A 54,342-nucleotide genomic window follows, 5' to 3' on the forward strand; every position below is an offset into this window, starting at 1 on the left:
TCATAGGATTTTTTATAAAAACTCGAATTAACAGGTACGTTTTGTCTTGTTTAGTTTTCAAAGATCATCTTCGCCGTTCTTAGCGGCTTTAATAATATAACATTTCGCTTCATCTTATGTCAACAACTTTTTTAAAGTTTATTTCCCGAAGCGTTTTGTGTTTGCCACTGTGTGTCAGCGACGATTAATAATATATCACGAAAACATTCTATCGGTCAACGCCTTTTCAAAACTTTTTTTGAAATAGTTTTATTAAGCATCTTAAACCCTTGTCCTGCATACAATCAAGTAACAATCTTGGACAAGGCAGGAGTGTTTGAATTGAGTCGATTATATGTGTTGCCTATTAAACGGCTGAAGCAAGTTGTCATTATTCTTGTAGCAGCCCTTGCAGCTGCAACCTTTTTTTATGTACAAAAGGCACCGCCGCTGTCGGTATTTAAAACTGAACATGGACCCCGAGCCATTTATAAAGGCGAGACTTCATCAAAGCATGTCTCTCTCACTTTTAATATTGGCTGGGGAGATGAGAAGGCTGTTCCTATTTTAAATGTCCTTCGAGAGTACGGTATAAAGAACGCCACTTTCTTTCTGTCTGCTTCTTGGGCTGAGCGTCATCCTGATATCGTGAAACAAATTAGGGAGGACGGCCATCAAATTGGAAGCCTCGGCTATGCTTATAAAAATTATAGCCAGCTTGAAGATAGTGAAATCAAGCAAGATCTTGTCCGTGCACAAAATACATTTCAAAAGCTTGGACTAGATGACATTCAACTATTAAGACCACCAACTGGACAGTTTAACGAAACAGCACTGAAAATTGCCACACAGTACGGTTATACCGTTGTTCATTACAGTATCAATTCACAGGATTGGCTGAATCCGGGTATCGACCAAATTGTTCGAAATGTAAATGATCGAATGAAAAGCGGAGACATTGTACTCCTTCACGCCTCAGATTCAGCAACCCAAACCGCTCAAGCCTTACCCGCTATTTTGAAACAAATAAAAGAAAAGAATTTAAAAAATGTGACAGTTGGCGAACTGATCTCCAATACGAAAACAAAGTCATCAGAAGTTAAGTAGCTTTCGCTTTTGAAAACCGCGGCATCGCTAACAGCTGAAACGCATTACAGCCTAATAGCGGGAATAGCATTAAATACAGCCAGTCCTCTTCATTGACTCTGAGCGCCGGGAACCATTCTAACGACGTGATGACGACCATGAGAAACATTGCAGAAATAAATGTTTTCTTAGAGGACTGCTGCTGTTTAAAGTAAGCCACGATCAAAGCAAACACACCGATAAATAAAGGCAGCCACAAGTATGGAAGAACTGATTCATTCTCCCCGAAAAACAAAAATCGCAAGTAAGCTAAATCAAACAGCACAAAAATCACAAGAAACAGCTGAATGGTATTCCATAAAGAATGTGACCGGAAAATCTCTAACGCAAACCGGTGCACCGTCAAGAAGACAACAAACCCCATCTGGCTAATGACACTAAAGATCATCCCTACACCAATGAACCAAAACAACACAGATGCGATCTCTAGAATTTCAAACGATATAAAAAGCTTCTGATATTTTCCCCACTCCAGCGCAAAGCCTACCACGCTTGTAATGACCGCTCCAACAGCTAGCACAGAGAAGAAAAAACGAACTAAATCCCGACTTTTCATTGAATTGATCCAACCCCTATTTTTGTTATGTATAAATTCACGTGAAACATTCATATTAAAAGTAAGACATGTAACGAAAGGAGCCACAGTATGTCAAAAGGCATCTTGCGTATAGTGAGCTGTTTTCTTCTTTTATCTCTAACAGCTTGTGCTCCCAAAACCCAATCCTCATCTAATATGGACTATGACGAAACAAAAAAAATGGTCGTCGATATATTAAAGACAGATGACGGTAAAAAGGCCATTCAACAGTTATTAAATGACGAGGCAATGAATGAAGCTTTGGTAATGGATGAACAAACTGTGAAAAAAACGATAGAGAAAACACTGACTTCTGATAAAGGCAAAGAGTTCTGGAAGAAGGTCTTTGAGGATTCTAAATTTGCCGAGACTTTCGCAAAATCCATGCAGCAACAGCATGAAAGGATGTTAAAACAGTTAATGAAGGATCCTGACTATCAACAGCTGATGATGGATATTCTCAAGGATCCTGAGATGGAAAAGAAATACGGTGAACTGGTAAAAAGCAAAGAGTTTAGAAAGCACTTAGAAAAAGTCATTACGGAAACATTAAGCAGCCCTCTTTATAAGAAGAAATTCGAAGATGAGCTCAAAAAGGCAGCATCTGAAAGCAGCAGTGATTCCGGATCGCAAGGCAGCGAAGGAAGCGACAGTTAAACATCACCCGAGTGGCATTGATCCACTCGGGCTTTTATTATGCTTTCACTGCTAATTGTTCAATGACTTTATTCGCAATGTGTTGATACACTTCTCCTGTTGGATGACTTGCATCATAGACAGAAGGCGCGAAATCATCCTCATTCCAATCAGGCTGTCTTAAAGGAATTTGGCCAAGGACTGATACACGCAGCTCTTCAGCCAGCTTGTCCCCGCCGCCTTTTCCAAAGACGTATTCCTTCTCACCTGTTTTTTTGCTTTCATAATAGCTCATATTCTCAACGACACCGAGCACTTCATGATCTGTTTGCAGTGCCATTGCGCCTGCTCTTGCTGCAACGAAGGCAGCCGTAGGATGCGGTGTAGTAACAATGATTTCTTTACAGCTAGGCAGCATTGTATGAATATCAAGCGCCACATCTCCCGTTCCAGGCGGAAGGTCTAATAGTAAGTAATCTAATTCTCCCCACTCAACTTCGTGGAAGAAGTTATTTAACATTTTTCCAAGCATCGGCCCTCTCCAAATAACCGGTGCATTTTCTTCAACAAAAAAGCCCATTGAAATCACTTTGACACCAAAGCGCTCCACAGGAATAATTTTTTCCCCTTTAACTGTTGGTCTGACAGTGATTCCCATCATATCCGGTACACTAAAGCCATAAATATCAGCATCAATCAGCCCGACTTTTTTCCCTAGACGAGCCAGCGCTACAGCAAGGTTAACAGAAACAGTCGATTTACCAACGCCGCCCTTTCCACTCGCAATCGCTAAGAACTCAGGCGGATTTTTAGAGTTAAGTAAGGTTTCTTCCTCATCTTGTGATGGCATAAACTTTTCAAGTGTTTCCTGAGGCAGTTCCTCGAAACGAAGTCCTACTGTATTAGCGCCTGCTGATTTCAAGGCTTGTACGATGTCTTGCTGCAGCTTCATCTGCTCAGCAGTGCCTGTTTTTGCAATAGCCAACTTTAGGCTCACATGCTCTTTCTCAGGCTTTAGGCTGATTTCCTTGATAGCATCCAGCTCACCAAGCGGTATATGAAGGAAAGGTTCGTCCATCTTCCCAACTAGTTTTCTCACATCATCTTGTCCGATCATAGCAGAACCTCACCCTTTATTGAATTCGTTTACAATCCAAGTATATCATACATATCCTTACAATGTCTGTCCTGTTTGCCTGCGATCAAAAGGAAAAAGCCCCTTATTCAGGCGGCTCTTTTTGCTCTGTTAAATATCTTAAAATCCCTTTATAAATAGAGGCGGCAATTTGATCCTGATATTTAGGTGTTGCCAGCTGGCCAGCCTCTTTTGGATTGGAGAGAAATCCAATTTCCACAAGAGCTCCTGGCTTTGTGACATTTTGCATTAAATAAATGCCGTTGATCCGCTTCGCCTTTCGATCTGTGTTTTCAAGGTTTCTGCGCAATTCATCTTGAATGAACTTCGCTGCCTTTTCATTCTCTTCATACTTTCCGTAAAAAAACGTCTGAGCCCCGCTCCATTTGTTAGATGGTATCGCATTTAAATGAATGCTTAAATAGAGATCCGCTTCAGATTCATTGATGACTTTAACGCGGTTCCTTAAATCCTCCGCTTTCTTCCGGGCATATCCTCTTGTATTCTTTGATGATAAATCAGAATCATCCTCTCGTGTCATGAGAACAAGCGCTCCCTGCTCCTGCAAATAGTCACGTATCTTCATGGATACATCTAGCGCAATCTCTTTCTCAAGTAGCTCTCCTCCTACAGCCCCGCCATCTGGACCGCCGTGACCCGGATCTAAATAAATGATCTTCCCGCTTAGAGGCAAATTCCACGATTTCCACGAATCATCATTTAGAAATTGAAACCTGAATAAGAATAAGAGGACAATAAACCCAATTAAAAACCCTGTCCACTTCAGCTTTCTTTTCATCCCTGTCCCTCCCATACACCATTATTTTATAGATATGGGACAAGGGCTGGAAATATGCTTAGTGCAGCCGAAGCTTGTGTCTTTTTTCTGATTCACGAAAGCCTTCCTGCCACCACATGCTTAAAAATTCTTTCGCAGATGGATACAAACACGACATCTTCCGCTCCATACGGAACATATTCCCCCACGATTGCAAACATCCTGCCAGCTCTTCAATCAGCTCAGCTTCCTCCTGGGAGGACCGCTTCTTGATATCGTCGAACGATTCCCCGTATTTACTCGACTCACCGTATCTCCCGCCAGCTAAAAAAGCTTCAATGGCGAAATCGATACAGCCATCACTCATAATCCCAGCTGGATCATCTGCAAATGGAAACAGCTTCTTCGTGAATTTTTCGGAAGCAGCCGTTACTTGTTGAAGAGACAATGTACGCAAAAGCTTCTTTTCAAGCGTGACATCTCGTTTTGTTTTCAGTTGATAAAATGAAAGCACTTCTGCCATGAACTGAACTCCTTTTTTCTTTGTATTGTTCGTTGGTTTGAACAAAACATGCAGTTCAGTAAATGGAAAACATGAAATAAATGGTGAAAATGGGACCTTGTGATAAAATAGATTTTTATATAGAAAAAATTATAAAGGGGCAAAGTAAATGAAAAAGTGGATATACATCCTACTACTAATGACAGTCATTCTATCCGCTTGCAGTAGTCAAGCTAGTGAGAAAGAAAGCGACATTAAAGGAATAGAAGATATTTCCTTAAACCAGCTTTCTAAGCACAAAAATTCTTATATTGGAGACAACGGAGCAATCGGCGCTATTTTATCAGATCTTCCAGGTAACGTGATTCGTGAGTATGAAATCGCAGATGAAAAAGCACTAAAAGTAACATATGGCGTGAAGGAAAATGCCACTTATACAGAAGAACAATTTGATGCATCTTGGTTTGATAAGAAGGATACCATTGAAAAAAACTACTTATATAATGCATTGGCACTTTTTATTCTTATCGATAATGTAGAGCAAGTGACACTCAAGATGAACTCTAACGACGAACCGTCCGTCACGTTTAAAAGAAAACAGCTAGAAAAAAAGCTCCCTCACCCTTTTAAAGAGTACAAAGATGATACAGCGCTTTGGCAAAAGGAACTGGTTGATGGAGTTGTGAAGTCAAAAGAGAAACGCCAAGATGTATACAAAGCGTTTCCAATGCAGAAATAATAAAACAGAGGGAAGTTTCCCTCTGTTTTTTGATGTTTATGTAGTGAAAGCCTGAATCAAACGTTGTCGAAAGTTTTGATCCATTGCTGCAGTAAGCATAAATTCGTTGAATACTTCCCCAATCCAATGAGAATTCTTCGCTTTTGGATCATTGATAAAAAGAGAAATGGATATAGATGAGATATCCGTTTTTCGATATAAAGCAGCTGTGAAAACAAACAACGTCGCTCCGCCTTTATACCAAATATATTGATCTTTTTCCGTCTTCAATGTTTCTCCCAGCACAATTTGGCTAAAAAGACGCTTTTCTTCTGTTGTTAACAGCTCATCCTGCAGGCGTTTCATAAAATGTGCATATTGATTGGTTGTAGACTTTGTCAACTTTTGTGTCAGTAATGATTGAATACGAAAGCTTAATAAGTCCTTTTCCATTATTTTTTCTTCTAACATCTTTTTATGCTCTGGGTCATTTTTCATGATATTAAAAATCTCATTCATTAGAGATTTATATTGTTCATGAGATACACCGCTCATTTGCTTTAATGCATCCTGCTCATGATCAGATACATAAGCAGGCCACAACAACTTTGGCGTCAGCGGCATGAGTTCATCATGTTCTGTAAGACCTGCTTGTTTCATCCGATTATTAATCTTTTCTAAGTCGAGCAAGTCAATCAAATAATCAGTACAAGCATTCGAACTGAATTGCATCATTCCTTTGGCAACATCTAATAAAGTTGCATGCTCAGAAAAAGCGTTGACCTCCAGCCAGTATGTGTGAGCACCGCCATCTGTTCTATCAATATAAAACCGCTCTATGTCCGCCAATGCCACTTTTTCATCTAGCTTGATGTCACCGCTGGATACAGCTTTAACAAAATGAAATAAAACTACTAATTTCACCGTACTTGCAAGTGGCGTTTTTTGATTAGCATTCCACTCTAACAACACATCTTCATTTTCAATGATTGTTACTGATACGTCCTTTTTGTTTTTTGTGACAAATGTCAAAAGGTCTTCTTTTGTTTCCTTTAAACCGATTTTCTGCAACATGTTTCTCCTTTCAAGATAGGATTTATATATTCAATATAGCAAATATTTCAAATAAAGGCACAAAAAAGGCAGAGGCTCTTGAATCCTCCGCTTCTTGATATCCTTATTCATGGGGCAAATGCAGCTTCATTCCTTCATGAGTGGCTTCAAACCCTAATTTCTCATAAAAATGTCGTGCTTCTGGCCTCTGTTTATCTGTTGTCAGCTGAATCATATGACAGCCGCAGTCGCTTGCGCGTTGAATGGCCCACTTGATAAGCAGCGAACCGACTCCTTTTCCTCTATGACTCGAAGCTGTACGAACTCCTTCGATGGATGCTCTCCATCCCCCTTGATGTGTAAGAAATGGCGTCATGGTTAACTGAAGAACACCAACTGCTTCTTCCTGATCACACGCAACAATGAGTTCAATATTTGGATCAGCATCGATTGAATAAAAGGCTTTGATATAGCTTTCTAATAATGGGCGAGTGTAACGCTCTCTCTTTTGACCTAACTTATCATCTGAAAGCATGAAGACGATTTTGTCGAGGTCTTCTTGCACGGCTTCTCTAAATGTCAATTGATTTAAATTCAATGAAAGCACCTCCTATGATGGATGGAAGACTGTTTTCACTTACCAAAATACCATTCTCATATAAGATTTGTTCAGCTGCTTTTTCATCAAAGTACTTCATATCATGAAATCTGATCAAGCCCTCTTCTCGAACCATTCCTCTTGTAGGAGAGCATAGTAAAACTCATCCCACCACTCATTTCCTTGTGGTATACATTTTTTAAAATACCCCTCTCTCCTCATCCCCATTTTCTCCATCACTCTCCAAGATGGCACATTTTCAGGCTGACAAGTGGCAATGATTCGATGTAAATTCATTGTGTGAAAACCATGATGCAGAACGGCATAAGCCGCTTCTGATGCATAGCCTTTGTTTTGATAGGCAGGATTGAAGACCCACCCAATTTCATATGTGTGCTCACCAAAGTATGGATGGAACACGATATGCCCGATGCATATCTGATCTTCTTTTAATAGAACAGCAAAATTCTTGGCTGTTTTAAGACGATTATTTTTAACAAATTCCTGCGCATTTTCTTTAGAAAAAACACCTTCCGGAATATACTTCATTACCGCCGGATCAGATGTATATGCATAAACATCATGCCAATCATCTTCAGCAAATGATCGAATGATACACCTTTCTGTTGTTAGATTCATATGACACCCCTCCATAGACTTCGTCTTTAAACAGAGACCTTGCTATGATCCTATTTTATATGTTTCCAAACAGAAAAAAACACAAATAAAAAAAGCACCAGCAGGATGCTGATGCTTTTCATATATGGTTTGTCTGTAACAAACCTTTGTAAAACGTCCATACAATATAAAATTGATTAACGCTTCGAGAACTGAGGTGCGCGACGTGCGCCTTTAAGACCGTATTTCTTACGCTCTTTCATACGAGAGTCACGAGTAAGAAGTCCAGCACGTTTAAGTGGTGTACGGTACTCAGGATCTACTTCTAGAAGAGCACGAGAGATACCGTGACGAATTGCTCCAGCTTGACCAGAGAATCCACCACCGTGAACATTTACAAGAACATCGTAGCTGTTAGCTGTTTCTGTGATGTTCAAAGGCTGTTTCACGTCTTCGATTAAAGCAGCGAATGGAATGTATTCAGTAATTTCACGATTATTAACGACGATACGGCCTTCACCTGGAACTAAGCGAACGCGCGCTACAGAACTTTTACGACGACCTGTACCGTAATATTGAACCTGTGCCAAATTGTTAACCTCCCTTATAATTAACCGCGAAGTTCGTAAACTTCAGGTTGTTGTGCTTGATGTGGATGCTCAGAACCACGGTACACATTTAATTTTTTGAACATTTGACGACCTAGTGGACCCTTTGGAAGCATACCTTTGATAGCAAGCTCCAACATTTTTTCAGGGTAGTTTGTACGCATCTCAAGAGCAGTTCTTTGTTTCAAACCACCTGGGTGCATAGTGTGACGGTAGTAAATTTTGTCCGTCAATTTCTTACCAGTTAATTCGATTTTCTCAGCATTGATGATGATGACATGATCACCTGTATCAACGTGTGGTGTATAAGTTGGTTTGTGCTTACCGCGCAAAAGTGATGCTACTTCAGTAGAAAGACGACCTAGAGTCTTGCCTGCCGCATCAACAACTAGCCATTTGCGCTCAATTGTGCTTGCGTTCGCCATTGGTGTTGTACGCATGAGTTTCCCTCCTAAATAAATCAATGAATTTTCCTTGAATCAAATGCTACGTTCTATTTCAAAACACAGATAAGTCTTCCGGGGCTTATTTGTGGGGTTGAAATACATACCATATGATATCTTATAACTTTCTGCTTCCTGTGTCAAGAACATGTTACACCTGGTTTAGTTGTCATAGAAAACTTCCCATAAATACAGTCCGTGACTAGGCGCAGTCTTGCCTGCCGCTTCGCGATTTCGGGCGGCAAGCATGGCTTTTATCTCCTCAGGGTGAAATTTACCAGAACCGATTTCAAGCAACGTTCCAGCGATAATCCGCACCATGTTGTATAAAAAACCATTCCCTCTCACACGCATTTCAAGCCCATCTGAGACGTTTTTCCACTCGAGGGCATAAATATCCCTCACCTTGTCCTGAACCTCTGTATTGGCCGCACAAAAGCTTGTAAAATCATGTGTCCCAATCAAGTGCTCAGCGGCTTCTCTCATTTTATCGATATCCAGCCGGTAAGGATAGTGGCAGGCATACTGTCTCGTGAACACATTTTGGTGCGTTTCCGTTGAGACCTTATAACGGTACTCCTTCGAAACAACACCAAATCTGGCATGAAACGAATCATCGACCTCCTCAGCCTTTAAAACACGGATATCATCCGGCAGCAGGCTGTTGAGGGCAAAAGGCCATCTCTCCATCGGAATCGAGAGCGGAGTGTCAAAATGGATGACCTGTCCCTTTGCATGAACACCGCTGTCTGTCCGGCCGGAAGCCACAATCGGAATCAGTTCATCCTGTTTATGCATTCTTGCAAGGGCAGACTCTATCTCCGTCTGTACGGTTCGCTGCCCTGGCTGCACCTGATAGCCTTTAAAATGTGTCCCATCGTAGGATACAGTACATTTGACCTTCATCTAGGAATCACCTAATTTCTAAGCAGCACAAGGAGCGCTGTTAACAGGATGAATAGAAGCAGCGTGAACGTGTCCTTCATGCCCCAGACAAGCTGACGGTATTTCGTCCGTCCTTCTCCCCCGCGGTAGCCTCTCGCTTCCATCGCGGTCGCCAGTTCTTCTGCACGCTTAAACGCACTGACGAAAAGGGGAACAAGCAAAGGAACGATGGCTTTCATGCGATCCTTTAAAGGTCCGCTTGTAAAATCAACGCCTCGAGCCATTTGTGCTTTCATGATTTTGTCCGTCTCTTCTAGTAAAGTCGGAATAAACCGAAGAGAGATGGACATCATGAGAGCAAGCTCATGAACAGGCAGTTTGACTTTACGGAATGGGTGCAGCAGCTTCTCCATCCCGTCTGTCACTTCTATAGGCGTTGTGGTTAACGTAAGAAGTGTCGTCATCATAATGAGATAGACAAAACGGAGTGAAATGAAGATCCCCTGCTTTAAACCTTCTTCATAAATATTCAGAAAACCAAAGTGGAATAGCAAGGCGCCATCCTTTGTCATGAAAATATGCAGAATAAAGGTAAACAGGACAATCCATAGGATTGGCTTCATTCCCTTGAGAATAAAGTATAGCGGCACCTGAGAAACCATCACTACAAGAATGGTAAAGACACCTAAAAGCCCGTAAGTGATGTAATTATTAGCAAAAAAGACAATAAAGACAAAAAAGAAAATTGATAACAGCTTTGTCCTTGGATCAAGACGATGGACAAAGGATGAACCTGGCACATATTTGCCGATAATCATACTATCCATCATGATGTCGTGTCCTCCTGATAAAGAGCTGTTAAGGCATCTGCCATTTCATCCATGGTCAGAAGCGGCCTAGGAAACGTAATACCTAGCTTTTCTTCTACAGTCTGCTGGAATTTAATCGTTTCCGGGAGGTCGAGACCAAACGAAGACATATCTGTACGATTGGCAAACAACTCTCTCGGCGTGCCTGTCGCCTTCACTGTCCCTTTATGCATCACAATCATTTGATCCGCATAATGAGCGGCGTCCTCCATACTGTGTGTGACCAGGATCGTGGTGAGGTTTGCCTTTTGATGAAGGTCATAGAACATGTCCATGATTTCCTTCCGCCCGCGTGGATCTAGCCCAGCAGTCGGCTCATCAAGCACAAGCACCTCTGGCTCCATCGCTAAGACGCCTGCAATCGCCACACGTCTCATTTGACCGCCGCTTAGTTCAAAGGGAGATCGAGATAATAGGGACTCAGGAAGACCCACCAGCTTCAGCATCTCCTTCGCCTTCGTTTCTGCTTTCTCTTGAGGAACACCAAAGTTCATCGGGCCGAAGCAGATATCCTTGAGGATGGTTTCCTCAAAGAGCTGATGCTCAGGAAACTGAAACACGATGCCTACCTTTTTCCGGAGGGGTTTCATATCCTTCTGCTTTTTATTGGCTTGTAAAACCGTCTCTCCAAGCGCAATACTCCCCTTCGTTGGTTTGAGCAATCCATTTAAATGCTGCAGCAATGTAGACTTGCCAGAGCCCGTATGACCAATGACAGCGACATAGCTGCCCTCTTTGATGGAAGCATTGACATCATACAAAGCGAGACGCTCAAACGGCGTTTTCATTTGATAACGATGCTCTAATTCTTTGATCGTAATGTCCATAGCTCTTTCACCAATCCTTCTTGTGTCAAATGGGCATTTGCAAGCGGCACACCTTGCTGCTTCAATTGCTTGCTCAAGCGATAGGAGAATGGCAGATCAAGTCCAATCTGAACCAGCTGTTCATCTAGTTCAAATACTTCCTCTGGCGTTCCCTCGGCAAATTTCTTCCCGCCATTCATCACAATAACGCGGTCTGCCTTGGCAGCCTCGTCTAAATCATGTGTGATGGAAATGACTGTGACTGTTCCTTGTTCCTTCAGTAGTCTAACAGTCTCTAACACTTCTTCACGGCCAATCGGATCAAGCATTGATGTTGCTTCATCCAAGATCATGATGTCAGGGCTTGCGGCAAGCACACCTGCAATAGCGACTCTCTGCTTCTGCCCGCCTGATAGATGGTGCGGCTCTTGATCAAGAAACTCCTGCATATTGACCTGTTTGACAGCCCAATCTACACGTTCTATCATCAATTCCCGCTCAACCCCGTTATTTTCTAAACCAAAAGCCACATCATCACGAACCGTTGAGCCCACAAATTGGTTATCTGGGTTTTGAAAGACCATTCCGACCTTTTTGCGAATATCCCAGACACTTTCTTCTTTGAGCTCAATCTCTCCAACCTTGACCGTACCAGCATCCGGTAAAATGAGCCCATTCAGCACACGGGCAAGTGTGGATTTACCTGAACCGTTATGACCAACAATGGCGAGCCATTCATTTTGATTCACATGCAGTGACACTTGATCTAAAGCGGGCTTGTCCGCATCCTTGTGATAACGAAATACAATGTCCTTTACGTCAATTAATGTCTTCCCCATCTCTACCGGACCTCCTCTCAGCTCAACCTCTTCTTTGCTTATTCCTAAAAAAAGCCGTAGTACCTAAAAAAGGGCATAGATCCAGTTATGAACTGTCCCGCCCTTTCTTAGATACACGATATGTGATTAAACTAATTCAATGACAGCCATTGGTGCGCCATCGCCGCGACGAGGTCCAAGCTTCATGATACGAGTGTATCCACCTTGGCGATCTTCGTAGCGAGTTGCAACGTCAGCGAATAATTTTTGAAGTGCATCTTGGTTTGTTTCAGCGTTAGCTACTTCATTACGAATGTAAGCTGCAGCTTGACGGCGAGCATGAAGATCTCCGCGTTTGCCAAGAGTGATCATTTTTTCAACTACAGAGCGAAGTTCTTTCGCACGTGTTTCAGTTGTTTCGATGCGTTCGTTGATGATCAAATCAGTCGTTAGGTCACGAAGCATTGCTTTACGTTGTGCACTAGTGCGTCCTAGCTTTCTGTATGCCATGTGATGTCCCCTCCTTAATTAGAGATGCTGTATGAATAAAAAACACACGAAAATCCTAGTTCACAATGAAACTAGTCAATCGTCTTTACGAAGACCCAGTCCAAGTTCTTCTAGTTTCGCTTTCACTTCTTCAAGAGATTTACGTCCAAGGTTACGAACTTTCATCATATCCTCTTCTGTCTTGTTAGCAAGCTCTTGAACAGTGTTAATACCCGCACGCTTCAAACAGTTGTAAGAACGAACAGAAAGATCAAGCTCTTCAATTGTCATTTCAAGCACTTTTTCTTTTTGGTCTTCTTCTTTCTCAACCATGATTTCAGCATGCTGAGCTTCGTCAGTTAACCCAACGAAAATATTCAGGTGTTCAGTTAAAATCTTAGAACCTAGAGCGATCGCTTCTTTCGGTCCTGTGCTTCCATCAGTCCATACATCTAGTGTTAATTTATCATAGTTTGTGATTTGCCCAACACGGGTGTTCTCCACTTGATAAGTCACACGAGATACAGGTGTATAGATTGAGTCGATCGGAATCACACCGATTGGCTGATCGTCTCTTTTGTTTGCATCAGCAGGATTATACCCGCGACCTCTTTGTGCAGTTAAGCGAACACGGAAGCTCGAATTCTTGCCAAGAGTTGCGATGTGAAGATCTGGATTTAAGATTTCAATATCGCTGTCGTGTGTAATATCAGCAGCTGTTACAGTACCTTCATCTTGTACATCAATTTCAAGCGTCTTCTCTTCTTCAGAGTAGATTTTGAGTGCAAGCTTTTTAATGTTTAAGATAATCGTTGTAACATCTTCAACCACGCCTTCGATCGTTGAGAATTCGTGTAAGACACCATCTATCTGGATCGATGTTACAGCTGCACCAGGAAGTGAGGATAAAAGGATACGACGAAGGGAGTTCCCTAAAGTGGTACCATATCCACGCTCAAGTGGCTCTACGACAAACTTGCCATACTTGGCATCGTCGCTGATTTCAACCGTTTCGATTTTTGGTTTTTCAATTTCGATCATCTAATAAAACCCTCCTTCAAAACGTCGAAACCTCGAATAGAATCATATGAGATTCCATCCGAAATTCCTCATTGTTTAGTCCCGTATGTGCTCAGGCAACGAGTCGTGTATTCGTCTCATAAATAACTGTATCATAACCCATTATTGACAGGGACACAAAATCTATACAAACAAATTACACGCGGCGACGTTTTGGTGGACGGCATCCGTTATGAGGAACTGGAGTTACGTCTCTAATTGCAGTAACTTCAAGACCAGCAGCTTGAAGCGCACGAATTGCAGCTTCACGACCAGAACCAGGACCTTTAACAGTTACTTCAAGTGTTTTAAGACCATGTTCGATAGAACCTTTAGCAGCAGTTTCAGCAGCCATTTGTGCAGCGAAAGGAGTAGATTTACGAGAACCTCTGAATCCTAATGCACCAGCACTTGACCAAGAAATTGCGTTTCCATGAACATCAGTAATCGTTACAATCGTGTTGTTGAAAGTGGAACGAATATGAGCGATTCCAGCTTCAATATTCTTTTTCACGCGACGTTTACGCGTATTTTGTTTACGAGCAGCAGCCATTCTTTAACTACCTCCTTTACTTATTTTTTCTTGTTAGCTACAGTACGACGCGGACCTTTACGAGTACGCGCGTTGTTTTTTGTGTTTTGTCCACGAACAGGAAGTCCTCTACGATGACGGATTCCGCGGTAGCTTCCGATTTCAATTAGACGCTTAATGTTAAGTGAAACTTCACGACGAAGGTCACCTTCTACTTTAAGTTTGTCAATGATATCACGGATTTTACCAAGTTCGTCTTCAGTTAGATCGCGAACGCGAGTGTCTTCAGAAACACCTGCTTCTTTAAGGACTTGTTGCGCAGTCGTACGACCAATTCCAAAAACATATGTTAAAGAAATGACAACACGCTTATCACGTGGAATATCTACACCAGCAATACGAGCCATGATTTGGGCACCTCCTTGTTATTAGCCTTGTTTTTGTTTATGTTTTGGGTTTTCACAGATCACCATTACTTTTCCTTTTCTGCGAATCACTTTACATTTTTCACAGATAGGTTTAACAGATGGTCTCACTTTCATGTGTTTCCAACCTCCTTCTTCCGGAGTTGCTTTATTTGTAACGGTACGTAATTCTACCACGAGTTAAGTCATATGGAGATAATTCTACCGTAACTTTGTCTCCAGGTAAAATGCGAATGAAGTGCATACGGATTTTTCCTGATACATGAGCCAAAACTGTATGACCATTCTCTAGTTCAACTTTGAACATTGCATTTGGCAAAGTTTCTGCTACAGTACCTTCCACTTCAATTACATCGTCTTTCGCCATTCAAGTGTTCTCCCTTCTTCAAATCAGTAACTTGCTCTCTGACAAATGTCCAAATGAGAATCTCTCAATTGTTCATCTATCACCCGACCTGTTTTGAATATACTGTTCTGAACTTCCGGAGATACGCAATCATAAAAGGTTATATGATTGATATTTTTTCTTAGGAGAATGAAATTTACGCTTTTCTCCGTCTGCGATTAGTACATGGCAGCCACCGAACATGCCGATGACACCTGTATACTGATCTTGTTCTTTCTTTGGACTATACAGACAACCTGCCCGATTTGGGCCTGAAAGGCTTCAGTGAAGACCTAAATCTTAGTCAGTATATCAAAACCTGTATCTGTAATCGCAATCGTATGCTCAAAATGAGCACACTTTTTCCCATCAACCGTTACAACCGTCCAGTTATCAGCCAATGTTTTCACATATCGGCTGCCTGCGTTCACCATCGGTTCGATGGCCAACACCATCCCAGGTTTTAGCCGCGGGCCTTTGTTGGGCGGACCATAATGAGGAATTTGAGGGTCCTCATGAAGATCCTGTCCGACCCCATGTCCAACATATTCTCTAACAACTGAAAAATTCTCATTTTCAACATACGTTTGTATGGCATGGGAAATGTTCGACAGACGTTCGCCTGGCTTTGCTTCCTGTAAGCCTTTATATAGAGATTCCTCTGTGACTTCCAGTAGTTTGCGGTCTTCATCACTGATTACCCCAACTGGATAAGTCCAAGCAGAGTCACCATGATAGCCATTTAACTTTGCGCCAATATCGATACTAATGATGTCACCATCACGTAAAACCCGTTTACCAGGAATACCGTGAACGAGTTCTTCATTCACCGAAACGCAAATGCTCCCGCGAAAACCATTATACCCTTTAAAAGATGGGATTGCACCCTGCTTTGTAATAAAACGTTCGGCAATTTGATCCAATTCTTTTGTCGAAATACCTGGTTTTATGTGTTTCTTCAGCTCTTCATGAGTCAGTGCGACAATACGTCCAGCTTCTCTCATAATCTCAAGCTCGCGAGGAGTTTTACAGATAATCATTTATTTAATCCTCCAAGCAGGTCCTTGATATCTGCATATACATCGTTAATGTGCTTCGCACCATCAATGTTTGCAAGATATCCTTTTTCTGAATAGAAGTTCAGTAAAGGTTCAGTCTGCTTTAAGTTCACTTCAAGTCTAGTCGAAACGGTTTCTGCATTATCATCTGCACGTTGATAAAGCTCGCCTCCACACTTGTCACAAACATTTTCTTTCGCAGGTGGATTAAATACTAAATGATATGTTGCTCCGCAATTTTTGCAAATTCTTCGGCCAGTCAGACGCTCCATCAAAGCATCTTTATCGACTTTAATATTAATGACATAATCAATCGTTCTGCCAAGGTCCTTTAGAATTTCTTCTAAAGCTTCAGCCTGAGCGACTGTTCGCGGAAATCCGTCCAGAAGAAAACCTTGTTCACAATCATTTTTGCCAAGTCTTTCTCTAACAATACCGATTGTGACCTCATCAGGAACAAGCTCTCCTTTATCGATAAAGGATTTTGCTTCGAGCCCAAGTTGTGTCTCCTCTTTCATAGCAGCGCGGAACATATCTCCTGTTGAGATATGAGGGATCCCATAATCATCAACAATTCGTTCTGCCTGAGTGCCTTTACCAGCACCCGGAAGCCCCATTAAGACTAAGTTCATTTCGGATTTCCCCTTCCTTACTTAGAGAGGTTGGGCAGCTGCCCAGCCCTCTGTTTTATTTCATAAATCCACGGTAATTTCGTTTCACTAATTGGCTTTCAAGCTGTTTCATTGTTTCAAGTGCAACACCTACAACAATGAGAAGACTTGTGCCGCCAATTTGTGCAGCGGAAGGTAATCCAGCGAATTGAATGAAAAAGATAGGAAGTATTGAAATCACGGCTAAGAAAATGGCGCCCACAAACGTGAGTCGGTACAAAATGCTCGTAATTCTATCTTGAGTCATTTTCCCTGGACGAACTCCCGGGATATAGCCACCCTGCTTTTGCAGATTTTCAGCCATTTGTTCAGGATTGACTTGGACAAAGGCATAAAAATATGTGAAAGCAACAATCAGTGCTACATAAATCGTCATACCGATTGGCTTAGTATAGTCAAAGTTGTTGGTTATCCAAGTTGTCACATTATTGGTTCCGAAGAACGATGCGATCGTCTGCGGAGTAATAATGAAAGAAACGGCAAAGATGACTGGAATCACCCCTGCTGGATTCACTTTCAACGGAAGGTGCGTTGCTTGACTAGCAGACATTTGTGCACGACCAGTACCTTTTGAATATTGAATTGCAATCTTTCTCACTGCCATTTGAATGTAAATAACACCGATAACAATGACAAGAATGGCAATTACAATAAGGGCAATTTTAAGGATTTGCATGAACAGCTGTCCATCTCCACCTACAAATTGTTGAGCGTACACTTGTTTTAATGTTTGAGGGATACCAGCGATGATACCGGAAAAGATAATAATCGAAATACCGTTACCAACACCGTGAGCAGTGATCTGCTCGCCCAGCCACATTAAAAATGCTGTTCCCGCAGTGAGTACGACCGCAATTAAGAGATACGTTGATACACCAGGGTTTTCAATCAGCATGCCTCCTGCCATATTGTTGAATCCATATGACATTCCTAACGCCTGGATAAATCCTAGAACAATTGTAAAATACCTTGTGAATTGTGCTAACTTTCGGCGGCCAACCTCTCCTTGCTTTGACCACTCAGTAAACTTCGGAACAACATCCATCTGCAAGAGCTGAATGATGATCGAAGCAGTGATATACGGCATAATCCCCATTGCAAGAATGGAGAATTGGAAAAGTGCCCCGCCCCCAAACGTGTTGAGGATTCCGAAAACGCTCATTTGATCCTGTGCCTGGAGAACTTCGGCGTTCACATTAGGCACAGGGATGAAAGCACCTATACGAAAGACGACTAACATTAAAAGTGTGAATATAATCTTATTCCGTATATCTTTCACGCGCATAAAATTGGAGATTGTCTTAAACAAGTTAGATCACCTCGGCTGTACCGCCAGCAGCTTCAATCGCTTCTTTCGCAGAAGCAGAGAATTTATTGGCTTTTACAGTTAATTTTTTTTCTAATTTACCGTTGCCAAGAATTTTTACTCCTGCTTTTAACTTGCTTATTGCACCAGTCTCTAGAAGAAGTTCAGGAGTTACTTCCGTTCCTTCGTCAAAACTGTTTAATCTGTCTAAGTTGATTACCGCGTAATCTTTACGGTTGATGTTTGTAAAACCACGTTTTGGAAGGCGTTGGAATAAAGGCATCTGACCACCTTCGAAACCAGGGCGTACACCGCCGCCAGAACGAGCGTTTTGACCTTTATGACCTTTACCAGAAGTTTTACCGTTACCTGATCCAATACCACGACCAACACGGTTGCGTACTTTACGTGAACCTTCTGAAGGCTTCAATTCATGAAGTTTCATTTGGGCACCTCCTTATCGATTAAAAATGTTTTATTGTTCTTTAACAGAAACTAAATGAGACACCTTGTTAATCATGCCGCGGATCGCTGCATTGTCTTCATGTACGACTGTTTGGTTTGTTTTCTTAAGACCAAGAGTACGAACAGTGACACGCTGATCTTCAGGGCGACCGATTACACTGCGTTTGAGGGTAATTTCTAATTTATTTGCCATTATTGTTCCCTCCTTATCCTAACAGGTCTTCTACAGATTTTCCACGAAGCTTCGCTACATCTTCAGCACGTTTAAGCTCACTTAAACCTTGAAGTGTTGCGCGGATCATGTTGATCGGTGTATTAGAACCTAGAGATTTAGAAAGGATATCAGCTAGACCAGCAAGCTCAAGTACCGCACGCACTGGGCCTCCAGCGATAACTCCTGTACCTTCTGAAGCAGGCTTCAATAGAACGTTTCCTGCACCGAATCGACCGATGATTTCATGTGGAATTGTAGTTCCAACCATTGGTACTTCAATTAAATTCTTTTTCGCATCTTCAACAGCTTTGCGGATCGCTTCTGGTACTTCTTGTGCTTTACCAGTACCGAAACCTACATGACCGTTTTTGTCACCGACAACAACTAAAGCTGCAAAACGGAAACGACGTCCACCTTTAACAACTTTCGCTACGCGGTTAACCGTAACTAAGCGTTCTTCTAACTCTAATTTGCTTGGGTCAATACGACTCATTCGGATGTGTCCCTCCTTCTTTTATTAAAATTTAAGTCCAGCCTCACGAGCAGCTTCAGCTAGAGCTTTTACACGTCCATGATATAGGTATCCTCCGCGGTCAAATACCACGTTAGAGATTCCTTTTTCAACAGCACGTTTTGCAACAAGTTCGCCAACTTTCGTAGCAGCTGCAGTGTCAGAACTATTCTCGATCTTTAACTCTTTATCAAGAGTAGAAGCACTTACAAGTGTTACACCGTTAACATCATCAATTACTTGAGCGTAGATATTCTTGTTAGAACGGAAAACGTTAAGGCGAGGTCTTTCAGCAGTACCTGAAAGTTTCGCACGAACACGAGCATGTCTTTTAAGACGAGTAGCGTTTTTGCTAGTTTTCGTAATCATCCGAGTCACTCCTTTCTTCACTTTAAGCGATCTTACTTACCAGTTTTTCCTTCTTTACGGCGAACGAATTCACCTTCGTAACGAATTCCTTTACCTTTGTAAGGCTCTGGAGCACGGACAGCGCGGATGTTAGAAGCTAGAGCTCCTACACGCTCTTTATCGATACCTTTAACGATTACTTTCGTTTGAGATGGAACTTCTACTTCAACTCCAGCCTCAGGAACGATTTCAACTGGGTGAGAGTATCCAACGTTAAGAACAAGTTTGTTTCCAGATTTAGCTGCACGGTAACCGACACCGATAAGTTCTAAACCTCTTTCGAAACCTTTAGATACACCTTCAACCATGTTAGCAATCAAGCTACGTGTTGTACCATGTAATGCACGGTGTTCTTTATTTTCAGACGGACGGCTTACAGTTAAGACGTTGTCCTCAATTTTAATTTCCATATCAGGGTGAAATGCACGAGTTAGTTCACCTTTTGGTCCCTTTACTGTCACTGTGTTATCGTTGTTTGTCACAGTTACTCCTGAAGGGATCTCGATTAGTTTTTTACCTATACGAGACATACCAAGCACCTCCATTCATCTTAAACTTTTTTTACCATACGTAAGCAAGTACTTCTCCACCAGCTTGTTTAGCACGGGCTTCTTTGTCCGATAAAACACCTTGTGATGTAGAAATAATTGCGATTCCAAGTCCGTTAAGTACACGTGGTACTTCATTTGATTTCGCATATACGCGTAAACCAGGTTTACTGATTCTTTTAAGACCAGTGATAACACGTTCGTTGTTTTGGCCGTATTTAAGGAACAAACGGATAATTCCTTGTTTGCTGTCTTCGACGTACTCAACGTCACGGATAAAACCTTCACGCTTTAAGATTTCAGCAATTTCTCTTTTGATTTTTGAAGCCGGTACTTCTAGCTTCTCATGACGTACCATGTTCGCATTGCGAATACGAGTCAGCAAATCTGCAATCGGATCTGTCATAACCATTATTTAATAACCTCCTTCCCATTTATGGGGATTACCAGCTGGCTTTTTTAACGCCAGGAATTTGTCCTTTATATGCAAGTTCGCGGAAACAAATACGGCAAAGTTTAAACTTACGAATAACTGAATGTGGACGTCCACAACGTTCGCAGCGCGTATACTCTTGAACTTTAAACTTTTGTTTGCGTTGTTGTTTCGCAATCATAGACTTTTTAGCCACGATTTCGCCTCCCTTTCATTGATTATTTCTGGAACGGCATACCTACTTGAGTTAATAACTCACGTGCTTCTTCGTCCGTATTGGCAGTAGTAACGATAACGATATCCATACCGCGGACCTTTGTTACTTTATCGTAATCAATTTCTGGGAAGATTAACTGTTCTTTAATACCAAGCGTGTAGTTTCCACGACCGTCGAAAGATTTCTTAGAAATCCCGCGGAAGTCACGTACACGTGGTAAAGACACAGAAATAAGTTTATCAAGGAAATCATACATGCGCTCTCCGCGAAGTGTTACTTTCGCACCGATTGGCATTCCTTCACGTAGACGGAAACCAGCAATAGACTTCTTCGCACGAGTAACGACAGGTTTTTGACCAGCGATAAACGTTAATTCTTCAACAGCAGTATCGATTGCTTTAGCGTTTTGAACGGCGTCACCAACACCCATGTTGATCACGATTTTTTCGATTTTTGGCACTTGCATTACTGAAGTGTATTCAAACTTAGAAACTAATGCAGGTGTAATTTCTTTTACATACTTTTCTTTAAGGCGGTTCATGAGAAAGACCTCCCTTCCTTATTTACTATTTATCTAGAACTTGCCCAGATTTTTTCGCTACACGGACTTTCTTTCCGTCCTCAACTTTATACCCAACACGTGTCACTTCACCAGTTTTAGGATCAAGCGGCATTACGTTTGATACGTGGATTGGCGCTTCTTGTTCAGAAATTCCGCCTTGAGGGTTAGCTTGGGTTGGTTTAGAGTGTTTTTTCACAAGGTTAATACCTTCTACTAAAACACGTTCCTTTTTAGGGAAAGCAGCAAGGATGACACCTTGTTTACCTTTATCTTTACCAGAGATAACCACTACTTTATCGCCCTTTTTAACATGCATTTAATCGCACCTCCTTGAGTCGCGGATTGTATTCATTAAAGTACTTCTGGTGCTAGAGAAACAATTTTCATATAGTTGTTTTCACGAAGTTCACGTGCTACTGGTCCGAAGATACGAGTTCCACGTGGGCTCTTGTCGTCACGGATGATGACACAAGCATTTTCGTCGAAACTGATGTAAGATCCATCGTTTCTGCGAGCTCCGCTCTTAGTACGAACGATAACTGCTTTCACAACTTCACCTTTTTTGACAACGCCTCCAGGTGTTGCTTGTTTAACCGTACAAACAATGACATCACCGATGTTAGCCGTTTTACGTCCAGAGCCACCAAGAACTTTAATCGTTAGTACTTCGCGTGCGCCAGAGTTGTCAGCTACTTTTAAACGAGTCTCCTGTTGAATCATTAATGTTACCTCCTTTCGGAAAAAGAAATCCGAACTTTATTAGATAATAACGGCTTCTTCGACAACTTCAACTAGACGAAAGCGTTTAGTCGCAGATAAAGGACGAGTTTCCATGACCTTTACGATGTCTCCGATTTTTGCTTGGTTGTTTTCATCATGTGCTTTGAACTTTTTAGAGTATCTTACACGTTTGCCATAAAGTGAATGCTTTTTGTATGTTTCAACTACAACAGTGATGGTTTTATCCATTTTGTCAGAAACAACACGACCTTGATACACTTTACGTTGGTTACGTTCGCTCATGTTTGCGGGGCCTCCCCTCTAATTATTATTTATTAGCAGCGATTTCTCTTTGACGAATCACAGTTTTCATGCGTGCGATTGATTTACGCACTTCACGAATACGAGCAGTATTTTCAAGCTGCCCAGTCGCTAATTGGAAACGAAGATTGAAAAGTTCTTCTTTAAGAGACTTTACTTTTTGTTCAATTTCAGCAGTGGTAAGGTCACGAATTTCATTAGCTTTCATTTGATTCACCACCAATTTCTTCACGTTTTACGAACTTCGTTTTAATTGGCAATTTGTGAGATGCAAGACGAAGAGCTTCACGAGCCACTTCTTCAGACACACCAGAAATTTCAAATAAAACTTTGCCCGGTTTTACTACAGCTACCCATCCTTCTGGAGCACCTTTACCGGAACCCATGCGGACCTCTAGAGGTTTAGCTGTGTATGGCTTAGAAGGGAAAATTTTAATCCAAACTTTACCGCCACGTTTCATGTAACGAGTCATAGCAATACGAGCAGCTTCGATTTGACGGTTTGTGATCCAAGAAGCTTCAAGAGCTTGGATACCGTACTCACCGAAATGTACTTCAGTACCGCCTTTTGCACGACCACGCATTTTTCCACGATGTTCTCTGCGATACTTCACGCGTTTTGGCAATAACATATTATTTTCCTCCTTCCGCAGTATTCTTCTTAGTTGGAAGGACTTCTCCACGATAGATCCATACTTTTACGCCAAGCTTACCATAAGTAGTATCAGCTTCAGCAGTAGCATAGTCGATGTCAGCACGAAGTGTGTGCAATGGAACAGTACCTTCACTGTAATATTCAGAACGAGCAATATCTGCACCGCCAAGACGACCAGAAACCATTGTTTTGATTCCTTGTGCTCCAGCACGCATTGTGCGTTGGATTGTTTGTTTTTGTGCACGACGGAATGAAATACGGTTTTCAAGTTGACGAGCGATGTTTTCAGCAACTAGCTGAGCATCAAGATCTGCTCTCTTGATTTCAAGAATGTTGATGTGTACACGTTTGCCAGTTAGGCTGTTAAGAGCTTTACGAAGTGCTTCAACTTCAGATCCGCCTTTACCAATTACCATACCTGGTTTAGCCGTGTGGATTGTGATATTTACGCGGTTTGCAGCACGTTCGATTTCTACTTTAGAAACAGACGCGTCAGACAAACGCTTGCTGATGAATTCACGGATTTTCAAGTCTTCATGTAAGAAGTCAGCGTAATCTTTTCCTGCGAACCATTTAGATTCCCAATCACGAATGACGCCAATACGAAGACCTACTGGATTTACCTTTTGACCCACGGATTATCCCTCCTTCTTTTCTGATACAATGATTGTAATGTGGCTAGTACGTTTGTTAATTGCGCTCGCACGACCCATAGCACGTGGACGGAATCTCTTAAGTGTTGGACCTTCGTCAACGAATGCTTGAGTAATCACTAGGCTGTTAGCGTCCAACTCGTAGTTGTGCTCAGCGTTTGCGATAGCAGATTTTAATACTTTTTCAATAATTGGTGAAGCAGCCTTAGGTGTAAGGTTTAAGATAGAAACTGCTTCTCCTACTTGCTTACCTCGGATCAGGTCCATTACTAGACGTGCTTTACGAGGAGCAATACGGACTGTTCTTGCGACAGCTTTAGCTTGCATTTAAAAGCCTCCTCTCATTAGCGTCTTGTTTTTTTATCGTCACTAGCATGACCTTTGTAAGTACGGCTTGGTGCGAATTCGCCCAATTTGTGACCTACCATATCTTCAGAAATGAAAACAGGTACATGTTTGCGTCCGTCATAGACAGCGATTGTGTGACCGATGAATTGTGGGAAAATTGTAGAACGACGAGACCAAGTTTTTACGACTTGCTTTTTGTCAGTTTCATTCAATTTCTCGACTTTAGCCATCAAATGATCATCAACAAATGGTCCTTTTTTTAAGCTGCGAGCCATTGTGGAACCTCCCTTCGTGATTGAACTACGGTCCTAAATGAACCGTAGACAACCCCGTTACTTGTTTTTACGACGACGTACAATGAATTTATCAGACTTGTTGGTTTTCTTACGAGTCTTGAATCCAAGAGTCGGTTTACCCCATGGAGACATTGGTGATTTACGTCCGATTGGAGCGCGTCCTTCACCACCACCGTGTGGGTGATCGTTAGGGTTCATTACAGAACCACGAACTGTTGGGCGTACGCCTTTCCAGCGAGAACGTCCAGCTTTACCGATGTTAATTAATTCGTGTTGCTCGTTTCCAACTTGACCGATAGTCGCACGGCAAGCAGAAAGAATCATGCGAACTTCTCCTGAGTTCAAACGTACAAGAACGTATTTACCTTCTTTACCTAGAACTTGAGCAGAAGTACCAGCAGAACGAACTAATTGTCCACCTTTACCTGGTTTTAATTCAATGTTATGCACAACTGTACCAACTGGGATGTTGATAAGTGGAAGAGCATTACCTGGTTTGATGTCAGCTTCTGGTCCAGAAGTAACTTCAGTACCAACTTGGATTCCTTTCGGAGCAAGAATGTAACGTTTCTCACCATCTGCATAGTTTACAAGAGCGATGTTCGCTGAACGGTTTGGATCATACTCGATTGTAGCAACGCGTCCAGGTATACCGTCTTTATCACGCTTAAAGTCGATGATACGGTATTGACGTTTGTGACCGCCACCTTGATGACGAACAGTCAATCTACCTTGGTTGTTACGTCCGCCTTTTTTGTGTAGCGGTGCAAGCAACGATTTTTCTGGTTTGTCAGTCGTGATTTCAGCAAAATCTGAAGTAGTCATGCCACGACGACCATTACTGGTTGGTTTATACTTTTTAATCGCCATTTTGAATTTCCCTCCTTCTTTTTAAGATTTACGCTTCAAAAATTTCGATTTCTTTGCTGTCAGCAGTTAATTTCACGATCGCTTTTCTGCGACGGCTAGTCATACCAGTGTAGCGTCCAACGCGTTTTGATTTTCCTTTGTAGTTTTGAACGTTGACTTTCTCAACTTTCACTCCAAAGATTTCTTCAACAGCGTCTTTCACTTCTGTTTTGTTAGCTCTGACATCAACTTCGAACGTGTACTTCTTCTCTGTCATTAGATCAGCAGAACGTTCAGTAATGATAGGGCGCTTTAGAACATCACGAGGATCTTTCATTATGCAAGTCCCTCCTCTACTTTTTCAACCGCTGCTTTAGTGATCAGAAGTTTGTCGTGGTTGACAACGTCAAGAACGTTGATACCGTTAGCTTCAACAACTGTTACTCCAGGGATGTTACGAGCAGATAAAGCAACTGTTTCGTTTGCATCCGCAGTGACGATCAACGCTTTCTTCTCAACAGATAATCCTTTAAGGATGCCTGCGAATTCTTTCGTTTTCACTGCATCAAGAGTCAGATCTTCAAGAACGATGATGTTGTTGTCGATTACTTTAGAAGACAATACTGACTTGATAGCCAAGCGGCGAACTTTTTTAGGTAATTTATAAGAATAGCTGCGTGGTGTTGGACCGAATACGATACCGCCTCCGCGCCATTGTGGTGAACGGATAGAACCTTGACGAGCACGACCTGTACCCTTCTGTCTCCAAGGCTTACGACCTCCGCCACGTACTTCAGAACGAGTTTTTACTTTGTGAGTTCCTTGACGTAAGGAAGCTCTTTGCATAAGAATAGCATCGAATACTACGCTTTCGTTTGGCTCAATTCCAAACACAGAAGCGTTTAATTCGATTTCACCGTTAGTAGAACCGTTTTGGTTAAATAATGCTACTTTTGGCATGACTTGTTTCCTCCTTTCCTAAGAGAGTTATTTAGATTTAACTGCACTCTTTACAGTTACTAGAGATTTTTTAGCTCCTGGTACGTTTCCTTTGATCAATAGAAGATTGCGTTCTGCATCAACTTTAACGATCTCAAGGTTTTGGACAGTGATTTGCTCTCCGCCCATACGACCTGGAAGAAGTTTACCTTTGAATACACGGTTTGGATCAACAGGTCCCATTGAACCAGGACGACGGTGGTAACGTGAACCGTGAGTCATTGGTCCGCGTGATTGTCCGTGGCGTTTGATAGCCCCTTGGAATCCTTTACCTTTTGATGTTCCTGTTACATCTACGATATCTCCATTTGCGAAAATATCAACTTTGACTTCCTGACCAACTTCATACGCATCTAACTCCGCACCGCGTAATTCTTTTACGAAGCGCTTAGGAGCAGTTTCCGCTTTAGCAACGTGGCCTTTCTCTGGTTTGTTAGAAAGCTTTTCACGTTTGTCATCAAAACCGATTTGGATTGCTTCATAGCCATCCGTGTCAACAGTCTTCTTTTGAAGAACAACGTTAGCAGCAGCCTCAACAACAGTTACAGGGATAAGATCACCGTTTTCTGCGAATACTTGCGTCATACCAATTTTTCTACCTAAGATTCCTTTGGTCATTAGTCACACCTCCTATAATATGTGTTTTCTATTTGAATTAAAGTTTGATTTCGATATCTACACCAGATGGTAAATCTAAACGCATAAGTGCATCAACTGTTTGTGGAGTTGGATTCACGATGTCGATTAGACGTTTGTGAGTACGCATCTCGAATTGCTCACGAGAATCTTTGTACTTATGCACCGCACGAAGGATTGTGTAAACTGATTTTTCAGTTGGAAGCGGGATTGGACCAGATACACTAGCACCAGAACGCTTAGCCGTTTCAACAATCTTCTCAGCAGATTGATCAAGAATTCTATGATCATATGCTTTTAAACGAATACGAATTTTTTGTTTTGCCATTATTTTCCCTCCTTTTCGCCTACTTACGTTAGACAGTTCTCCGTGAGAAAAACCTGATCACCTCGCCATGGCAAAGCGGCCGGGTGTGTCAGCAACCTCTCACTTCATCGCAGTCAAAGACCAACATGCACTATTGTACCAAATTGGCCTGCGTGTTGCAATAATAAATCGGATAAATTTATGATTTGCACACTTTTCATATTATACAGGGATTCAGCCTATAAATCAAGCTTTCCCTGAAGATGATGTATAGCAGTCTTTCTGATGATACGTATGAATTCATCTGGCTCCTCGATGTGCGGGGAATGGGCAGAGTCTTTAAAGGTAAACCATTCTTTAATGGGTGCTTTTAATTGATCAACATATGGTTTTGATACAGCAGCTGGGGTAATCATGTCGTGATCACCAATGAGAAAGTAGCACGGTATTAATATAGTAGAAACTCGGTATTGAATACTCTCATTCATTAACTGATCCCATAGCTTGTCTTGACTAAATTTCTGCCCTTTCACGAACTTCCATTTATCTTTCAGCCGATATTGCTTACTAAAAAGAAACCCTTTTAGCATTTGAAAAACCGGCTTCCATCTATGTGTGAGACCTACGCTTGCAAACTCTTTATATAGAGAGAACAAGGCATGAGCTGATGTCCGTTTCCATGGAGGCGGCGTCAGTAATCGCAGACAGCTAGTAAACAGCCGATTGCGATGGTATTTCTTCATAAGAAGCTCGTACGAAACGATATCTTCCTTAAACACATCTACTACCTGACTAATCCCATAATAAGCATGATAAAGATCTGGACGCTTATGTACTGCTTGTATGGCAATTAACGATCCCCACGAGTATCCTGCGATATACAATTTTGAGTGACCTAGATGTGATAGGAGCTTCTCAGTCAGTTCAATCGTGTCTTCTATAAATTGCTGAATGGTCATCGATGCATCCGGAAGATTCTCTTGATAGGAAAGTCCTGCGCCTCGCTGATCCCAATGGACAACTGTAAAGTCCTGATCAAGTTCCTCGTGAAAGGAATCAATATAACTGATTTGAGCTGAGCCGGGCCCACCGTGTAAAAATAAGAGTACGGGCTTTTTTTCACTCATCTCATCTTCTTTCATCATAATCCATTGGTCAATCCCGCCGATCAACCACTTTTTTAAATATGTCTTTGCCATTCCAGCGATCCTCTCGGTTCCATTTAGATTCTATAGCTTATAGTAGCCGTTCTGATCTGGAAAAGCAAAAAAAAGAGACCCTTTTGCAAGGAGTCTCTTTTGTATGTTTAATTACTTAATGATAGTTGAAACGACGCCAGAACCTACAGTACGTCCACCCTCACGGATAGAGAAACGAGTTCCTTCTTCGATAGCGATAGTAGAGATAAGTTCAACTTCCATCTCAGTGTTATCGCCTGGCATTACCATTTCAGTACCTTCTGGAAGATGTACGATACCAGTTACGTCAGTTGTACGGAAGTAGAACTGCGGACGGTAGTTAGCGAAGAATGGAGTATGACGTCCACCCTCTTCTTTAGAAAGTACATAAACTTCAGCTTTGAAACGGCTATGCGGAGTGATTGTACCTGGTTTAGCAAGTACTTGACCACGTTGGATATCTTCACGAGATACACCACGAAGTAGTGCACCGATGTTGTCACCAGCTTCAGCATAGTCAAGAAGTTTACGGAACATTTCAACACCTGTAACAGTTGTTTTACCGTTTTCTTCTTGAAGACCGATGATTTCAACTTCGTCACCGACTTTAACTTGTCCACGCTCAACACGACCAGTAGCAACTGTTCCACGACCAGTGATTGAGAATACGTCCTCAACTGGCATCATGAATGGCTTCTCAGTGTCACGCTCTGGAGTTGGGATGTACTCATCAACCGCATCCATAAGTTCAAAGATTTTTGCTTCGTAATCAGCATCTCCTTCAAGAGCTTTAAGAGCAGAACCTTTGATAACTGGTACATCGTCACCAGGGAAGTCATAGTCAGAAAGAAGGTCACGAACTTCCATTTCAACAAGTTCAAGTAACTCTTCATCGTCAACCATGTCACATTTGTTAAGGAATACTACGATGTATGGTACACCTACGTTACGAGAAAGTAGGATGTGCTCACGTGTTTGTGGCATTGGACCGTCAGCAGCAGATACTACTAAGATCGCGCCGTCCATTTGAGCAGCACCAGTGATCATGTTTTTAACATAGTCAGCGTGTCCTGGGCAGTCTACGTGTGCATAGTGACGAGATTCAGTTTCATACTCAACGTGTGCAGTTGAGATTGTGATTCCACGCTCGCGCTCTTCTGGAGCACCATCGATTTGGTCATAAGCCATAGCTGTACCTTTACCAGATTTCTTATGAAGAACTGTTGAGATAGCAGCAGTTAGAGTTGTTTTACCATGGTCAACGTGTCCAATTGTACCAATGTTAGCATGCGATTTGGAACGGTCGAATTTTTCTTTAGCCATTCTAAAAATCCTCCTTAAAGGTTCATTGTATTTGGTATAGAGTGATAGAAAGTGAAGAGTTACCTCTCACTTTCTGATCTTCAATAGTAGTTATACTTTAGTTTAAAGGCAAAATCAATTATTCACCTTTATTTTTTTTGATGATTTCTTCACTGATGCTCTTAGGCACTTCTTCGTAGTGATCCATGTGCATAGTGAATGTACCGCGTCCTTGTGTGTTAGAACGGAGTGCAGTTGCATATCCGAACATTTCAGAAAGTGGAACCATAGCGCGAACAACTTGAGCGTTACCGCGAGCTTCCATACCTTCTACACGTCCACGACGAGATGTGATATCACCCATGATGTCTCCCATGTATTCTTCAGGGATAACAACTTCCACTTTCATCATTGGCTCAAGTAGAACTGGGTTACATTTGCTGACAGCATTTTTCAATGCCATAGATGCAGCAATTTTGAACGCCATTTCGTTCGAGTCAACATCGTGGTAAGATCCATCAAATAATTTTGCTTTGATGTCGATTAATGGGAATCCAGCTAATACACCATTTTCAAGTGAATCTTCAAGACCTGCTTGAATTGCTGGGATGTATTCACGTGGAACAACCCCACCGACGATTGCATTTTCAAATTCAAAGCCTGCGCCTTCTTCGTTTGGTTCGAATTCGATCCAAACGTGTCCGAACTGACCGCGTCCACCAGACTGACGTACGAATTTACCTTCAACTTTTGCACCAGAACGGAATGTTTCACGGTACGCAACTTGAGGAGCACCTACGTTAGCTTCAACCTTGAACTCACGCTTCATACGGTCAACAATGATATCAAGGTGAAGCTCACCCATACCAGAGATGATCGTTTGACCAGTTTCAGGGTTTGTTTGTGTACGGAATGTTGGATCCTCTTCAGCTAGTTTAGCTAAAGCGATACCCATTTTATCTTGGTCAGCCTTTGATTTAGGCTCGATAGCTACATCGATAACTGGTTCTGGGAATTCCATAGACTCAAGGATAACAAGATCTTTCTCGTCACAAAGAGTGTCACCAGTAGATGTATCTTTAAGACCTACAGCTGCTGCGATATCCCCTGCGTATACAGTAGAGATTTCTTCACGGCTGTTTGCGTGCATTTGAAGGATACGTCCAACACGTTCACGCTTGTTCTTAGAAGAGTTCTTCACGTATGAACCAGAATCAAGTGTTCCGGAATATACGCGGAAGAAAGTTAGTTTTCCAACATAAGGGTCAGTCATAACTTTAAATGCAAGAGCTGCGAATGGTGCGTCATCAGTAGACTCACGAACAACCTCTTCATTTGAATCTGGCAGGATACCTTTGATTGCAGCAACATCAGTTGGTGCAGGAAGGTAGTCAAGCACAGCGTCAAGTACAAGCTGAACACCTTTGTTTTTGAAAGCAGATCCAACAAGAACTGGGTAGAATTCAACATTCAACGTTCCTTTACGGATTGCAGCTTTCAATTCAGGAATTGTAATTTCTTCACCCTCAAGGTATTTTTCCATAAGCTCTTCATCAAGCTCAGCGACAGCTTCAATTAGGCTGCTGCGAAGCTCTTCAGCTTTGTCTTTATACTCAGCAGGGATTTCTTTAGCATCAGAGCGAGTTCCAAGGTCATCTTCGTAGAAGTATGCTACGTTTTCTACAAGGTCGATGATTCCTTCGAATTGATCTTCAGCGCCGATCGGCAATTGAATTGCATGAGCGTTCGCTTGAAGACGATCTCTTAATGTGCTTACAGAGTATAGGAAGTCCGCACCGGTTTTATCCATTTTGTTAACGAATACGATACGAGGTACTCCGTAAGTTGTTGCTTGGCGCCAAACTGTTTCAGTTTGTGGCTCTACACCTGATTGTGCATCAAGGACAGCAACCGCACCATCAAGTACACGTAAAGAACGTTCAACTTCAACAGTGAAGTCTACGTGTCCTGGTGTATCGATGATGTTTACACGGTAACCTTTCCATTGTGCTGTAGTAGCAGCAGAAGTGATTGTAATACCACGTTCTTGCTCCTGCTCCATCCAGTCCATTTGTGAAGCTCCTTCGTGAGTTTCACCAATTTTATGGATACGACCAGTGTAGTACAAGATACGCTCAGTCGTTGTCGTTTTACCGGCATCGATGTGAGCCATGATACCAATATTACGAGTTTTGTCTAAGGAGAACTCTCTTGCCATTGGGTAATTTCTCCTTCCTCATTAGGGAATAGTTTTTTTAGTTTGGTATAAATCCTACCAGCGGTAGTGAGCGAATGCTTTGTTCGCTTCTGCCATTTTGTGTGTGTCTTCACGTTTCTTAACAGCAGCACCAGTGTTGTTAGCTGCGTCAAGGATTTCGTTAGCAAGACGCTCTTCCATCGTTTTTTCTCCACGAAGACGAGCATAGTTTACTAACCAGCGAAGACCTAAAGTAGTACGACGGTCTGGGCGAACTTCTACAGGAACTTGGTAGTTAGCTCCACCTACACGACGTGCTTTAACTTCAAGAACTGGCATGATGTTTTTCAAGGCTTGTTCGAAAACCTCCATCGCTTCATTACCAGTACGTTCTTTGATGATATCAAATGACTTGTAGAGGATTGTTTGTGACTTTCCTCTTTTACCGTCGATCATCATTTTGTTGATCAAACGAGATACAAGTTTAGAATTGTAAATTGGATCTGGCAATACGTCTCTTTTTGCTACAGGACCTTTACGTGGCATCTGAATAGCCTCCCTTCTCTTTTAAAAGGATTTCTATCTGTCTCTCATCTCAATATCATTGTCAGTTACCTGACTCCACTGATCTGATATCAACTTCTAAAAACCCTTATGTTTGTTTGTATTATTTGCTTTGTTTAGGGCGTTTTGTTCCGTATTTAGAACGTCCTTGCATACGACCGTCAACTCCGGCAGTATCAAGCGCACCACGAACGATGTGGTAACGTACACCCGGTAAGTCTTTTACACGTCCGCCACGGATAAGTACTACACTGTGCTCTTGTAGGTTATGTCCGATACCAGGAATGTAAGCTGTTACCTCAATCAGGTTAGACAAACGTACACGAGCATATTTACGTAGTGCTGAGTTTGGTTTTTTCGGTGTCATTGTACCGACACGAGTACAAACCCCGCGCTTCTGTGGAGATGTTACGTTAGTGTGCTCTTTTTTGAAACTGTTGTATCCTTTGTTAAGTGCAGGTGACTTTGAGTTTTCAACTTTACTCACGCGTCCTTTGCGTATTAGCTGATTAATTGTAGGCATGTTGTTATTCCTCCCTTCATTACTTTTTTTATAACCCACATACCCAGGTGGTTCATCAAAAGGCAAAAAACAATGCTTTTGCATTTTATACATGCAAAAACAAAACAAGTACGCTATAACATAATGGCAACAGCTGCTGCCCCAACTTCAATTCCGCAGGCCTTGCCGAGCTTTTTCATGGAATCTACCACTAAAATGTCTACACCCTTCTCTTGCGCTAGTTTCAATACACTAGCAGTTAAAGCAGGATCAGCATCTTTCGCTACGACGACTTCCTTTACTGAATCTCGTTTCAGAGCTTTTACTGTTTGCTTCGTACCAATAATAATGGATTGAGCCTGTGATACTTTATCATAAGACATCGAATATCCTCCAAAGTAACAGGTTTTATTTTGAGCACCTTGGTTATATTATCATCATGGCAGAAGGATGTCAATATCGTATAACAGATTATCTTGACATCCTTCACCATTTTTTGATGATTTTATAGGAATCTCACGAGAAAGATTACTCTACAGGAACCATGTCGTCAGACGGCTGCACTTGCGAAACCGGCTTAACTTTACGGTAGTTTGGCATTCCCGTTCCAGCAGGAACAAGTTTACCAATGATAACATTCTCTTTCAAGCCAAGCAGTTCATCACGTTTTCCTTTGATCGCCGCATCTGTTAGGACACGAGTCGTTTCTTGGAAGGATGCCGCAGACAAGAATGAGTCTGTTTCAAGCGAAGCTTTTGTAATACCAAGAAGAACTGGACGGCCTGTTGCAGGACGTTTGCCTTCGAATAGTACTTTTTTGTTTGCTTCAGTGAATTGATGTACATCAAGAAGTGTGCCTGGTAATACGTCTGTATCCCCTGCATCAGCAACACGCACTTTACGAAGCATTTGGCGAACCATTACCTCTACGTGCTTATCTCCGATTTCTACCCCTTGCATACGGTATACTTTTTGTACTTCATGAAGCAGATATTCTTGAACAGCTGTCATGTCAGTCACTTTAAGAAGTTCTTTCGGATCGATTGAACCTTCTGTAAGCACTTGACCACGAGTGACTTTGTCACCTTCAACAACTTTTAGACGTGCATTGTAAGGAGCTGTGTAAGAGCGAGTTTCAACTTCGCCTTGAACCACAATTTCCTGCTGCTTGTCACGAACATCGTTAATTTCAGCAACGACACCATCAATTTCAGAAATTGTCGCTTGCCCTTTCGGATTACGCGCTTCAAACAGCTCTTGGATACGAGGTAAACCTTGAGTGATATCGTCTCCTGCTACCCCACCGGTGTGGAACGTACGCATTGTAAGCTGTGTTCCTGGTTCACCGATTGATTGTGCAGCGATGATTCCAACTGCTTCACCGACTTCAACGTCAGTACCAGTTGCAAGGTTACGGCCATAGCATCGTTTACATACACCATGAGGCGTGTTACATGTAAATGCAGAACGGATCCATACTTCCTCAATTCCTGCTTCAACTACTTCAAGTGCTTTATCTTCATCAATTAGTTCGTTTTCGGCTACAATGACTTCGCCTGTTTCAGGATGAACAATTGGTTTTCTTGCAAAACGTCCGATTAGACGTTCTTCAAGTTTCTCAATAATTTCATTTCCTTCTTTAATGGACTTCGCCAAGATTCCACGGTCTGTACCGCAATCTGTTTCACGGATGATGACATCCTGTGCAACGTCAACGAGACGACGCGTGAGGTAACCTGAGTCAGCCGTTTTAAGGGCTGTATCGGCAAGACCTTTACGCGCTCCGTGAGTGGAAATAAAGTATTCCAATACAGTTAAACCTTCACGGAAACTAGATTTAATCGGAAGTTCAATGATACGTCCAGCCGGGTTGGCCATCAGACCACGCATACCAGCCAGCTGAGTGAAGTTAGATGCGTTACCACGCGCTCCAGAGTCACTCATCATGTAGATTGGGTTGACTTCATCAAGGGACTTCATCAGTTTACCTTGGATGACATCTTTAGAAGAACTCCAGATTGAAATAACTCTCTCATAACGCTCTTCTTCAGTAATCAAACCACGTCTGAATTGCTTCATGACGTTATCTACTTTTGCTTGTGCTTCTTCAAGAATTTGCTGCTTATCATCTAATACGACGATATCAGACACACCAACCGTAATACCGGCTTTAGTAGAGTATCTGAAACCAAGATTTTTCATGCGGTCAAGCATTTTAGATGTCTCAGTGATATGGAATCTCTTAAAGATTTCTGCAATGATTTTACCTAAAATACCTTTTTTGAACGGTGCATTGATTTCTTGTTTCTCGATCGCAGCTTTTACATCCTCACCTTTTTCAAGGAAGAAACGATCAGGCGTTTTTTCTTCAATATTGCTCTTTGTCGGCTCATTCATGTATGGGAATGATTCCGGTAAGATTTCGTTAAAGATCAGTTTTCCAACTGTTGTAATCAACAATTTAGAACGCTGTTCATCAGTGAATGTCACATTCTTCAACGAGCTAGCTGCAACAGCTACACGTGTATGAAGATGCACATAACCATTTTGATAAGCAAGAAGGGCTTCGTCAGTATCTTTGAAGACCATACCTTCTCCGATAGCACCTTTGCGCTCAAGTGTAAGGTAGTAGTTACCAAGCACCATATCCTGAGATGGCGTAACAACTGGTTTTCCATCTTTCGGGTTCAAAATGTTTTGAGCAGCAAGCATTAAGATACGAGCTTCAGCTTGAGCTTCAGCAGATAATGGTACGTGAACCGCCATTTGGTCACCGTCAAAGTCAGCGTTGTAGGCTGTACATACAAGTGGATGCAGACGAATTGCGCGTCCTTCCACAAGTGTAGGTTCAAACGCTTGAATACCAAGTCTGTGAAGAGTCGGTGCGCGGTTTAGTAAGACTGGATGCTCACGAATAACTGATTCTAAAACATCCCATACTTCTGGCTGCACGCGCTCAATTTTACGCTTCGCACTCTTGATGTTGTGAGCTAATCCTTTTTCAACAAGCTCCTTCATCACGAATGGTTTGAATAATTCAAGAGCCATTTCTTTCGGAAGTCCACACTGATACATTTTCAAATGTGGTCCTACGACGATAACGGAACGTCCAGAATAGTCAACACGTTTACCAAGCAAGTTTTGACGGAAACGTCCTTGTTTCCCTTTCAGCATGTGAGAAAGAGATTTCAATGGTCTATTTCCTGGTCCTGTTACTGGTCGGCCTCTACGTCCATTATCAATCAAGGCATCGACAGCTTCTTGAAGCATACGCTTCTCGTTCTGAACGATGATGCTTGGCGCGCCAAGATCTAATAAACGCTTCAGACGATTGTTACGGTTGATGACACGACGATAAAGGTCGTTCAAGTCAGAAGTAGCAAAACGTCCACCATCAAGCTGAACCATTGGACGTAATTCTGGCGGAATCACCGGAAGTACATCAAGAATCATCCAAGATGGTTTGTTTCCTGAGTTACGGAAGGCTTCTAATACTTCAAGGCGTTTGATCGCACGTGTACGACGCTGTCCTTGAGCAGTTTTCAGCTCTTCTTTCAGTGTATCTACTTCTTTTACAAGATCGATATCTTGAAGAAGTTTGTTGATTGCTTCTGCACCCATAGCTGCTTGGAATGTATTACCGTATTTATCTAAATAAGCACGGAATTCTTTCTCAGAAAGAAGTTGTTTCTTCTCCAGCGGTGTGTTGCCCGGATCTGTCACGACGTAAGAAGCGAAGTAGATCACTTCTTCTAACGCACGTGGTGACATATCAAGAACAAGACCCATACGGCTTGGGATACCTTTGAAATACCAAATGTGGGAAACTGGGGCAGCCAGTTCGATATGCCCCATTCTCTCACGACGGACTTTTGCCCGTGTTACTTCTACACCACAACGGTCACATACAACACCCTTATACCGAACGCGTTTATACTTCCCACAATGACATTCCCAGTCTTTTTGTGGTCCGAAGATACGTTCACAAAAGAGACCATCTTTTTCAGGTTTCAGTGTACGATAGTTAATCGTTTCAGGCTTTTTCACTTCACCAAAAGACCAAGAACGGATTTTATCAGGTGATGCGAGACCGATGTTCATATACTCAAAATTGTTCACATCTAGCAAGGGGCCTACCTCCCTTTTAATCTTCGGGTTATACCCTAGTCACTTGCTCTAATCGTTTCTGCTATTCTTTTGTGACTGCGTCACGTTCAAGATCGACAGGTGCGAGGTCTGCAGCATCTTCGTCATTAGATAACGCTAATCCGTCTGCTTTCTTCGTTTCCTCATCGTCTTCTAAATCTCTCATTTCTATCTCTTCTTCATCGCCAGATAGGATTTTCACATCCATACCTAAACTTTGAAGTTCTTTGATTAACACTTTGAATGATTCAGGGACACCTGGTTCAGGTACGTTATCCCCTTTGACGATGGCTTCGTATGTTTTCACACGACCCACAACGTCATCCGATTTAACTGTTAAGATCTCTTGAAGTGTATATGCTGCACCGTAAGCTTCAAGTGCCCATACTTCCATCTCTCCGAAACGCTGACCACCAAACTGTGCTTTACCGCCAAGTGGCTGCTGCGTAACAAGTGAGTATGGTCCAGTTGAACGAGCGTGAAGTTTATCGTCAACCATGTGAGCCAGTTTGATCATGTACATGATTCCGACAGATACACGGTTGTCGAATGGTTCACCAGTTCGACCGTCATAAAGGACTGTTTTCGCATCACGGGACATACCTGCTTCTTCAAGCGTTTCCCAAACATCTTCCTCGCGCGCACCATCAAATACTGGTGACGCAATGTGGATGCCAAGGTAACGTGCAGCCATACCCATATGAAGCTCAAGTACCTGACCGATGTTCATACGAGATGGTACCCCTAGTGGGTTCAACATGATATCGATCGGTGTTCCGTCTGGAAGATACGGCATATCTTCTTCTGGAAGGATTTTAGAGATAACCCCTTTGTTACCATGTCGGCCGGCCATTTTGTCACCTTCAGAAATCTTACGCTTCTGAACGATGTATACGCGGACTAACTGGTTTACACCTGGAGGTAATTCATCTCCATCTTCACGGTTAAAGACTTTTACATCGTGGATAATTCCGCCGCCGCCGTGTGGAACACGTAGAGACGTATCACGCACTTCACGAGCCTTTTCACCGAAGATTGCATGTAATAAACGTTCTTCAGCTGTTAGTTCTGTTACACCTTTAGGCGTTACTTTCCCTACAAGAAGATCTCCGTCTTTTACTTCTGCACCAATACGGATGATTCCGCGCTCGTCAAGGTTGCGTAAAGCATCTTCCCCAACGTTTGGAATATCACGAGTGATTTCTTCTGGTCCAAGCTTTGTATCACGAGCTTCTGATTCATATTCTTCAATATGAATAGACGTGTAGACGTCATCTTTTACAAGGCGCTCACTCATGATGATCGCATCCTCGTAGTTGTAACCGTCCCAAGTCATGAATCCGACCATAACGTTACGTCCTAGAGCCAATTCACCTTTTTCCATAGAAGGTCCGTCTGCAAGAATTTCTCCTTTAACGACTTCATCTCCAACACTTACGATAGGACGCTGGTTGTAGCAAGTCCCTTGGTTAGAGCGGACAAATTTCAGCAAGCTGTATTTGTCTAGGTTTCCTTTGACTTGTTGTCCGTCAACGTCTTCATAACGGCGAACCCAAATATTTTTTGCTTCTACGCGTTCTACAACACCTGGGTAGCGGCAGATGACAGCAGCACCAGAGTCTTTACCTGATACGTACTCCATACCTGTACCAACAATCGGTGATTCTGGCTGCATCAAAGGCACAGCCTGACGCTGCATGTTCGCTCCCATTAGAGCACGGTTAGAGTCATCGTTTTCTAAGAATGGGATACATGCTGTCGCTGCAGAAACAACCTGCTTTGGCGAAACGTCCATGTAGTCAACGCGGTTTCGAGGAACAACTGTGTTTTCCCCTCTGAAACGAGCAATGATATTATCATCAATAAACGAACCATCTTCACCTAATATAGCGTTCGCTTGTGCTACTACGTAGTTATCCTCTTCATCAGCAGTTAAGTAATCGATTCTCGGTGTCACTTTACCAGTTTCAGGATCAACCCGGCGGTAAGGTGTTTCGATAAATCCGAAGCGATTCACTTTTGCGAATGAAGATAGAGAGTTGATCAAACCAATGTTTGGACCCTCTGGTGTTTCAATCGGACACATACGACCATAGTGAGAGTAGTGAACGTCACGAACTTCCATTCCTGCACGCTCACGTGTCAAACCACCCGGTCCAAGCGCTGACAGACGACGTTTGTGCGTCAATTCAGCAAGCGGGTTTGTTTGATCCATGAACTGAGATAGCTGAGAACTACCAAAGAACTCTTTGATAGAAGCGATCACAGGACGAATGTTGATCAGCTGCTGAGGTGTGATTGTGTTTGTGTCTTGAATTGACATTCTTTCACGAACAACACGCTCCATTCTGCTTAAACCAATACGGAATTGGTTTTGCAGAAGTTCACCTACAGAACGCAGACGACGGTTACCAAGGTGGTCGATATCATCTGTGTCACCTACACCATGAAGAAGGTTGAAGAAGTAACTGATTGATGCAATGATGTCAGAAGGCGTGATGTTTTTCACAGCTTCCTCTACATATGCATTTCCAATCACGTTAATCACTTGCTCGCCTTCTTGATCAGACGGTGCATAAATCTTAATAGATTGAAGTTCTACTTCATCTTCTACTACGCCACCATTAGGATATAGCTTTCTAAATCCGATGCCGTTTTCTAAGTATGGAAGAACTTTATCAAGAACTCTTCTGTCTAAAATTTGACCTTTTTCTGCTAGAATTTCACCTGTTTCAGGGTCAACTAACGTTTCAGCCAATTTTTGATTGAACAGTCTATTTTTAATATGAAGCTTCTTATTAATCTTGTAGCGTCCAACATTTGCTAGGTCATATCTCTTCGGATCGAAGAAGCGAGAGTCTAGCAAGCTTTTCGCATTTTCAACAGTTGGCGGCTCTCCAGGGCGGAGGCGCTCGTAGATTTCGAGAAGTGCTTTATCCGCATTCTCTGTATTGTCTTTTTCCAGCGTGTTGCGTAAGTATTCATTCTCGCCAATGAGGTCAAGAATCTCTTGATCAGAGCTGAAGCCGAGAGCACGCAAAAGAACCGTAACCGGCAACTTACGTGTGCGATCGATGCGTACATAGACTACATCCTTCGCATCAGTTTCGTATTCTAACCATGCGCCACGGTTTGGAATGACAGTCGCAGTAAAACCTTTTTTACCGTTTTTGTCTACTTTACCACTGAAATATACACTTGGAGAACGCACTAACTGAGAAACGATTACACGTTCCGCACCATTAATGATAAAAGTACCTGTGTCTGTCATGATTGGGAAATCACCCATGAACACATCTTGGTCTTTTACTTCTCCAGTTTCTTTGTTAATTAAACGAACTTTTACTCTTAGTGGAGCAGAGTAAGTTACATCACGTTCTTTTGATTCTGCTACAGGATACTTAGGATCCCCTAGGCTGTAATCAATGAATTCAAGAGAAAGGTTACCAGTAAAATCCTCAATTGGGGATATATCTTGAAACATCTCTCTAAGACCCTCATCAAGAAACCACTGATAAGAAGAGGTTTGAATTTCAATGAGATTTGGTAATTCTAACACTTCGCTTATGCGTGCGTAGCTTCTGCGCTGGCGGTGTCGTCCATACTGAACTAGTTGACCTGTCAACTGATTCACCCCTCAAATCATGCGTATTATATGTGTAAAAAGTATTTCTGTCTTTCAAATGTCAGTAAAGAAATACTTTTACAAGACAAAAGAAAAAAGGGTTTCTAAAATAAGAAAACCACATCCAAAAACAAATACCGATTTTATTAGTTTTCCCAAGTATGCATAATTTATACAAAATAGTTGTTTTTTAAGCCTATCAAGCAAAATATACACATTGGCATTTTATAATGTTAACACAGCTAGGAAACTGCGTCAAACTTTTTTAGCTTTGATTATATAGTAGCCCTTTTTTTTCAATACAACCTCGACTTCTCCAAAGAGCTGCTCTAATTTTTCAATCGCAGATGGTCCACCTTGCTTTTTCTGAATAACCACCCACAACTCACCTTCCGGCAATAAATGATCAGCACTTTTTTCAAAGATCGCATGTACAACTTTCTTCCCTGCCCGTATTGGGGGATTGGTCAGTATAGAGGCAAAAGCAGCTGAGGAATGAACATTCGAGAACAAATCACTTTGATAGATGCGAACATTATCAATGCGATTATGTTTAGCGTTTTCCTTTGAAAGTTCGACTGCTCTTTCGTTCACATCAATCATATGAATGGTACGGCTAGTCATTTCGTTTGCTAACGATAAGCCGATCGGTCCATAACCGCAACCGACATCTAAGACATCGCCATCCAAGTCAGGTTCTTCGAAAGCTTCAATTAAAAGCCTTGAACCAAAGTCGACTTCTTTCTTAGAAAACACTCCACTGTCACTTGTAAAAGTAAAGGTACGGTTTCTCAAGGTGAAGTCCCATGTCTGTTTATTGCTTTTCACTGATGGCTTTTCCGTATAATAGTGGTCACTCATGGTGAATGGACCTCCTCTGGATTCAATCGTTTCAGGAGATTAGAAAAGAAAAAGCCCGCCAGTAAAAGCGAGCTTTCCCAAAAGATTAGGCGAAGATTACTTAACTTCTACAGAAGCGCCAACTTCTTCAAGCTTAGCTTTAAGTTCTTCAGCTTCTTCTTTAGCAATACCTTCTTTAAGTGGTTTTGGAGTGTTGTCAACAAGTTCTTTAGCTTCTTTCAAGCCAAGACCAGTGATTTCACGAACCACTTTGATAACTTTGATTTTTTGGTCTCCAGCACCAGCAAGTACTAGATCAAAATCAGTTTTTTCTTCAGCAGCAGCACCGCCACCAGCAGCTACAGCTACAGGAGCAGCAGCAGTTACGCCAAATTCTTCTTCGATTGCTTTTACTAAGTCGTTTAACTCAAGTACAGTTGCTTCTTTAACTGAAGCAATGATTTCTTCGATATTTAAAGCCATTTGTAATTCCTCCATTTTAAGTTTTTTTACGTAAACGTAAAGTAGGCATTAAGCGCCTTGTTCTTCTTTTTGTTCTGCAACTGCTTTAGTAGCAAGAGCAAGGTTACGAACTGGAGCTTGAAGAACGCTAAGCAACATAGAAAGTAAGCCTTCGCGAGACGGAAGTTCCGCAAGAGCCTTCACTTCTTCTACAGTCGCTACGTTTCCTTCGATGACACCAGCTTTGATTTCTAAAGCTTCGTGGCTTTTCGCAAATTCGTTGATGATTTTCGCAGGTGCGATAACATCTTCGTTACTGAATGCGATAGCGTTTGGACCTGTTAAGAAATCGTTTAAACCCGTTAGTTCAACTTGTTCAACTGCACGGCGAGTCAAAGTGTTTTTGTAAACTTTGAATTCTACGCCAGCTTCACGAAGCTGTTTACGAAGTTCAGTCACTTCAGAAACTGAAAGACCGCGGTAATCTACAATGACAGTAGACATACTATCTTTAAATTTAGAAGTAATTTCATCAACGACAACTTTTTTAGTATCGATTGCATTGCTCATGGTTACACCTCCTGTACATTCTTTGTGTAACACTTATACCGATCAGGCCATCACGTTCCTAACGAACGGTTCTCCATATAAAAAGCCTCCATTAAGACATGGAGGCTGTATATACAAGCATACGTTAACGTAAGACTGTGACATATACACCTCGGCGGGTTAATTAAGCCATAAGGCCCCTGCTGTCTACGGTATAAATGGACATTATTCTATTTTACAACATTTTGATATTATCAAAATGGTTGTCATAAGTCAAGAATTATTTTGCAGAGAAAGAAGATGGATCCACTTTCACGCCAGGGCCCATAGTAGATGTAACAGAAACGTTTTTCACGTATACACCTTTAGCCGCTGCAGGTTTTGCTTTAAGGATTGTGTCATAGATTGTTGCAAAGTTCTCAACAAGCTTTTCGTCCTCGAAAGAAACCTTTCCGATTGGCGCGTGGATGTTACCAGCTTTATCAACGCGGTATTCTACTTTACCAGCTTTGATTTCATTGATTGCTTTTTCAACTTCGAACGTTACAGTTCCTGTTTTAGGGTTTGGCATAAGACCTTTTGGTCCAAGTACACGACCGATCTTACCAACTTCACCCATCATGTCAGGTGTCGCAACGATTACATCGAAATCGAACCAACCTTGTTGGATTTTAGTGATGTAATCAGAATCTCCAACGTAGTCTGCTCCAGCAGCTTCTGCTTCTTTTGCTTTTTCGCCTTTAGCGAACACAAGAACGCGTTGAGTTTTACCAGTTCCGTTAGGAAGTACAACTGCACCGCGGATTTGTTGATCGTTTTTACGAGGGTCTACGCCCAAACGAAAAGCAACTTCTACAGTCGCATCAAATTTCGCTGTATTTGCTTTTTTTGTAAGAGAAACAGCTTCAGCTACATCATACGCTTTAGTACGTTCGATCAGCTTAGCAGCTTCTACATACTTTTTACCTTTTTTAGCCATTATAAAAATCCTCCTTATGTGGTTTTAGCGGAATAACCTCCCACGAATAAGGGTTGCGAACTTGTCAAAACCAAACTCGCAACCCAACAAGACAAAAAATTAATCTTCGATGACAATACCCATACTGCGTGCAGTACCTTCAACCATGCGCATAGCTGATTCAACGCTAGCAGCGTTTAAGTCAGGCATTTTTGTTTCCGCGATTTCGCGTACTTTATCACGCTTAACAGTTGCCACTTTATTACGGTTAGGTTCACCAGAACCAGACTCAATACCAGCTGCTTTTTTAAGTAAAACTGCAGCAGGTGGAGTTTTAGTAATAAATGTAAATGAACGGTCTTCAAAAACCGAAATTTCAACAGGAATGATAAGACCAGCTTGGTCAGCTGTACGAGCGTTAAACTCCTTACAGAATCCCATGATATTAACACCGGCTTGACCTAGTGCAGGTCCAACTGGTGGAGCTGGGTTAGCTTTTCCAGCAGGAATTTGCAATTTAACAACTTTAACTACTTTTTTAGCCACGAGACACACCTCCTTAAAGTCCGTGATGTGGTAATAGGGGAATCCCCCTCCCACTCAACAACTTCATTCTTTATATGAATGACGAAATAACTAGCTAGCGATCTTGAGTGAACTCAAGACGTACCTTTGCTATATTACCACTTCTATACACTCATTTCAAGCTCTTTTGAATTACAATTTATCGATCTGCGTGAACTCAAGTTCAACAGGTGTTTCTCTACCAAACATATTAACGAATACTTTGACTTTGCTTTTATCGTAATCAATTTCTTCAATAGAGCCAGTGAAGTTAGCAAACGGTCCATCGATGACCTTAACTGTTTCTTTGAGCTCAAAGTCGATTTCTGTTTTGCGTTCTTCAAGACCCATTCTCTTCAGAATGGTTTCAGCTTCGCCTGGCAGCAGCGCAGTCGGCTTTGAGCCTGATCCAGCTGATCCAACGAATCCAGTGACACCCGGTGTATTCCGAACAACATACCAAGAGTCGTCAGTCATCACGATTTCCACTAGGACATAGCCAGGGAATACTTTCTTTTTGACGACTTTTTTCTTACCATTTTTAATATCTGTTTCTTCTTCTTCTGGTACGACGACGCGGAAGATTTTATCCTGCATGCCCATTGATTCAACACGCTTTTCCAAGTTCGCTTTTACTTTGTTTTCATAGCCAGAGTACGTATGCACAACATACCAATTCTTTTCCATTTTCGTTCAGGACTATTTAGTCCTTCCCTCCCCACATTTCATAATGTCTATTTGACGAATCTCGAGTACCGGTAAATATTTTCAAGCAATTGAAAAAACCCGTAAAACGGGTTTTTTGGCAAGTCATATTATGATCTATTATAGCACGTTCAGCAGACCATTATTCAAGTATTAATGAATTAATTCGATTAATTGTGAGATTCCTATATCAAGAAAAGAGAAAAAGATGGCAAAGAATACGACTGTTAAAATAACAGTGATTGTGTAGCGGACCATTTCGTTCTTCTTTGGCCAGCTGACCTTTTTCATTTCTTTTCCGACACTTTTTAAGAAACTGATAATACGCATGTAAAAGACCTCCACAGAATAAAGAACGCAAATCTTACTTCGTTTCTAAATGTGTTTTATGTGAATTACAAGTCTTGCAATATTTCTTAACTTCTAATCTTTCAGCTGCTGAAGCAACACTTTTCATTGTCGTATAATTGCGGCTTCCGCAGTCTTTACAGGCTAGAGTAATCTTTTTCCTCATATTTACACCTATTTTCTCGACATCATTTCATTAGTACCTTATCACAGTGTCGAAAAAGCTGTCAATATAGGTTTGATTAGAGACTAATCTCGCGAAGCTCTAAATATTTCTCTAATTTTCTCTTTACTCTTTGGAGTGCGTTATCAATTGATTTCACATGACGGTTTAAATCTTCAGAAATCTCTTGATAGGATCTGCCATCAAGATAAAGCACAAGTACCTTTCTTTCCAGCTCGCTAAGCAGTTCACCCATCTTCATTTCGATATCATCAAATTCTTCTTTGCTAATGATTAAGTCTTCTGGGTTAAGCGCTTTAGCACCGGAAATGACATCCAATAATGTTCTGTCCGATTCTTCATCGTAGATCGGCTTGTCTAATGATACATAGGAATTTAACGGGATATGTTTTTGGCGAGTAGCTGTTTTAATTGCGGTGATAATTTGGCGGGTAATACATAATTCTGCAAAAGCCTTAAATGAAGTAAGCTTGTCCTCTCTGAAATCGCGGATAGACTTATAAAGTCCGATCATTCCCTCTTGGACAATGTCCTCTCGATCCGCTCCTATCAAGAAATAAGATCTTGCTTTCGCACGTACAAAATTGCGGTATTTCGTTATTAAATAATCTAGCGCATCACTATCTCCGACATGAACCCTTTCAATGACTTGTTCATCTTCCAACTGGCAAAATTGCTCTCTGATGGACTTACCCTTGCTGTTGTTTAGATTCACTTCGATCCCCCCGACCGCACCTAGATAGAAATATTATACATTAATGGTTGAAATATCGTCAAGCTATTCCAGATTCCCGCGCCGCCATTTTTCAAACGTTTTCAATACATCTTCTGACAATTCAATCTTAGATGCTGGTTTATCAGAAGTAATCTTTTTGACTCTCGTTTCAATCTTTCGTTCTATCACTTCAATCTCTCTTAAAAGCTCACGAGCCGACTTCCGAAGAGCTCCTTGTCCAAAAATAGCCCATTGTTCCGTAAAATCTGAGGTTGCCACATGAATTTGCGTCCGAATATTATTCAAATCCTGCGCCAGCTTTTCAATCCGCTCATCCGCCGTTTCATTCTCTCTCGTAAAGATGACCTCTACTCGGTGATTGGTCCGCTTCTTTTCAATTCCTTTGACCATATGGGCATCGAATACGACAATGACTCGATACCCTGTGTATGCTTGATATTCTGCTAAATGTTGAATCAGCACGTCTCTGGCTTCTTCAAAGCTGTTTTCCTTTAAGTGCTGCAGCTGAGGCCATGCACCTATCATGTTGTATCCATCGACTAAGAGGATATCCATCTCTATTCTCCTAACGGATAACGTTTTCGATACACTTCATACATCAATAGACCAGCGGCAACTGATGCATTTAAAGAAGTAACCTTCCCGGCCATAGGCAGTTTAATTAGAAAATCACACTTTTCCTTAATCAATCGGCCAATTCCTTTACCTTCACTGCCAATCACAAGAGCCAGCGGCATTGTACCATCAAATTGTCTGTAATCCTGTTTAGCAGACGCATCTGTTCCCGCAACCCAGATTCCTCTTTCTTTCATTTCATCAAGGGCTCTTGAAAGATTGGTCACTTTTGCAACAGGAATATGCTCAATTGCTCCAGTGGATGCCTTAGCAACTGTTGTTGTTAGACCGACCGCTCTCCTTTTTGGAATGACAATCCCGTGTGCCCCTACAGCATCTGCCGTACGCATAATCGATCCTAAATTATGCGGATCTTCAATTTCATCTAAAATCAGAAAGAATGGCTGCTCATTCCGCTTTTCAGCGATTTGATAAAGATCGTCCAATTCTGCATATTCATATGCTGCTACCTGTGCAACGATTCCCTGGTGCTGACCTGTAACCATTTGATCAAGCTTTTTCCTCGGAACATACTGAATGGTGATATTTTGCTTTTTAGCGAGTTCAATGACCTGCTGGGCTTGTCCTTTTACAGTGTTTTCTGCCATCCAGAGCTTATATAACTCCCGATCTGACTTCAGTGTCTCAATCACTGCATTTTTCCCAATGACATAATCATGTTGCTGACTCATTTGTCTTCCTCCCTGACGTTCCGATTTCAATCGCCTGACCAATCAGCTCTTCTAAGCGTTCGTCCTGCTTTTCGATAAATAAATAACCCATGAGCGCTTCAAACGCTGTACTATAACGATACGTTTGAACGTCCGTGTTTTTAGGCACTGTGCCTGATTTTGCGTTTCTTCCTCTTTTCAGCACCGCTTCTTCTGCTTCAGTGAAAAAGCCTTGCTGCTGGAGCGTAAATAAAATAGCAGCCTGTGATTTAGCTGAAACAATTTTGCTTGCTCGTTTGTGCAGCTCATTTGGTTTTGTCGCCCCCGTTTGGAGGAGGTGATGCCTCACATATACTTCAAAAATGGCATCACCCATATAAGCTAGCGCAAGTCCGTTCAGCTGTTTACCGTCTTTCAGCTTTTCAAAATTCAACATTGCCTATTCTCCTCTTTTCCAGCGAGTACCTTGAGGAGTGTCCTCCAACACAATATTCATGTTCTTTAATTGGTCACGAATTTGATCAGATAGGGCAAAGTCACGATTTCTTCTAGCTTCATTACGTTTTTCAATTAACGCTTCTACCTCTTCGTCAAGCGTGTGCTTTTCTTCTAATGAGAAGCCAAGAACAGACGTAATTTCTTGGAACAAGCCGATAAATGCCTTGATCACTTCCTCCGAAGTATGATCATTTTCCATATAATAATTCGCCTGTTTCGCTAATTCGAATAAAACAGAGATCGCATTTGCTGTATTGAAGTCATCATTCATTTCAGAAATAAATGTCGCACGCTGTTCTTCAATTTTTGCCAGCCATTCAGCATTGTCTTCCGTGATATTCGTGCTGCTCTCGAGACGGTGATGTAAATTCGCATACGATGTTTTGAGTCGGTTAAACGCACTCTTTGTACTTTCTAATAAATCCATTGAGTAGTTAATTGGGTGACGATAGTGAACCGACAACATAAAGAAGCGGAGCACATCAGGATCTTGTTCTTTCACAATGTCATGCACCAGCACAAAGTTGCCAAGTGATTTTGACATTTTTTCATTATCAATATTAATATACCCGTTATGCATCCAATACTTCGCAAAAGGCTTCCCTGTCAAAGCCTCAGATTGGGCAATTTCATTCTCATGGTGCGGGAATGTTAGATCCTGTCCGCCAGCATGAATGTCGATCGTATCACCTAAATATTTTTTGACCATTGCCGAGCATTCGATGTGCCAGCCTGGGCGTCCTTCGCCCCATGGGCTATCCCATGAGATTTCCTGATCCTTTGCAGCCTTCCATAGGGCAAAATCCAGTGCATCTCGTTTCTTTTCACCTACACGAATACGGGCACCTGTCTTCAGTTCATCAATCGATTGATGAGAAAGCTTTCCATAGCCTTCAAATGAGCGTGTGCTGTAATACACGTCGCCATCTGCTTCATAGGCGTAGCCTTTTTCAATCAATGTCGCAATAAACGCAATGATATCATCCATGTTTTCCGTTACTCGCGGGTGAAGGTCTGCTTTTTTGCAGCCTAGCGCACTGACGTCTTCGAAGTAGGCTTGGATAAACCGGTCAGCAATTGTCGGCACATCTTCTCCGAGTTCATTGGCTGCTTTGATGAGTTTATCATCTACATCTGTAAAGTTTGATACAAAGTTCACATCGTAACCGCTGTATTCTAAATACTTACGTACAGTGTCATAAACAATAGCAGGTCTAGCATTCCCGATATGAATGTAGTTATAAACGGTTGGTCCGCACACATACATTTTGACCTTTCCTGGCTCAAGCGGGACAAATTCTTCCTTCTTACGTGTCAATGTATTATAAATATTGATTGTCATGATTGTTCTTCCTTTCTGCTCAATGAAGCCAGCTCACCTTTTAGCTTTTCCATTTCTCGTTCCAATTCTTTAAAACGATCGGAAATTGGATCTGGCAAATCTTGATGATTGAGATCACGATTGATTTTCTTTCCATTTTGAACGACGACTCGCCCAGGTATACCGACAACGGTGGAATGGTCGGGTACGTCCTTTAACACGACCGATCCCGCCCCAATCTTGGCTCCTTTTCCAACTGTAATGGAACCAAGCACCTTGGCACCTGTCGCAATAAGGGCATCGTCTAAAATGGTCGGATGCCGCTTTCCCTTTTCTTTCCCTGTTCCCCCTAATGTCACGCCTTGGAAAACAGTGACGTTGTCTCCAATTTCACATGTTTCCCCGATCACAACGCCCATGCCGTGATCAATGAAGAACCGCCTGCCAATGGTTGCCGCCGGGTGAATTTCTACCCCTGTGAAAAAACGGCTGACCTGAGAAATGATTCGCGCAATAAAATACAGCTTCCGCTTATAAAATGCGTGCGCAATACGGTGAGCCCAAATCGCATGAAGCCCTGAATAGGTTAGCACTACTTCAATATAGCTTCTAGCAGCAGGATCTTGATCAAACACAGTATCAATATCTTCTTTCAGCATTTTGAAAAACACATGCTCCCCCCGTTCTTCCCCATCAATCTCTCTTAGGACTTGCTCTCTTTTTTTGGACAAATAAAAAACGCCTCTGCCAAATGACAGAGACGTTTTGAAAACGCGGTTCCACTCTGTTTAGAAAGCCACTTATCTTTCAGCCTTCTCAACTTAATCCCATAACGGAGGGTACCGCCCTTGCATACTAACGTACGTGTTCCTCAAGGGTCTTGAGGGTGCATTTCCAACGTCTGCCCATAAGTCTCTTTCAGCCGGTGGAGACTCTTTCTGTGATGGACGAGTACATTGTACTTCTCCCTCGCAACGATTTCCTTATATTTGTTTAATGCGGTTTAATACCGTTTCCTTACCTAGTAATTCAATACTTTGCGGAAGTTCTGGGCCATGCGTTTGTCCTGTGACAGCCACACGAATCGGCATGAATAGTTTCTTGCCTTTATGCCCTGTTTCTTTTTGTACCGCTTTAATGGCAGCCTTGATTTCATCAGGTGTGAAAGACTCAAGCTGTTCAAGCTGACCTGCAAAAGATGCCATCACTTCTGGTACTTGCTCCTCTGCTAGAACTTCCTTTGCCTCTTGATTATACTCAATTTGCTCCTTAAAGAACAACTCTGTTAACTCAACAATTTCTGCTCCGTAGCTTAATTGTTCGTGATACAGAGAAATAAGCTTGCGTACCCACGTGTTTTCTTCTTCTGTCAGCTGCTCACTTACCTTGCCTGCTTTTTGAAGATGTGGAAGTGTTAGTGCCACAACCTGATCAAGATCAAGTGCTTTCACGTATTGGTTGTTCACCCATTTTAGTTTATGCATATCAAATAGAGCTGGTGACTTAGAAAGTCGATTCACATCGAAAATGTCGATGAATTGCTCTTTTGTAAACAGTTCTTCTTCGCCTACTGGAGACCATCCAAGTAATGCAATGAAGTTAAACAGCGCTTCAGGTAAATAGCCTAAATTCTTATATTGCTCGATGAATTGAATAATTGATTCATCACGTTTACTTAATTTCTTGCGGTTCTCGTTCACAATCAACGTCATATGTCCAAATAGCGGAACATCCCAGCCAAATGCATTAAAAATCATAATTTGTTTAGGGGTATTTGAAATATGATCCTCTCCGCGAAGAACGTGAGTCATTTTCATCAAATGATCATCCACAGCTACGGCAAAGTTATAAGTTGGCGTGCCATCTTTCTTCACAATAACAAAGTCACCGATGCCGTCTGTTTCAAACGAAATATCGCCTTTAACCATGTCGTCAAATTTGATGATTTCTCCTTTTGGCACTCGGAAGCGGATGCTTGGCTCTCTTCCTTCAGCAATTAGCTTGTCCTCTTCTTCTTTTGATAAATGACTGCATTTACCAGAATATCGAGGCATTTCACTGCGGGCGATTTGTGCTTCACGCTCTGCCTCTAGCTCTTCAGCCGTACAATAGCACTTATACGCCAAGTCCTTCTCTAACAGCTCGTCATAATATTTTTTGTAAATATCATTTCGCTCTGATTGTCTGTAAGGACCGTAACCGCCATCTTTATCAATGCTCTCATCCCAATCAATACCGAGCCATTGCAAGTGGCGAAGCTGGCTTTCCTCCCCGCCTTCTACATTACGCTTTTGATCCGTATCCTCGATTCGAATAATAAATTTGCCGCCTTGGCTGCGTGCGAACAAATAGTTGAAAAGAGCCGTTCTAGCATTCCCAATATGTAAATGACCAGTTGGACTCGGTGCATAACGAACACGCACTTCATTTCCCATGAGTTTAACTTCCTTTCATCTGCATCATGTTGTCTGACACCAATTTTTTATAAACGTATTTTATCATCAAAACCCATTCTCATCAAAATGGATTTTACTTTTTCTGAAGAAGCACTGTTGCCTGAGAGGCAATTCCTTCGCCTCTTCCTGTAAATCCGAGTTTCTCTGTCGTTGTTGCTTTGACGTTCACCTGTGTGACATCTGCCTCAAGTGCTTCTGCGATTTTCTCACACATTGGTTGAATGTAAGGTGCCATTTTTGGCTTTTGCGCCATAATGGTGCAATCAATATTCACAAGTGTGTAGCCTTTTTCTTTCACAAGTGCCCACACATGCTGCAATAATTTAAAAGAATCTGCATCCTTAAACTCAGGATCTGTGTCTGGGAAATGTCTGCCGATATCTCCCTCAGCAATCGCACCCAGGCAGGCATCTGCCACTGTGTGAAGCAGTACGTCAGCGTCTGAATGCCCTAGCAGTCCCTTTTCATAAGGGATGGTGACCCCGCCGATAATTAGAGGTCTTCCCTCTGTTAATTGATGTACATCAAAGCCTTGTCCTATTCTCAACATGATCTAGTACCCTCTTTCCGCATCCATAATTGCCTTGGCAACCAATAAATCATCCGGTGTTGTCAGCTTAATATTGGTATAGTCGCCTTGGACAATATACACATTCTCGCCATGTAACTGTTCAACAAGGCTGGCGTCGTCTGTTCCAAGGAAGCCTGTCCGCTCCGCATATTCATGCGCCTCTTTTAAAATAGAATGACGAAAAGCTTGTGGGGTCTGGACTGCCCACAAGCTCTGACGTTCAATGGTTTGTTCCACTTTGCCTTCTTGAACGCGTTTGATTGTGTCTTTCACTGGTACCGCTACAACTGCGGAGCCTTTTTCAATCGCTGCTTTAACGAGCAAGTCAATCTGTGTATGCTTAATAAAAGGCCTTGCCCCATCATGAACAAGCACGATGTCCGCATCTTTCACAGCCTTTAATCCTTCGTATACACTTTGCTGACGTTCTTCACCGCCAGTGACAAGTGAAACAGGCGTTTGAAAAGCGTGTACCTTGAGTAGCCTTTCAAAGTCTTGACGCTCCTCTTCATTGATCGCTAGGATCATGCGTTTGCATTGTGAATGAGCGTCAAACACCTTTAATGTATGAATGATGACCGGCATTCTTTTCAGCTCGATAAAAAGCTTATTGCGGCCGGCCTTCATTCGTTTCCCCTGCCCCGCAGCCGGAATAACTACTTCATAATACATGTTCGTTCTCCCTTTAGAGCGCCTTCTCCAGAAGTTTTGGCTTCGCAAAAATCATTCTTCCAGCAGCAGTCTGCAGCACACTTGTGACGAGCACATCGATGTCTTTTCCAATGTAATTGCGTCCTTCTTCGACCACAATCATCGTACCGTCATCTAAGTAAGCAACACCTTGGTTATGCTCTTTCCCATCTTTGATGACCTGTACCTTCATCTCTTCCCCAGGCAGTACAACCGGTTTAACCGCATTGGCTAGATCATTGATGTTTAACACTGCTACTTTTTGAAGTTCGCATACTTTATTTAAATTAAAATCATTGGTCACAACAACACCTGAAGTTAATTTAGCGAGCTTCACAAGCTTGCTATCAACCTCTTGAATGTCTTCGAAGTCACCTTCGTAAATTTCAACTTTAATATCCAATTCTTTTTGAATACGATTTAAAATATCAAGACCTCTTCGGCCTCTATTTCTCTTTAATACATCTGAGGAGTCTGCAATATGCTGTAATTCCTCGAGTACAAATTGAGGAATGACCATGACGCCTTCTAAGAATCCAGTTTGGCAAATATCTGCGATTCTTCCATCAATGATAACACTTGTGTCTAAAATTTTCAGCTTTTTATCTTCTATTTCAGGTTCATCATCAGCTGCTCCTTTTTTCTTGCTGACCTTTGCAGAACGGGAGAACAGCCCCATCATTTCATCCTTCTTCTTAAAGCCCACCTGAAACCCAAGGTATCCTAAAAAGAAAGCCAGGAAAATCGGAATAATGGTACCAAAAATATGATATGGGATATTGTTTAGCGGGATCACGTTTACAATAAGATATGCTAGAATAAGTCCAAATACTAATCCGAAACTTCCAGATATAAGATCAGGAAGAGGCGCCTTCAATAGAGAATCCTCGATCCATTTCACCCAATTTACCACATAACCTGTGCACCATTTGCCGATGATCAAGAATACAGCGGCTCCTATTAGTGCTGAAGAGTAAGCATTTGTTATGAAAGGTATGTCCTTTACATTTAAAAGCAGAAATAACTCTGGAATGATAAAAATCCCCACAACTGCACCAAAAATGATAAAAAACGCCTGAACGATTCTTTTTAACATACCTTCACCTCCTTTATTTTTCATCTGTCAATCCACCTTCATCTGACATTAATATATGTTTAAGTTTCCTATCATGAGCAACAGAAAACAAAACCATCATTAATATACCCATATTCATCCATTTTTAACCGTAATAGAGAAAAATTTCTCTTCTTAAAGCTGACGGTCAATGTAATGTTTTTCTTGTAACCTTTTTAATCCTTTTTTTATCTTTTTCGCTCTTACTTCTCCAATTCCTTCTACTTCATCCAATTCTTGTACATCCGCTTCCATAATTCGATCTAGCACACCGAATGCTTCAACCACATTTTCAACGATCGGCATTGGC

At 41.9% G+C, this 54,342-nt stretch carries 73 protein-coding genes, 1 pseudogene and 2 other annotated features (1 of these 76 only partly in view); of the genes and pseudogenes, 3 read left to right on the top strand and 71 right to left on the bottom strand.

Features of this window, described 5'->3' with window-relative positions:
• Positions 1–321: 321 nt before the first annotated feature.
• Positions 322–1,086, top strand: a complete 765-nt coding sequence (gene pdaB, locus QSJ46_RS18005; protein WP_285605142.1) for a polysaccharide deacetylase family sporulation protein PdaB — start codon at positions 322–324, stop codon at positions 1,084–1,086.
• Here pdaB and QSJ46_RS18010 read toward each other — a convergent pair.
• Positions 1,079–1,681: a KinB-signaling pathway activation protein gene (locus QSJ46_RS18010; protein ID WP_285605143.1), complete on the bottom strand. Its 603-nt coding sequence runs from the start codon at positions 1,679–1,681 to the stop codon at positions 1,079–1,081. The two genes, pdaB and QSJ46_RS18010, sit on opposite strands and share 8 nt — an antisense overlap.
• A gap of 90 nt (positions 1,682–1,771) precedes the next feature.
• Here QSJ46_RS18010 and gerD point away from each other — a divergent pair, with 90 nt between their 5' ends.
• Positions 1,772–2,359: a spore germination lipoprotein GerD gene (gene gerD, locus QSJ46_RS18015; protein WP_039176014.1), complete on the top strand. Its 588-nt coding sequence runs from the start codon at positions 1,772–1,774 to the stop codon at positions 2,357–2,359.
• A gap of 37 nt (positions 2,360–2,396) precedes the next feature.
• Here gerD and QSJ46_RS18020 read toward each other — a convergent pair whose 3' ends face one another.
• The 3 genes from QSJ46_RS18020 to QSJ46_RS18030 form a co-directional block, all read right to left on the bottom strand.
• The gene (locus QSJ46_RS18020) at positions 2,397–3,455 is read right to left on the bottom strand and encodes an Mrp/NBP35 family ATP-binding protein (protein ID WP_047203790.1); all 1,059 of its coding nucleotides are present in this window, start codon (positions 3,453–3,455) and stop codon (positions 2,397–2,399) included.
• A gap of 103 nt (positions 3,456–3,558) precedes the next feature.
• Entirely contained in the window at positions 3,559–4,272 is a 714-nt protein-coding gene (gene cwlD, locus QSJ46_RS18025) for an N-acetylmuramoyl-L-alanine amidase CwlD (protein WP_034283867.1), read from the bottom strand.
• Positions 4,273–4,330: 58 nt separating this feature from the next.
• Entirely contained in the window at positions 4,331–4,774 is a 444-nt protein-coding gene (locus QSJ46_RS18030) for a DUF2521 family protein (RefSeq protein ID WP_047203791.1), read from the bottom strand.
• A 148-nt stretch (positions 4,775–4,922) separates the two neighbouring features.
• Here QSJ46_RS18030 and QSJ46_RS18035 point away from each other — a divergent pair, with 148 nt between their 5' ends.
• A complete protein-coding gene (locus QSJ46_RS18035) occupies positions 4,923–5,492 on the top strand; it encodes a DUF4825 domain-containing protein (RefSeq protein WP_269773805.1) in 570 nt (189 codons plus the stop codon).
• Between the two features lie 36 nt (positions 5,493–5,528).
• Here the strand turns inward: QSJ46_RS18035 and QSJ46_RS18040 are convergent, their stop codons facing one another.
• The 67 genes and pseudogenes from QSJ46_RS18040 to disA all read right to left on the bottom strand — a co-directional run.
• The gene (locus QSJ46_RS18040) at positions 5,529–6,542 is read right to left on the bottom strand and encodes a serine hydrolase (protein WP_483298743.1); all 1,014 of its coding nucleotides are present in this window, start codon (positions 6,540–6,542) and stop codon (positions 5,529–5,531) included.
• A 106-nt stretch (positions 6,543–6,648) separates the two neighbouring features.
• Positions 6,649–7,122 (bottom strand): GNAT family N-acetyltransferase, encoded by a 474-nt coding sequence (locus QSJ46_RS18045; RefSeq protein WP_285605145.1) that lies wholly within the window; start codon positions 7,120–7,122, stop codon positions 6,649–6,651.
• Between the two features lie 114 nt (positions 7,123–7,236).
• Positions 7,237–7,761 (bottom strand): GNAT family N-acetyltransferase, encoded by a 525-nt coding sequence (locus QSJ46_RS18050; protein WP_107164237.1) that lies wholly within the window; start codon positions 7,759–7,761, stop codon positions 7,237–7,239.
• Positions 7,762–7,937: 176 nt separating this feature from the next.
• Complete coding sequence (rpsI, locus tag QSJ46_RS18055; protein WP_007496354.1) at positions 7,938–8,330, bottom strand: 30S ribosomal protein S9; 393 nt, start codon at positions 8,328–8,330, stop codon at positions 7,938–7,940.
• A 20-nt stretch (positions 8,331–8,350) separates the two neighbouring features.
• Positions 8,351–8,788, bottom strand: coding sequence for a 50S ribosomal protein L13 (gene rplM / locus QSJ46_RS18060; protein ID WP_003217042.1), 438 nt, complete (start codon positions 8,786–8,788; stop codon positions 8,351–8,353).
• A gap of 165 nt (positions 8,789–8,953) precedes the next feature.
• On the bottom strand, positions 8,954–9,697 hold the full coding sequence (gene truA / locus QSJ46_RS18065; protein WP_047203795.1) for a tRNA pseudouridine(38-40) synthase TruA: 744 nt from the start codon (positions 9,695–9,697) through the stop codon (positions 8,954–8,956).
• Between the two features lie 11 nt (positions 9,698–9,708).
• The gene (locus tag QSJ46_RS18070; RefSeq protein WP_047203796.1) at positions 9,709–10,506 is read right to left on the bottom strand and encodes an energy-coupling factor transporter transmembrane component T family protein; all 798 of its coding nucleotides are present in this window, start codon (positions 10,504–10,506) and stop codon (positions 9,709–9,711) included.
• On the bottom strand, positions 10,503–11,372 hold the full coding sequence (locus tag QSJ46_RS18075; RefSeq protein WP_107164235.1) for an energy-coupling factor ABC transporter ATP-binding protein: 870 nt from the start codon (positions 11,370–11,372) through the stop codon (positions 10,503–10,505). Before QSJ46_RS18075 ends, QSJ46_RS18070 begins: the two co-directional genes overlap by 4 nt.
• The gene (locus QSJ46_RS18080) at positions 11,348–12,190 is read right to left on the bottom strand and encodes an energy-coupling factor ABC transporter ATP-binding protein (protein WP_008356549.1); all 843 of its coding nucleotides are present in this window, start codon (positions 12,188–12,190) and stop codon (positions 11,348–11,350) included. The genes QSJ46_RS18075 and QSJ46_RS18080 overlap by 25 nt, the downstream gene beginning before the upstream one ends.
• A 126-nt stretch (positions 12,191–12,316) precedes the next feature.
• Positions 12,317–12,679, bottom strand: a complete 363-nt coding sequence (gene rplQ / locus QSJ46_RS18085; RefSeq protein WP_003216944.1) for a 50S ribosomal protein L17 — start codon at positions 12,677–12,679, stop codon at positions 12,317–12,319.
• 75 nt (positions 12,680–12,754) lie between these two features.
• Positions 12,755–13,699: a DNA-directed RNA polymerase subunit alpha gene (locus QSJ46_RS18090; RefSeq protein WP_285605146.1), complete on the bottom strand. Its 945-nt coding sequence runs from the start codon at positions 13,697–13,699 to the stop codon at positions 12,755–12,757.
• A gap of 175 nt (positions 13,700–13,874) precedes the next feature.
• Positions 13,875–14,270, bottom strand: a complete 396-nt coding sequence (gene rpsK, locus QSJ46_RS18095; RefSeq protein WP_003217231.1) for a 30S ribosomal protein S11 — start codon at positions 14,268–14,270, stop codon at positions 13,875–13,877.
• Between the two features lie 20 nt (positions 14,271–14,290).
• Positions 14,291–14,656: a 30S ribosomal protein S13 gene (gene rpsM, locus QSJ46_RS18100; protein ID WP_003217023.1), complete on the bottom strand. Its 366-nt coding sequence runs from the start codon at positions 14,654–14,656 to the stop codon at positions 14,291–14,293.
• A gap of 21 nt (positions 14,657–14,677) precedes the next feature.
• A complete protein-coding gene (gene rpmJ, locus QSJ46_RS18105) occupies positions 14,678–14,791 on the bottom strand; it encodes a 50S ribosomal protein L36 (RefSeq protein WP_003156543.1) in 114 nt (37 codons plus the stop codon).
• 31 nt (positions 14,792–14,822) lie between these two features.
• Positions 14,823–15,041: a translation initiation factor IF-1 gene (gene infA, locus QSJ46_RS18110; protein ID WP_003217190.1), complete on the bottom strand. Its 219-nt coding sequence runs from the start codon at positions 15,039–15,041 to the stop codon at positions 14,823–14,825.
• Positions 15,019–15,325, bottom strand: a pseudogene (locus QSJ46_RS18115) (KOW domain-containing RNA-binding protein). The gene infA and the pseudogene QSJ46_RS18115 overlap by 23 nt, the downstream one beginning before the upstream one ends.
• Before the next feature lie 27 nt (positions 15,326–15,352).
• The gene (gene map, locus QSJ46_RS18120) at positions 15,353–16,099 is read right to left on the bottom strand and encodes a type I methionyl aminopeptidase (RefSeq protein WP_003217210.1); all 747 of its coding nucleotides are present in this window, start codon (positions 16,097–16,099) and stop codon (positions 15,353–15,355) included.
• Complete coding sequence (locus QSJ46_RS18125) at positions 16,096–16,749, bottom strand: adenylate kinase (protein WP_024425604.1); 654 nt, start codon at positions 16,747–16,749, stop codon at positions 16,096–16,098. The genes map and QSJ46_RS18125 overlap by 4 nt, the downstream gene beginning before the upstream one ends.
• 55 nt (positions 16,750–16,804) lie before the next feature.
• Entirely contained in the window at positions 16,805–18,097 is a 1,293-nt protein-coding gene (secY, locus tag QSJ46_RS18130) for a preprotein translocase subunit SecY (RefSeq protein ID WP_047203799.1), read from the bottom strand.
• 1 nt (position 18,098) lies between these two features.
• Positions 18,099–18,539 (bottom strand): 50S ribosomal protein L15, encoded by a 441-nt coding sequence (gene rplO, locus QSJ46_RS18135; RefSeq protein WP_003216888.1) that lies wholly within the window; start codon positions 18,537–18,539, stop codon positions 18,099–18,101.
• 30 nt (positions 18,540–18,569) lie between these two features.
• Positions 18,570–18,752, bottom strand: a complete 183-nt coding sequence (gene rpmD, locus QSJ46_RS18140; RefSeq protein WP_003217067.1) for a 50S ribosomal protein L30 — start codon at positions 18,750–18,752, stop codon at positions 18,570–18,572.
• 13 nt (positions 18,753–18,765) lie between these two features.
• The gene (gene rpsE, locus QSJ46_RS18145; protein WP_007496332.1) at positions 18,766–19,266 is read right to left on the bottom strand and encodes a 30S ribosomal protein S5; all 501 of its coding nucleotides are present in this window, start codon (positions 19,264–19,266) and stop codon (positions 18,766–18,768) included.
• A gap of 24 nt (positions 19,267–19,290) precedes the next feature.
• On the bottom strand, positions 19,291–19,653 hold the full coding sequence (rplR, locus tag QSJ46_RS18150; RefSeq protein ID WP_008356544.1) for a 50S ribosomal protein L18: 363 nt from the start codon (positions 19,651–19,653) through the stop codon (positions 19,291–19,293).
• 32 nt (positions 19,654–19,685) lie between these two features.
• Positions 19,686–20,222, bottom strand: coding sequence for a 50S ribosomal protein L6 (gene rplF, locus QSJ46_RS18155; protein ID WP_008345395.1), 537 nt, complete (start codon positions 20,220–20,222; stop codon positions 19,686–19,688).
• A 31-nt stretch (positions 20,223–20,253) separates the two neighbouring features.
• A complete protein-coding gene (gene rpsH, locus QSJ46_RS18160) occupies positions 20,254–20,652 on the bottom strand; it encodes a 30S ribosomal protein S8 (protein ID WP_007496327.1) in 399 nt (132 codons plus the stop codon).
• A gap of 31 nt (positions 20,653–20,683) precedes the next feature.
• Positions 20,684–20,869: a 30S ribosomal protein S14 gene (rpsN, locus tag QSJ46_RS18165; protein WP_008356542.1), complete on the bottom strand. Its 186-nt coding sequence runs from the start codon at positions 20,867–20,869 to the stop codon at positions 20,684–20,686.
• 22 nt (positions 20,870–20,891) lie between these two features.
• Positions 20,892–21,431, bottom strand: coding sequence for a 50S ribosomal protein L5 (gene rplE, locus QSJ46_RS18170; RefSeq protein WP_024425600.1), 540 nt, complete (start codon positions 21,429–21,431; stop codon positions 20,892–20,894).
• Between the two features lie 25 nt (positions 21,432–21,456).
• Positions 21,457–21,768 (bottom strand): 50S ribosomal protein L24, encoded by a 312-nt coding sequence (gene rplX, locus QSJ46_RS18175; protein ID WP_008356538.1) that lies wholly within the window; start codon positions 21,766–21,768, stop codon positions 21,457–21,459.
• 35 nt (positions 21,769–21,803) lie between these two features.
• Positions 21,804–22,172, bottom strand: coding sequence for a 50S ribosomal protein L14 (rplN, locus tag QSJ46_RS18180; RefSeq protein WP_003216882.1), 369 nt, complete (start codon positions 22,170–22,172; stop codon positions 21,804–21,806).
• Between the two features lie 39 nt (positions 22,173–22,211).
• Positions 22,212–22,475 carry a 30S ribosomal protein S17 gene (rpsQ, locus tag QSJ46_RS18185; protein WP_003216906.1) on the bottom strand — a complete coding sequence of 88 codons (264 nt, stop codon included), beginning with the start codon at positions 22,473–22,475 and terminating at the stop codon, positions 22,212–22,214.
• A gap of 25 nt (positions 22,476–22,500) precedes the next feature.
• Positions 22,501–22,701 (bottom strand): 50S ribosomal protein L29, encoded by a 201-nt coding sequence (gene rpmC, locus QSJ46_RS18190; RefSeq protein ID WP_003217155.1) that lies wholly within the window; start codon positions 22,699–22,701, stop codon positions 22,501–22,503.
• Entirely contained in the window at positions 22,691–23,125 is a 435-nt protein-coding gene (gene rplP / locus QSJ46_RS18195; RefSeq protein WP_003156478.1) for a 50S ribosomal protein L16, read from the bottom strand. The genes rpmC and rplP overlap by 11 nt, the downstream gene beginning before the upstream one ends.
• Before the next feature lies 1 nt (position 23,126).
• Entirely contained in the window at positions 23,127–23,783 is a 657-nt protein-coding gene (rpsC, locus tag QSJ46_RS18200) for a 30S ribosomal protein S3 (protein ID WP_003217241.1), read from the bottom strand.
• Positions 23,784–23,786: 3 nt separating this feature from the next.
• A complete protein-coding gene (gene rplV, locus QSJ46_RS18205; protein WP_285605147.1) occupies positions 23,787–24,128 on the bottom strand; it encodes a 50S ribosomal protein L22 in 342 nt (113 codons plus the stop codon).
• A gap of 17 nt (positions 24,129–24,145) precedes the next feature.
• Positions 24,146–24,424 carry a 30S ribosomal protein S19 gene (rpsS, locus tag QSJ46_RS18210; protein ID WP_003216920.1) on the bottom strand — a complete coding sequence of 93 codons (279 nt, stop codon included), beginning with the start codon at positions 24,422–24,424 and terminating at the stop codon, positions 24,146–24,148.
• A 57-nt stretch (positions 24,425–24,481) separates the two neighbouring features.
• Entirely contained in the window at positions 24,482–25,315 is an 834-nt protein-coding gene (rplB, locus tag QSJ46_RS18215) for a 50S ribosomal protein L2 (RefSeq protein ID WP_024425599.1), read from the bottom strand.
• Between the two features lie 28 nt (positions 25,316–25,343).
• A complete protein-coding gene (gene rplW / locus QSJ46_RS18220; protein WP_003217016.1) occupies positions 25,344–25,631 on the bottom strand; it encodes a 50S ribosomal protein L23 in 288 nt (95 codons plus the stop codon).
• Positions 25,631–26,254: a 50S ribosomal protein L4 gene (gene rplD / locus QSJ46_RS18225; RefSeq protein WP_007496312.1), complete on the bottom strand. Its 624-nt coding sequence runs from the start codon at positions 26,252–26,254 to the stop codon at positions 25,631–25,633. Before rplD ends, rplW begins: the two co-directional genes overlap by 1 nt.
• Before the next feature lie 27 nt (positions 26,255–26,281).
• Positions 26,282–26,911 carry a 50S ribosomal protein L3 gene (rplC, locus tag QSJ46_RS18230; RefSeq protein WP_024425597.1) on the bottom strand — a complete coding sequence of 210 codons (630 nt, stop codon included), beginning with the start codon at positions 26,909–26,911 and terminating at the stop codon, positions 26,282–26,284.
• 37 nt (positions 26,912–26,948) lie between these two features.
• Complete coding sequence (rpsJ, locus tag QSJ46_RS18235; protein ID WP_003156464.1) at positions 26,949–27,257, bottom strand: 30S ribosomal protein S10; 309 nt, start codon at positions 27,255–27,257, stop codon at positions 26,949–26,951.
• A 218-nt stretch (positions 27,258–27,475) separates the two neighbouring features.
• Positions 27,476–28,435 carry an alpha/beta fold hydrolase gene (locus QSJ46_RS18240; protein WP_269773810.1) on the bottom strand — a complete coding sequence of 320 codons (960 nt, stop codon included), beginning with the start codon at positions 28,433–28,435 and terminating at the stop codon, positions 27,476–27,478.
• A 111-nt stretch (positions 28,436–28,546) separates the two neighbouring features.
• Positions 28,547–29,737, bottom strand: coding sequence for an elongation factor Tu (tuf, locus tag QSJ46_RS18245; RefSeq protein WP_047203802.1), 1,191 nt, complete (start codon positions 29,735–29,737; stop codon positions 28,547–28,549).
• 118 nt (positions 29,738–29,855) lie between these two features.
• Positions 29,856–31,934, bottom strand: coding sequence for an elongation factor G (fusA, locus tag QSJ46_RS18250; RefSeq protein ID WP_039175978.1), 2,079 nt, complete (start codon positions 31,932–31,934; stop codon positions 29,856–29,858).
• A gap of 54 nt (positions 31,935–31,988) precedes the next feature.
• Complete coding sequence (gene rpsG, locus QSJ46_RS18255) at positions 31,989–32,459, bottom strand: 30S ribosomal protein S7 (RefSeq protein ID WP_003216884.1); 471 nt, start codon at positions 32,457–32,459, stop codon at positions 31,989–31,991.
• Between the two features lie 121 nt (positions 32,460–32,580).
• The gene (gene rpsL / locus QSJ46_RS18260) at positions 32,581–33,000 is read right to left on the bottom strand and encodes a 30S ribosomal protein S12 (protein ID WP_003216962.1); all 420 of its coding nucleotides are present in this window, start codon (positions 32,998–33,000) and stop codon (positions 32,581–32,583) included.
• Positions 33,001–33,113: 113 nt separating this feature from the next.
• On the bottom strand, positions 33,114–33,362 hold the full coding sequence (locus QSJ46_RS18265; protein ID WP_024425593.1) for a 50S ribosomal protein L7ae-like protein: 249 nt from the start codon (positions 33,360–33,362) through the stop codon (positions 33,114–33,116).
• Between the two features lie 145 nt (positions 33,363–33,507).
• The gene (rpoC, locus tag QSJ46_RS18270) at positions 33,508–37,107 is read right to left on the bottom strand and encodes a DNA-directed RNA polymerase subunit beta' (protein ID WP_039175975.1); all 3,600 of its coding nucleotides are present in this window, start codon (positions 37,105–37,107) and stop codon (positions 33,508–33,510) included.
• 61 nt (positions 37,108–37,168) lie between these two features.
• Positions 37,169–40,750 carry a DNA-directed RNA polymerase subunit beta gene (gene rpoB, locus QSJ46_RS18275; protein WP_003217223.1) on the bottom strand — a complete coding sequence of 1,194 codons (3,582 nt, stop codon included), beginning with the start codon at positions 40,748–40,750 and terminating at the stop codon, positions 37,169–37,171.
• A 255-nt stretch (positions 40,751–41,005) separates the two neighbouring features.
• Positions 41,006–41,611 carry a class I SAM-dependent methyltransferase gene (locus QSJ46_RS18280; protein ID WP_024425591.1) on the bottom strand — a complete coding sequence of 202 codons (606 nt, stop codon included), beginning with the start codon at positions 41,609–41,611 and terminating at the stop codon, positions 41,006–41,008.
• Positions 41,612–41,707: 96 nt separating this feature from the next.
• Entirely contained in the window at positions 41,708–42,073 is a 366-nt protein-coding gene (rplL, locus tag QSJ46_RS18285) for a 50S ribosomal protein L7/L12 (protein WP_008345418.1), read from the bottom strand.
• A 48-nt stretch (positions 42,074–42,121) separates the two neighbouring features.
• Complete coding sequence (gene rplJ / locus QSJ46_RS18290; RefSeq protein ID WP_041084739.1) at positions 42,122–42,622, bottom strand: 50S ribosomal protein L10; 501 nt, start codon at positions 42,620–42,622, stop codon at positions 42,122–42,124.
• 69 nt (positions 42,623–42,691) lie between these two features.
• Positions 42,692–42,832: a sequence feature (ribosomal protein L10 leader region), on the bottom strand.
• Between the two features lie 49 nt (positions 42,833–42,881).
• On the bottom strand, positions 42,882–43,580 hold the full coding sequence (gene rplA, locus QSJ46_RS18295; RefSeq protein WP_003217271.1) for a 50S ribosomal protein L1: 699 nt from the start codon (positions 43,578–43,580) through the stop codon (positions 42,882–42,884).
• 99 nt (positions 43,581–43,679) lie between these two features.
• Positions 43,680–44,105: a 50S ribosomal protein L11 gene (gene rplK, locus QSJ46_RS18300; protein WP_003216956.1), complete on the bottom strand. Its 426-nt coding sequence runs from the start codon at positions 44,103–44,105 to the stop codon at positions 43,680–43,682.
• A gap of 171 nt (positions 44,106–44,276) precedes the next feature.
• Positions 44,277–44,810, bottom strand: a complete 534-nt coding sequence (nusG, locus tag QSJ46_RS18305; protein ID WP_003217197.1) for a transcription termination/antitermination protein NusG — start codon at positions 44,808–44,810, stop codon at positions 44,277–44,279.
• A 171-nt stretch (positions 44,811–44,981) separates the two neighbouring features.
• On the bottom strand, positions 44,982–45,158 hold the full coding sequence (gene secE / locus QSJ46_RS18310) for a preprotein translocase subunit SecE (RefSeq protein ID WP_008345422.1): 177 nt from the start codon (positions 45,156–45,158) through the stop codon (positions 44,982–44,984).
• 34 nt (positions 45,159–45,192) lie between these two features.
• Positions 45,193–45,342 (bottom strand): 50S ribosomal protein L33, encoded by a 150-nt coding sequence (gene rpmG, locus QSJ46_RS18315; protein WP_008356502.1) that lies wholly within the window; start codon positions 45,340–45,342, stop codon positions 45,193–45,195.
• A 76-nt stretch (positions 45,343–45,418) separates the two neighbouring features.
• Entirely contained in the window at positions 45,419–46,075 is a 657-nt protein-coding gene (sigH, locus tag QSJ46_RS18320; RefSeq protein ID WP_008345424.1) for an RNA polymerase sporulation sigma factor SigH, read from the bottom strand.
• A 63-nt stretch (positions 46,076–46,138) separates the two neighbouring features.
• Positions 46,139–46,651 (bottom strand): ribosome-dependent mRNA decay endonuclease Rae1/YacP, encoded by a 513-nt coding sequence (rae1, locus tag QSJ46_RS18325; protein WP_024425589.1) that lies wholly within the window; start codon positions 46,649–46,651, stop codon positions 46,139–46,141.
• A 2-nt stretch (positions 46,652–46,653) separates the two neighbouring features.
• Positions 46,654–47,403, bottom strand: coding sequence for a 23S rRNA (guanosine(2251)-2'-O)-methyltransferase RlmB (rlmB, locus tag QSJ46_RS18330; RefSeq protein ID WP_024425588.1), 750 nt, complete (start codon positions 47,401–47,403; stop codon positions 46,654–46,656).
• Positions 47,387–47,818 carry a Mini-ribonuclease 3 gene (locus tag QSJ46_RS18335; protein WP_024425587.1) on the bottom strand — a complete coding sequence of 144 codons (432 nt, stop codon included), beginning with the start codon at positions 47,816–47,818 and terminating at the stop codon, positions 47,387–47,389. Before QSJ46_RS18335 ends, rlmB begins: the two co-directional genes overlap by 17 nt.
• Before the next feature lie 3 nt (positions 47,819–47,821).
• The gene (cysS, locus tag QSJ46_RS18340; protein ID WP_034283904.1) at positions 47,822–49,222 is read right to left on the bottom strand and encodes a cysteine--tRNA ligase; all 1,401 of its coding nucleotides are present in this window, start codon (positions 49,220–49,222) and stop codon (positions 47,822–47,824) included.
• Positions 49,219–49,872 (bottom strand): serine O-acetyltransferase, encoded by a 654-nt coding sequence (gene cysE / locus QSJ46_RS18345; RefSeq protein ID WP_034283914.1) that lies wholly within the window; start codon positions 49,870–49,872, stop codon positions 49,219–49,221. The genes cysS and cysE overlap by 4 nt, the downstream gene beginning before the upstream one ends.
• Before the next feature lie 82 nt (positions 49,873–49,954).
• Positions 49,955–50,185 (bottom strand) — a binding site (T-box leader).
• Positions 50,185–51,636 (bottom strand): glutamate--tRNA ligase, encoded by a 1,452-nt coding sequence (gene gltX, locus QSJ46_RS18350; protein WP_095407550.1) that lies wholly within the window; start codon positions 51,634–51,636, stop codon positions 50,185–50,187. (Overlaps the previous feature by 1 nt.)
• Positions 51,637–51,730: 94 nt before the next feature.
• Positions 51,731–52,207, bottom strand: coding sequence for a 2-C-methyl-D-erythritol 2,4-cyclodiphosphate synthase (gene ispF / locus QSJ46_RS18355; protein WP_003216928.1), 477 nt, complete (start codon positions 52,205–52,207; stop codon positions 51,731–51,733).
• Between the two features lie 3 nt (positions 52,208–52,210).
• Positions 52,211–52,900 (bottom strand): 2-C-methyl-D-erythritol 4-phosphate cytidylyltransferase, encoded by a 690-nt coding sequence (ispD, locus tag QSJ46_RS18360; RefSeq protein WP_034665643.1) that lies wholly within the window; start codon positions 52,898–52,900, stop codon positions 52,211–52,213.
• Positions 52,901–52,913: 13 nt separating this feature from the next.
• Complete coding sequence (locus tag QSJ46_RS18365) at positions 52,914–54,014, bottom strand: PIN/TRAM domain-containing protein (RefSeq protein WP_047203808.1); 1,101 nt, start codon at positions 54,012–54,014, stop codon at positions 52,914–52,916.
• 153 nt (positions 54,015–54,167) lie between these two features.
• Positions 54,168–54,342, bottom strand: partial view of a DNA integrity scanning diadenylate cyclase DisA gene (disA, locus tag QSJ46_RS18370; RefSeq protein ID WP_024425581.1) — the 3' end only. The gene runs 905 nt beyond the window's last position; the window shows 175 of its 1,080 coding nt (coding positions 906–1,080); the start codon falls outside the window, past its right edge — the gene reads right to left on this strand; the stop codon is at positions 54,168–54,170.

This window comes from Bacillus sp. YKCMOAS1 (genome assembly GCF_030268125.1).
Classification (GTDB): domain Bacteria; phylum Bacillota; class Bacilli; order Bacillales; family Bacillaceae; genus Bacillus; species Bacillus safensis.

What these genes read in the sequence shown, in the direction of transcription:
- rpsG (WP_003216884.1), bottom strand. Translation starts at nt 32,459, where the DNA reads ATGCCACGTAAAGGTCCTGTAGCAAAAAGAGACGTATTGCCAGATCCA.
- QSJ46_RS18050 (WP_107164237.1), bottom strand. Translation starts at nt 7,761, where the DNA reads ATGAATCTAACAACAGAAAGGTGTATCATTCGATCATTTGCTGAAGAT.
- rpsK (WP_003217231.1), bottom strand. Translation starts at nt 14,270, where the DNA reads ATGGCTGCTGCTCGTAAACAAAATACGCGTAAACGTCGCGTGAAAAAG.
- rplA (WP_003217271.1), bottom strand. Translation starts at nt 43,580, where the DNA reads ATGGCTAAAAAAGGTAAAAAGTATGTAGAAGCTGCTAAGCTGATCGAA.
- rpsH (WP_007496327.1), bottom strand. Translation starts at nt 20,652, where the DNA reads ATGGTTATGACAGATCCGATTGCAGATTTGCTGACTCGTATTCGCAAT.
- rpmJ (WP_003156543.1), bottom strand. Translation starts at nt 14,791, where the DNA reads ATGAAAGTGAGACCATCTGTTAAACCTATCTGTGAAAAATGTAAAGTG.
- rpsM (WP_003217023.1), bottom strand. Translation starts at nt 14,656, where the DNA reads ATGGCTCGTATTGCTGGTGTAGATATTCCACGTGATAAGCGTGTTGTC.
- QSJ46_RS18080 (WP_008356549.1), bottom strand. Translation starts at nt 12,190, where the DNA reads ATGGGGAAGACATTAATTGACGTAAAGGACATTGTATTTCGTTATCAC.
- rpsL (WP_003216962.1), bottom strand. Translation starts at nt 33,000, where the DNA reads ATGCCTACAATTAATCAGCTAATACGCAAAGGACGCGTGAGTAAAGTT.
- rplQ (WP_003216944.1), bottom strand. Translation starts at nt 12,679, where the DNA reads ATGGCATACAGAAAGCTAGGACGCACTAGTGCACAACGTAAAGCAATG.
- secE (WP_008345422.1), bottom strand. Translation starts at nt 45,158, where the DNA reads ATGCGTATTATCAGTTTCTTAAAAAGTGTCGGAAAAGAAATGAAAAAG.
- truA (WP_047203795.1), bottom strand. Translation starts at nt 9,697, where the DNA reads ATGAAGGTCAAATGTACTGTATCCTACGATGGGACACATTTTAAAGGC.
- QSJ46_RS18035 (WP_269773805.1), top strand. Translation starts at nt 4,923, where the DNA reads ATGAAAAAGTGGATATACATCCTACTACTAATGACAGTCATTCTATCC.
- QSJ46_RS18020 (WP_047203790.1), bottom strand. Translation starts at nt 3,455, where the DNA reads ATGATCGGACAAGATGATGTGAGAAAACTAGTTGGGAAGATGGACGAA.
- cwlD (WP_034283867.1), bottom strand. Translation starts at nt 4,272, where the DNA reads ATGAAAAGAAAGCTGAAGTGGACAGGGTTTTTAATTGGGTTTATTGTC.
- rpmG (WP_008356502.1), bottom strand. Translation starts at nt 45,342, where the DNA reads ATGAGGAAAAAGATTACTCTAGCCTGTAAAGACTGCGGAAGCCGCAAT.
- ispF (WP_003216928.1), bottom strand. Translation starts at nt 52,207, where the DNA reads ATGTTGAGAATAGGACAAGGCTTTGATGTACATCAATTAACAGAGGGA.
- rplO (WP_003216888.1), bottom strand. Translation starts at nt 18,539, where the DNA reads ATGAAACTTCATGAATTGAAGCCTTCAGAAGGTTCACGTAAAGTACGC.
- ispD (WP_034665643.1), bottom strand. Translation starts at nt 52,900, where the DNA reads ATGTATTATGAAGTAGTTATTCCGGCTGCGGGGCAGGGGAAACGAATG.
- QSJ46_RS18265 (WP_024425593.1), bottom strand. Translation starts at nt 33,362, where the DNA reads ATGTCTTATGATAAAGTATCACAGGCTCAATCCATTATTATTGGTACG.
- rplD (WP_007496312.1), bottom strand. Translation starts at nt 26,254, where the DNA reads ATGCCAAAAGTAGCATTATTTAACCAAAACGGTTCTACTAACGGTGAA.
- map (WP_003217210.1), bottom strand. Translation starts at nt 16,099, where the DNA reads ATGATTATCTGTAAAACTCCTCGCGAGCTTGAGATTATGAGAGAAGCT.
- rplB (WP_024425599.1), bottom strand. Translation starts at nt 25,315, where the DNA reads ATGGCGATTAAAAAGTATAAACCAACCAGTAATGGTCGTCGTGGCATG.
- rlmB (WP_024425588.1), bottom strand. Translation starts at nt 47,403, where the DNA reads ATGAGTCAGCAACATGATTATGTCATTGGGAAAAATGCAGTGATTGAG.
- QSJ46_RS18030 (WP_047203791.1), bottom strand. Translation starts at nt 4,774, where the DNA reads ATGGCAGAAGTGCTTTCATTTTATCAACTGAAAACAAAACGAGATGTC.
- rplN (WP_003216882.1), bottom strand. Translation starts at nt 22,172, where the DNA reads ATGATTCAACAGGAGACTCGTTTAAAAGTAGCTGACAACTCTGGCGCA.
- QSJ46_RS18125 (WP_024425604.1), bottom strand. Translation starts at nt 16,749, where the DNA reads ATGAACTTAGTCTTAATGGGGCTTCCGGGTGCTGGTAAAGGCACTCAG.
- QSJ46_RS18240 (WP_269773810.1), bottom strand. Translation starts at nt 28,435, where the DNA reads ATGGCAAAGACATATTTAAAAAAGTGGTTGATCGGCGGGATTGACCAA.
- rplR (WP_008356544.1), bottom strand. Translation starts at nt 19,653, where the DNA reads ATGATTACGAAAACTAGCAAAAACGCTACTCGTCTTAAAAGACATGCT.
- rplM (WP_003217042.1), bottom strand. Translation starts at nt 8,788, where the DNA reads ATGCGTACAACACCAATGGCGAACGCAAGCACAATTGAGCGCAAATGG.
- gltX (WP_095407550.1), bottom strand. Translation starts at nt 51,636, where the DNA reads ATGGGAAATGAAGTGCGTGTTCGTTATGCACCGAGTCCAACTGGTCAT.
- cysS (WP_034283904.1), bottom strand. Translation starts at nt 49,222, where the DNA reads ATGACAATCAATATTTATAATACATTGACACGTAAGAAGGAAGAATTT.
- infA (WP_003217190.1), bottom strand. Translation starts at nt 15,041, where the DNA reads ATGGCGAAAGACGATGTAATTGAAGTGGAAGGTACTGTAGCAGAAACT.
- rplF (WP_008345395.1), bottom strand. Translation starts at nt 20,222, where the DNA reads ATGTCTCGTATAGGTAAAAAACTAATCGAGATCCCTTCAGGAGTAACT.
- rpsJ (WP_003156464.1), bottom strand. Translation starts at nt 27,257, where the DNA reads ATGGCAAAACAAAAAATTCGTATTCGTTTAAAAGCATATGATCATAGA.
- rplX (WP_008356538.1), bottom strand. Translation starts at nt 21,768, where the DNA reads ATGCATGTTAAAAAGGGCGATAAAGTAGTGGTTATCTCTGGTAAAGAT.
- QSJ46_RS18075 (WP_107164235.1), bottom strand. Translation starts at nt 11,372, where the DNA reads ATGGACATTACGATCAAAGAATTAGAGCATCGTTATCAAATGAAAACG.
- gerD (WP_039176014.1), top strand. Translation starts at nt 1,772, where the DNA reads ATGTCAAAAGGCATCTTGCGTATAGTGAGCTGTTTTCTTCTTTTATCT.
- rplE (WP_024425600.1), bottom strand. Translation starts at nt 21,431, where the DNA reads ATGAACCGCCTTAAAGAAAAGTATGTAAAAGAAATTACACCTGCATTA.
- QSJ46_RS18280 (WP_024425591.1), bottom strand. Translation starts at nt 41,611, where the DNA reads ATGAGTGACCACTATTATACGGAAAAGCCATCAGTGAAAAGCAATAAA.
- rplP (WP_003156478.1), bottom strand. Translation starts at nt 23,125, where the DNA reads ATGTTATTGCCAAAACGCGTGAAGTATCGCAGAGAACATCGTGGAAAA.
- nusG (WP_003217197.1), bottom strand. Translation starts at nt 44,810, where the DNA reads ATGGAAAAGAATTGGTATGTTGTGCATACGTACTCTGGCTATGAAAAC.
- QSJ46_RS18010 (WP_285605143.1), bottom strand. Translation starts at nt 1,681, where the DNA reads ATGAAAAGTCGGGATTTAGTTCGTTTTTTCTTCTCTGTGCTAGCTGTT.
- QSJ46_RS18365 (WP_047203808.1), bottom strand. Translation starts at nt 54,014, where the DNA reads ATGTTAAAAAGAATCGTTCAGGCGTTTTTTATCATTTTTGGTGCAGTT.
- QSJ46_RS18070 (WP_047203796.1), bottom strand. Translation starts at nt 10,506, where the DNA reads ATGATGGATAGTATGATTATCGGCAAATATGTGCCAGGTTCATCCTTT.
- rpmD (WP_003217067.1), bottom strand. Translation starts at nt 18,752, where the DNA reads ATGGCAAATAAATTAGAAATTACCCTCAAACGCAGTGTAATCGGTCGC.
- QSJ46_RS18090 (WP_285605146.1), bottom strand. Translation starts at nt 13,699, where the DNA reads ATGATCGAAATTGAAAAACCAAAAATCGAAACGGTTGAAATCAGCGAC.
- rpmC (WP_003217155.1), bottom strand. Translation starts at nt 22,701, where the DNA reads ATGAAAGCTAATGAAATTCGTGACCTTACCACTGCTGAAATTGAACAA.
- rplJ (WP_041084739.1), bottom strand. Translation starts at nt 42,622, where the DNA reads ATGAGCAATGCAATCGATACTAAAAAAGTTGTCGTTGATGAAATTACT.
- tuf (WP_047203802.1), bottom strand. Translation starts at nt 29,737, where the DNA reads ATGGCTAAAGAAAAATTCGACCGTTCCAAATCGCATGCTAACATTGGT.
- QSJ46_RS18335 (WP_024425587.1), bottom strand. Translation starts at nt 47,818, where the DNA reads ATGTTGAATTTTGAAAAGCTGAAAGACGGTAAACAGCTGAACGGACTT.
- rpsS (WP_003216920.1), bottom strand. Translation starts at nt 24,424, where the DNA reads ATGGCTCGCAGCTTAAAAAAAGGACCATTTGTTGATGATCATTTGATG.
- rpsQ (WP_003216906.1), bottom strand. Translation starts at nt 22,475, where the DNA reads ATGAGCGAACGTAACCAACGTAAAGTGTATCAAGGTCGTGTTGTTTCT.
- rplC (WP_024425597.1), bottom strand. Translation starts at nt 26,911, where the DNA reads ATGACCAAAGGAATCTTAGGTAGAAAAATTGGTATGACGCAAGTATTC.
- rpsE (WP_007496332.1), bottom strand. Translation starts at nt 19,266, where the DNA reads ATGAGTCGTATTGACCCAAGCAAATTAGAGTTAGAAGAACGCTTAGTT.
- rae1 (WP_024425589.1), bottom strand. Translation starts at nt 46,651, where the DNA reads ATGGATATCCTCTTAGTCGATGGATACAACATGATAGGTGCATGGCCT.
- rplV (WP_285605147.1), bottom strand. Translation starts at nt 24,128, where the DNA reads ATGCAAGCTAAAGCTGTCGCAAGAACAGTCCGTATTGCTCCTCGTAAA.
- fusA (WP_039175978.1), bottom strand. Translation starts at nt 31,934, where the DNA reads ATGGCAAGAGAGTTCTCCTTAGACAAAACTCGTAATATTGGTATCATG.
- rplW (WP_003217016.1), bottom strand. Translation starts at nt 25,631, where the DNA reads ATGAAAGATCCTCGTGATGTTCTAAAGCGCCCTATCATTACTGAACGT.
- rplL (WP_008345418.1), bottom strand. Translation starts at nt 42,073, where the DNA reads ATGGCTTTAAATATCGAAGAAATCATTGCTTCAGTTAAAGAAGCAACT.